Origin of the sequence: Paraclostridium dentum, assembly GCF_048568265.1 — a bacterium.
GTDB lineage: Bacteria > Bacillota > Clostridia > Peptostreptococcales > Peptostreptococcaceae > Paraclostridium > Paraclostridium dentum.
In genome coordinates, this window is sequence record NZ_CP183813.1 from 807,400 (window position 1) to 865,070 (window position 57,671).

The 57,671-nt window shown below is 28.2% G+C and carries 51 protein-coding genes and 1 riboswitch (2 of these 52 only partly in view); of the genes, 46 read left to right on the forward strand and 5 right to left on the reverse strand.

Annotation, left to right across the window (positions count from 1 at the left end; all coding sequences use genetic code 11):
* The 5 genes from ACN6I1_RS03575 to ACN6I1_RS03595 form a co-directional block, all read left to right on the forward strand.
* Window positions 1–456 carry the 3' portion of a tyrosine-type recombinase/integrase gene (locus ACN6I1_RS03575; protein ID WP_021428859.1) on the forward strand. The gene continues 453 nt to the left of window position 1, outside the view, so 456 of the gene's 909 nt are visible here — the last part of the coding sequence; the start codon falls outside the window, past its left edge; its stop codon occupies window positions 454–456.
* 77 nt (window positions 457–533) lie between these two features.
* Window positions 534–1,976, forward strand: a complete 1,443-nt coding sequence (purB, locus tag ACN6I1_RS03580) for an adenylosuccinate lyase (RefSeq protein WP_419742734.1) — start codon at window positions 534–536, stop codon at window positions 1,974–1,976.
* A 361-nt stretch (window positions 1,977–2,337) separates the two neighbouring features.
* Window positions 2,338–3,879, forward strand: coding sequence for a glutamate/gamma-aminobutyrate family transporter YjeM (gene yjeM, locus ACN6I1_RS03585; RefSeq protein ID WP_220795696.1), 1,542 nt, complete (start codon window positions 2,338–2,340; stop codon window positions 3,877–3,879).
* A gap of 184 nt (window positions 3,880–4,063) precedes the next feature.
* The gene (locus tag ACN6I1_RS03590; RefSeq protein ID WP_419742735.1) at window positions 4,064–4,990 is read left to right on the forward strand and encodes a hypothetical protein; all 927 of its coding nucleotides are present in this window, start codon (window positions 4,064–4,066) and stop codon (window positions 4,988–4,990) included.
* A 103-nt stretch (window positions 4,991–5,093) separates the two neighbouring features.
* Window positions 5,094–6,563 carry an alanine/glycine:cation symporter family protein gene (locus tag ACN6I1_RS03595; protein WP_419742736.1) on the forward strand — a complete coding sequence of 490 codons (1,470 nt, stop codon included), beginning with the start codon at window positions 5,094–5,096 and terminating at the stop codon, window positions 6,561–6,563.
* 45 nt (window positions 6,564–6,608) lie between these two features.
* Here the strand turns inward: ACN6I1_RS03595 and aspD are convergent, their stop codons facing one another.
* The gene (gene aspD, locus ACN6I1_RS03600; RefSeq protein WP_419742737.1) at window positions 6,609–8,231 is read right to left on the reverse strand and encodes an aspartate 4-decarboxylase; all 1,623 of its coding nucleotides are present in this window, start codon (window positions 8,229–8,231) and stop codon (window positions 6,609–6,611) included.
* A gap of 321 nt (window positions 8,232–8,552) precedes the next feature.
* Between aspD and ACN6I1_RS03605 the strand changes: the two genes are divergently transcribed.
* Window positions 8,553–9,698, forward strand: a complete 1,146-nt coding sequence (locus ACN6I1_RS03605; protein ID WP_419742738.1) for a sensor histidine kinase — start codon at window positions 8,553–8,555, stop codon at window positions 9,696–9,698.
* Window positions 9,699–9,793: 95 nt separating this feature from the next.
* On the forward strand, window positions 9,794–11,659 hold the full coding sequence (locus ACN6I1_RS03610) for an ATP-binding protein (RefSeq protein ID WP_025163081.1): 1,866 nt from the start codon (window positions 9,794–9,796) through the stop codon (window positions 11,657–11,659).
* Window positions 11,660–11,715: 56 nt separating this feature from the next.
* Here ACN6I1_RS03610 and ACN6I1_RS03615 read toward each other — a convergent pair whose 3' ends face one another.
* Complete coding sequence (locus tag ACN6I1_RS03615) at window positions 11,716–12,264, reverse strand: metal-dependent hydrolase (RefSeq protein ID WP_419742739.1); 549 nt, start codon at window positions 12,262–12,264, stop codon at window positions 11,716–11,718.
* Between the two features lie 176 nt (window positions 12,265–12,440).
* Here ACN6I1_RS03615 and ACN6I1_RS03620 point away from each other — a divergent pair, with 176 nt between their 5' ends.
* The 33 genes from ACN6I1_RS03620 (at window position 12,441) to ACN6I1_RS03780 (ending at window position 50,321) form a co-directional block, all read left to right on the forward strand.
* The gene (locus tag ACN6I1_RS03620; protein WP_419742740.1) at window positions 12,441–14,009 is read left to right on the forward strand and encodes a ClC family H(+)/Cl(-) exchange transporter; all 1,569 of its coding nucleotides are present in this window, start codon (window positions 12,441–12,443) and stop codon (window positions 14,007–14,009) included.
* Window positions 14,010–14,082: 73 nt separating this feature from the next.
* Window positions 14,083–15,642, forward strand: a complete 1,560-nt coding sequence (locus ACN6I1_RS03625; RefSeq protein WP_419742741.1) for an oligosaccharide flippase family protein — start codon at window positions 14,083–14,085, stop codon at window positions 15,640–15,642.
* A 208-nt stretch (window positions 15,643–15,850) separates the two neighbouring features.
* Window positions 15,851–17,476 carry an ABC transporter substrate-binding protein gene (locus ACN6I1_RS03630; protein ID WP_419742742.1) on the forward strand — a complete coding sequence of 542 codons (1,626 nt, stop codon included), beginning with the start codon at window positions 15,851–15,853 and terminating at the stop codon, window positions 17,474–17,476.
* A gap of 21 nt (window positions 17,477–17,497) precedes the next feature.
* The gene (locus tag ACN6I1_RS03635; RefSeq protein WP_419742743.1) at window positions 17,498–18,490 is read left to right on the forward strand and encodes an ABC transporter permease; all 993 of its coding nucleotides are present in this window, start codon (window positions 17,498–17,500) and stop codon (window positions 18,488–18,490) included.
* Window positions 18,490–19,359: an ABC transporter permease gene (locus ACN6I1_RS03640; RefSeq protein WP_419742744.1), complete on the forward strand. Its 870-nt coding sequence runs from the start codon at window positions 18,490–18,492 to the stop codon at window positions 19,357–19,359. The genes ACN6I1_RS03635 and ACN6I1_RS03640 overlap by 1 nt, the downstream gene beginning before the upstream one ends.
* A gap of 8 nt (window positions 19,360–19,367) precedes the next feature.
* On the forward strand, window positions 19,368–20,300 hold the full coding sequence (locus ACN6I1_RS03645; protein ID WP_419742745.1) for an ABC transporter ATP-binding protein: 933 nt from the start codon (window positions 19,368–19,370) through the stop codon (window positions 20,298–20,300).
* The gene (locus ACN6I1_RS03650) at window positions 20,290–20,904 is read left to right on the forward strand and encodes an ABC transporter ATP-binding protein (protein ID WP_419742746.1); all 615 of its coding nucleotides are present in this window, start codon (window positions 20,290–20,292) and stop codon (window positions 20,902–20,904) included. The genes ACN6I1_RS03645 and ACN6I1_RS03650 overlap by 11 nt, the downstream gene beginning before the upstream one ends.
* Before the next feature lie 138 nt (window positions 20,905–21,042).
* On the forward strand, window positions 21,043–22,425 hold the full coding sequence (locus tag ACN6I1_RS03655) for a tryptophanase (protein WP_419742747.1): 1,383 nt from the start codon (window positions 21,043–21,045) through the stop codon (window positions 22,423–22,425).
* 220 nt (window positions 22,426–22,645) lie between these two features.
* Window positions 22,646–24,022, forward strand: a complete 1,377-nt coding sequence (locus ACN6I1_RS03660; protein ID WP_419742748.1) for an aldehyde dehydrogenase — start codon at window positions 22,646–22,648, stop codon at window positions 24,020–24,022.
* A gap of 102 nt (window positions 24,023–24,124) precedes the next feature.
* The gene (locus tag ACN6I1_RS03665) at window positions 24,125–24,313 is read left to right on the forward strand and encodes a hypothetical protein (protein WP_419742749.1); all 189 of its coding nucleotides are present in this window, start codon (window positions 24,125–24,127) and stop codon (window positions 24,311–24,313) included.
* Window positions 24,314–24,442: 129 nt separating this feature from the next.
* Entirely contained in the window at window positions 24,443–25,438 is a 996-nt protein-coding gene (argF, locus tag ACN6I1_RS03670) for an ornithine carbamoyltransferase (RefSeq protein ID WP_419742750.1), read from the forward strand.
* Window positions 25,439–25,706: 268 nt separating this feature from the next.
* Window positions 25,707–27,332, forward strand: coding sequence for a Na/Pi cotransporter family protein (locus ACN6I1_RS03675; RefSeq protein WP_419742751.1), 1,626 nt, complete (start codon window positions 25,707–25,709; stop codon window positions 27,330–27,332).
* 262 nt (window positions 27,333–27,594) lie between these two features.
* Window positions 27,595–28,305, forward strand: coding sequence for a purine-nucleoside phosphorylase (deoD, locus tag ACN6I1_RS03680; protein WP_085283655.1), 711 nt, complete (start codon window positions 27,595–27,597; stop codon window positions 28,303–28,305).
* A gap of 210 nt (window positions 28,306–28,515) precedes the next feature.
* On the forward strand, window positions 28,516–29,886 hold the full coding sequence (locus ACN6I1_RS03685) for a rhodanese-like domain-containing protein (RefSeq protein ID WP_419742752.1): 1,371 nt from the start codon (window positions 28,516–28,518) through the stop codon (window positions 29,884–29,886).
* A 184-nt stretch (window positions 29,887–30,070) separates the two neighbouring features.
* A riboswitch (cobalamin riboswitch) is annotated at window positions 30,071–30,249 on the forward strand.
* Between the two features lie 15 nt (window positions 30,250–30,264).
* A complete protein-coding gene (locus ACN6I1_RS03690) occupies window positions 30,265–31,287 on the forward strand; it encodes an ABC transporter substrate-binding protein (protein ID WP_419742753.1) in 1,023 nt (340 codons plus the stop codon).
* Window positions 31,288–31,305: 18 nt separating this feature from the next.
* The gene (locus ACN6I1_RS03695; RefSeq protein ID WP_419742754.1) at window positions 31,306–32,409 is read left to right on the forward strand and encodes a FecCD family ABC transporter permease; all 1,104 of its coding nucleotides are present in this window, start codon (window positions 31,306–31,308) and stop codon (window positions 32,407–32,409) included.
* Complete coding sequence (locus ACN6I1_RS03700) at window positions 32,409–33,170, forward strand: ABC transporter ATP-binding protein (RefSeq protein WP_419742755.1); 762 nt, start codon at window positions 32,409–32,411, stop codon at window positions 33,168–33,170. Before ACN6I1_RS03695 ends, ACN6I1_RS03700 begins: the two co-directional genes overlap by 1 nt.
* 492 nt (window positions 33,171–33,662) lie before the next feature.
* The gene (locus ACN6I1_RS03705) at window positions 33,663–35,174 is read left to right on the forward strand and encodes an aminotransferase class I/II-fold pyridoxal phosphate-dependent enzyme (RefSeq protein ID WP_419742756.1); all 1,512 of its coding nucleotides are present in this window, start codon (window positions 33,663–33,665) and stop codon (window positions 35,172–35,174) included.
* A 17-nt stretch (window positions 35,175–35,191) separates the two neighbouring features.
* Window positions 35,192–35,617: an adenosylmethionine decarboxylase gene (gene speD / locus ACN6I1_RS03710; protein WP_419742757.1), complete on the forward strand. Its 426-nt coding sequence runs from the start codon at window positions 35,192–35,194 to the stop codon at window positions 35,615–35,617.
* Between the two features lie 163 nt (window positions 35,618–35,780).
* Complete coding sequence (gene speE / locus ACN6I1_RS03715; protein ID WP_419742758.1) at window positions 35,781–36,632, forward strand: polyamine aminopropyltransferase; 852 nt, start codon at window positions 35,781–35,783, stop codon at window positions 36,630–36,632.
* A complete protein-coding gene (speB, locus tag ACN6I1_RS03720) occupies window positions 36,622–37,500 on the forward strand; it encodes an agmatinase (protein WP_419742759.1) in 879 nt (292 codons plus the stop codon). The genes speE and speB overlap by 11 nt, the downstream gene beginning before the upstream one ends.
* A gap of 22 nt (window positions 37,501–37,522) precedes the next feature.
* Window positions 37,523–38,713 (forward strand): methionine adenosyltransferase, encoded by a 1,191-nt coding sequence (gene metK, locus ACN6I1_RS03725; RefSeq protein ID WP_419742760.1) that lies wholly within the window; start codon window positions 37,523–37,525, stop codon window positions 38,711–38,713.
* A 192-nt stretch (window positions 38,714–38,905) separates the two neighbouring features.
* A complete protein-coding gene (locus ACN6I1_RS03730; RefSeq protein ID WP_419742761.1) occupies window positions 38,906–40,651 on the forward strand; it encodes a methyl-accepting chemotaxis protein in 1,746 nt (581 codons plus the stop codon).
* Window positions 40,652–40,914: 263 nt separating this feature from the next.
* A complete protein-coding gene (locus ACN6I1_RS03735) occupies window positions 40,915–41,244 on the forward strand; it encodes a PadR family transcriptional regulator (protein WP_021430747.1) in 330 nt (109 codons plus the stop codon).
* A gap of 3 nt (window positions 41,245–41,247) precedes the next feature.
* Complete coding sequence (locus tag ACN6I1_RS03740) at window positions 41,248–42,003, forward strand: permease prefix domain 1-containing protein (protein WP_419742762.1); 756 nt, start codon at window positions 41,248–41,250, stop codon at window positions 42,001–42,003.
* A gap of 140 nt (window positions 42,004–42,143) precedes the next feature.
* Complete coding sequence (locus ACN6I1_RS03745) at window positions 42,144–43,562, forward strand: metallophosphoesterase (protein ID WP_419742763.1); 1,419 nt, start codon at window positions 42,144–42,146, stop codon at window positions 43,560–43,562.
* Between the two features lie 31 nt (window positions 43,563–43,593).
* On the forward strand, window positions 43,594–44,979 hold the full coding sequence (locus ACN6I1_RS03750) for a metallophosphoesterase (RefSeq protein ID WP_419742764.1): 1,386 nt from the start codon (window positions 43,594–43,596) through the stop codon (window positions 44,977–44,979).
* Window positions 44,980–45,172: 193 nt separating this feature from the next.
* On the forward strand, window positions 45,173–45,430 hold the full coding sequence (locus tag ACN6I1_RS03755; protein WP_021430750.1) for an autorepressor SdpR family transcription factor: 258 nt from the start codon (window positions 45,173–45,175) through the stop codon (window positions 45,428–45,430).
* An 18-nt stretch (window positions 45,431–45,448) separates the two neighbouring features.
* Window positions 45,449–46,048 (forward strand): SdpI family protein, encoded by a 600-nt coding sequence (locus ACN6I1_RS03760; protein WP_419742765.1) that lies wholly within the window; start codon window positions 45,449–45,451, stop codon window positions 46,046–46,048.
* 172 nt (window positions 46,049–46,220) lie between these two features.
* Window positions 46,221–48,236, forward strand: a complete 2,016-nt coding sequence (locus ACN6I1_RS03765; protein ID WP_419742766.1) for a BglG family transcription antiterminator — start codon at window positions 46,221–46,223, stop codon at window positions 48,234–48,236.
* 17 nt (window positions 48,237–48,253) lie between these two features.
* Window positions 48,254–48,655, forward strand: coding sequence for a PTS sugar transporter subunit IIA (locus ACN6I1_RS03770; RefSeq protein ID WP_021430753.1), 402 nt, complete (start codon window positions 48,254–48,256; stop codon window positions 48,653–48,655).
* 1 nt (window position 48,656) lies between these two features.
* Complete coding sequence (locus ACN6I1_RS03775; RefSeq protein ID WP_021430754.1) at window positions 48,657–48,929, forward strand: PTS sugar transporter subunit IIB; 273 nt, start codon at window positions 48,657–48,659, stop codon at window positions 48,927–48,929.
* Between the two features lie 27 nt (window positions 48,930–48,956).
* Entirely contained in the window at window positions 48,957–50,321 is a 1,365-nt protein-coding gene (locus ACN6I1_RS03780; RefSeq protein WP_025161494.1) for a PTS ascorbate transporter subunit IIC, read from the forward strand.
* A gap of 62 nt (window positions 50,322–50,383) precedes the next feature.
* Here the strand turns inward: ACN6I1_RS03780 and ACN6I1_RS03785 are convergent, their stop codons facing one another.
* Complete coding sequence (locus tag ACN6I1_RS03785) at window positions 50,384–51,130, reverse strand: ABC transporter permease (protein ID WP_419742767.1); 747 nt, start codon at window positions 51,128–51,130, stop codon at window positions 50,384–50,386.
* Complete coding sequence (locus ACN6I1_RS03790; protein ID WP_053831133.1) at window positions 51,130–51,786, reverse strand: ATP-binding cassette domain-containing protein; 657 nt, start codon at window positions 51,784–51,786, stop codon at window positions 51,130–51,132. The genes ACN6I1_RS03785 and ACN6I1_RS03790 overlap by 1 nt, the downstream gene beginning before the upstream one ends.
* 124 nt (window positions 51,787–51,910) lie before the next feature.
* Between ACN6I1_RS03790 and ACN6I1_RS03795 the strand changes: the two genes are divergently transcribed.
* Complete coding sequence (locus ACN6I1_RS03795) at window positions 51,911–52,216, forward strand: PadR family transcriptional regulator (RefSeq protein ID WP_278548580.1); 306 nt, start codon at window positions 51,911–51,913, stop codon at window positions 52,214–52,216.
* 90 nt (window positions 52,217–52,306) lie between these two features.
* Window positions 52,307–52,780 (forward strand): hypothetical protein, encoded by a 474-nt coding sequence (locus ACN6I1_RS03800; protein ID WP_419742768.1) that lies wholly within the window; start codon window positions 52,307–52,309, stop codon window positions 52,778–52,780.
* A 105-nt stretch (window positions 52,781–52,885) separates the two neighbouring features.
* Here ACN6I1_RS03800 and ACN6I1_RS03805 read toward each other — a convergent pair whose 3' ends face one another.
* Window positions 52,886–53,422 (reverse strand): GNAT family N-acetyltransferase, encoded by a 537-nt coding sequence (locus tag ACN6I1_RS03805; protein WP_419742769.1) that lies wholly within the window; start codon window positions 53,420–53,422, stop codon window positions 52,886–52,888.
* Between the two features lie 183 nt (window positions 53,423–53,605).
* Here ACN6I1_RS03805 and ACN6I1_RS03810 point away from each other — a divergent pair, with 183 nt between their 5' ends.
* The 4 genes from ACN6I1_RS03810 to ACN6I1_RS03825 all read left to right on the forward strand — a co-directional run.
* On the forward strand, window positions 53,606–54,253 hold the full coding sequence (locus ACN6I1_RS03810) for a response regulator transcription factor (RefSeq protein ID WP_419742770.1): 648 nt from the start codon (window positions 53,606–53,608) through the stop codon (window positions 54,251–54,253).
* The gene (locus tag ACN6I1_RS03815) at window positions 54,246–55,619 is read left to right on the forward strand and encodes a sensor histidine kinase (RefSeq protein ID WP_419742771.1); all 1,374 of its coding nucleotides are present in this window, start codon (window positions 54,246–54,248) and stop codon (window positions 55,617–55,619) included. Before ACN6I1_RS03810 ends, ACN6I1_RS03815 begins: the two co-directional genes overlap by 8 nt.
* A 140-nt stretch (window positions 55,620–55,759) precedes the next feature.
* Window positions 55,760–56,641, forward strand: a complete 882-nt coding sequence (locus ACN6I1_RS03820) for a glycoside hydrolase family 73 protein (protein ID WP_419742772.1) — start codon at window positions 55,760–55,762, stop codon at window positions 56,639–56,641.
* Window positions 56,642–56,704: 63 nt separating this feature from the next.
* A protein-coding gene (locus ACN6I1_RS03825) for a glycoside hydrolase (RefSeq protein WP_419742773.1) crosses the window boundary here: on the forward strand, window positions 56,705–57,671 show its beginning. 1,346 nt of this gene lie beyond the right edge of the window; the window shows 967 of its 2,313 coding nt (coding positions 1–967); its start codon is at window positions 56,705–56,707; its stop codon lies off the right edge, out of view.

Genomic DNA, 57,671 nt, shown 5'->3' on the forward strand with positions numbered 1-57,671 from the left:
TTAAAGTGGAAAGACTTGATGGTTGATGAAAATAACAATGCATACGTAAGGTTAGGAAAAGGTAGAAAGGAAAGGGTTGTAAAATTACATCCACATTGCTTTTCTAAAATAGAAGAATATAGAATATACCAAGGACTGCCGTCATGTATAATGCCAACAGAAGACTTTGTATTTACTAGTCAACAAAGAAATTCTATAACAGATAGAAATGTAAGGATAATTGTGAAAAAAGCCTTAGATATGGCAGGACTTAGCAATTATTCAGCAAAAGATTTTAGACATTCATTTGCAGCTATAAGTTTAAGGCTTGGAGCTGGAGAGGAAGAAGTGAAGAATCAACTTGGTTGGAGTGATAAATATTATGCAATAAGATATAAATATGTACTTAACTTTGTAGATAGTGAGAGTATTGATTATATTATATCAAGTGATAAAATGAACATAAATAAAAAATAACTTGTTATTGTTCGTTTAATTATATATAATTAAAATTATAATAATAATATAAAGACACAAGGAAGGTGCTAAATAGAATGGAAAATAAATATAGTACATATGCAAATCCGTTAATAGATAGATATTGCAGTAAAGATATGAGTTATATATTTTCTCCACAATGCAAATTTTCTACATGGAGAAAACTTTGGGTTGCATTAGCTGAATCAGAAAAAGAGTTAGGGCTTAATATAACAGATGAACAAATAAATGAATTAAAAGCTAATATCAATAATATAAATTTTGATGAAGCTAGAAAAATAGAAAAAGAAGTAAGACATGATGTTATGAGTCATGTAAAAGCTTATGGATTACAATGTGATAGTGCAAAAGGAATAATACATTTAGGAGCAACTAGTGCATATGTTGGAGACAACACTGATGTAATTCAAATGAATGAAGCATTAAAACTTATAAGAATAAAATTAGTAAACTTAATAAATAATTTAAAAGAGTTTGCTTTACAGAATAAAGATATACCAACTTTAGGATTTACTCATTTCCAAGCAGCTCAACTTACAACAGTAGGAAAAAGAGCATGTCTTTGGGCACAAGATTTAGTAATAGATTTAGAAGATTTAAACTTTAGAATAGAAAATATGAAGCTTAGAGGTGTAAAAGGAACAACTGGAACACAAGCTAGTTTCTTAAGTCTATTTGAAGGTGATGACGAAAAAGTAAAAGAACTAGATAAACTTGTATGTGAGAAGATGGGTTATAAAGCATCATATGCAGTAAGTGGACAAACATATACTAGAAAATTAGACTACCAAGTTATATCTATTTTATCAGGAATAGCTCAAAGTATGCATAAGATGACTAATGATATAAGACTTTTACAAAGTTTAAAAGAGTTAGAAGAACCATTTGAAAAAAATCAAATTGGATCATCTGCAATGGCGTATAAAAGAAATCCTATGAGAAGTGAAAGAATAGCTTCATTATCTAAGTTTGTTATAGGGGAATCTTTAAGTCCTGCATTAGTGCAAGCTACTCAATGGTTAGAAAGAAGTTTAGATGACTCTGCAAATAAAAGATTAGCTATACCTCAAGCTTTTATGGCAGTAGATGCTATACTTGAAATAGGTATAAATGTAACTAATGGACTTGTTGTTTATGAAAACATAATAAACAAGCATATAAATGAAGAACTACCTTTTATGGCTACAGAGACTATTCTTATGGAAGCTGTAAAAAGAGGTGGAGATAGACAAGAATTACATGAAGTTATAAGAGAATACTCAATGCAAGCTGCAAAGAGAGTTAAACAAGAAGGAAAAGATAATAACTTATTAGAGTTAATTCTTATAGATTGTGATACATTTAAGATGTCAAAAGAAGAAATTCTATCAATAATGGATCCTAAAAACTTTGTAGGAAGAGCTCCAAAACAAGTTGTTGAGTTTGTTGAGGATGTAATAAACCCTGCTATAAGTGAGTATAAAGATTCTATAGGAATGAAAATAGATTTAAATGTGTAAAAAATAGAGGTTTTTAACCTCTATTTTTTGTGCGTTTTAAAATTAAATTTTAAAATTTGAACTTACAAATTATAAAGGAAAAAATTGATACATATATATGTAAATATTTAAAAATATAGCGGAAATAATAAATAATATTAAAAATAAAAAATAGGCATTAATATAAGGTAAAATGTAGGTTTTTGTTAAATTAAGTTAATAAAATCTGAAAATTCAATTAAAGTTAAAAAGTATTGGAAAGTTTGTAGAATTATGATATTATATGTAAAGCGGAAAAGGTTAAACATTTAAATAGATAGAAATCTAACAAAATGACCTTTGATGTAAACAGTATTATTATACTTCATGAGGAGGAAAACAAATGGCAGGAAATACTAACAATGCTAAAAAATTAACATTAGTGCCCCTAGTACTTATGATATTCACATCTGTATTCGGGTTCGCTAACATGCCGAGAGCGTTTTTCCTAATGGGATACGCAGCAATACCTTGGTATATATTAAGTGCAATTTTATTCTTTATACCGTATGCATTTATGATGGCTGAATACGGATCTGCATTCAAAAAAGAATCAGGTGGTATGTATTCATGGATGGAAAAATCTGTAGGACCTAAATATGCATTCGTAGGAACATTTATGTGGTATGCATCTTATATCATCTGGATGGTAAACGTTGCATCAACTTTATGGGTTCCATTATCAAACGCAATATTTGGATATGATGCTACAGCTAACTGGTCTTTATTTGGATTAAGTTCAGTTCAAACACTAGGAATACTTGGAGCATTATGGATAATATTAGTTACTTATGTATCAACTAAAGGTATAGAGAAGATAACTAAGGTTACTTCTATAGGTGGTACAGCAGTTGCATTATTAAATATAGTTTTATTAGTAGGTGGGGTTTTAGTTGTAATAATGAACAAAGGACAATTTGCAGAGCCTGTAACAAACGTAGCTAAAGCGTTTACAACTTCTCCAAATCCAGCTTATCAAACACCATTAACTGTATTATCATTCTTAACATTTGCAATATTTGCATTTGGAGGATTAGAAGTTTTAGGTGGCTTAGTTGACCAAACTGAAAATGCTGAAAAAACTTTCCCTAAAGGTCTTACTTTAGCAGCTATAGTAATATCTATAGGATATGCATTAGGTATATTTGCTTGTGGTATGTTCACTAACTGGAGTGAAGTATTATCAGGACAAAATGTAAATATGGCTAACGTTGCTTATGTATTAATGCAAAACTTAGGATACCAATTAGGTATAGCATTTGGAACTAGTCAATCAGTAGCATTAACTATGGGTGCTTGGGTTGCTAGATTCGTTGGATTATCAATGTTCTTAGCATTATCAGGAGCATTTTTCACATTAACTTATTCTCCATTAAAGACTCTTATAGAAGGAGCACCAAAGCAAGTATGGCCTGGTAAATTAGGAGAAATAAAAAATGGAATGCCTATAAATGCTATGAAAGTTCAAGCTATAATAGTTGTAGTTATGATACTTTTAGTATCATTTGGTGGTAAGAGTGCAAGTGAATTCTTCGCTTTACTAGTACTTATGACTAACGTTGCAATGACATTACCATACTTATTCTTATCAAGTGCATTCCCTGCATTTAAGAAAAAGCAATTAGAAGGTAAAGTTGATAAAGCATTCGTAGTTTACAAGAGTGTTGGAATGGCAACAGCTTTCGCTGTAATAATAGGTATATTAGTTGGATTCGCTAACGTATTCACTATAATAGAACCAGTATTATCTTCACCAGAAGGATTAAGCAAAACAATAGCTATGGCAGCTGGACCAGTAATATTTGGATCAATAGGATTCGCATTATATTCTTTCTATGAAAGTAAACATGTAAAGAATAGTGACAATAATAGAAAAGCAAGCTAATATTTTAGCTTACATTATAGAAAAATACACCTACTATTAAATTAGTAGGTGTATTTATTTATATATAAAAATATACTTATTTTGACAAATGAGTATATTTTTATATATAAATAAACAAATATTTAGTATACTATAATAGTACTAAAGCTAATTAAAGATACAAAAGACATGGGAGGTACAAGTATTGTTTAAGAAATTATTAAATTTTATAAAAGTTACTAAAGAAGAAAAAACATCTACAGAAGAAGTTGAAATTAAAGATAAAGTAGAAGAAGAAAACACTACTGATTTTGATGTCCAAACTATAGATGCAAACAAAGATGTAGAGATAAATTTAAATAGTAAAGAATTAGAAAATAATATAATTGAAGATATAATTGAAATGAAAAATGAAAAAGTTGAGGATATACAATTAGAAGATCAAGTTGTTGTGAAAAAACAAATAAACTGTGAAGATAATATAAATATAACTAAAGAAGAAAATATTACAGTAGAAATTTCAGAAGAAGAAGAACAATATATAAAATCAATAAAAATACAAAGAGAAAAAAGAATAAAAGCTATAGATGTTTACACAAATGATGAGATTGTATTTGAAAGTTATAAAGAGTGTAGCAAATCATTAGGTGTTCCTATGCAATATATAAAAGAAAATCTGAAATATGGATACACTGATTTCTTTGGAGAAGCTGTAAATTTTTTAAGTAAACAGCTTAAATTAGATTTAAACAATAAAACTATAGGAGACAAAAATATAGTTGAAATATTTAATTTTTTACATAATGAGTTATGGAATACTGATATAGATGAAGAAAAAAGAGAAGGGATTTTATGTAGTGAAAAAATAGAGCCAGTTCACATGCACTATAGATTTGAAATTATGGATGATGAATATGATGATTATTATAAGAAGTATGGTAAAATAATTCGTCGTGGTGGTAAGAAAAAAATTGAACTTATAGATAAAAAAAATGAAGTTATAGATGTATTTAAATCATTAGATGATTGTGCGAATTTTTTTGGTAAGAATAAAAGTGAAATAACAGAGCGATTAAAATGTGGTGAATGTAAAATTGGTAGATATCAAATAAGATACAGCCTAAGACGATAGTTAATTAATAAACTATATAAATGAAAGAAAAAATGGAAACAAATTCATAAGTCTGAATATATTCTATTAAGAAATTAAAAATTTCTAAAATATAGGAGGGCTTATGGAAAGTATAATAAATTCCATCAATAACATTTTATGGAGTAATGCACTTATTGCGTTATGTTTAGGAACAGGATTATATTTCTCGTTAAGAACAAGATTCTTACAGGTTAGACACTTAAATGAGATGGTAGTACTTTTGGCAAAAGGTGAAAAATCGGATAAAGGCATATCTTCATTTCAAGCACTTTGTACATCATTGGCAGGAAGGATAGGCACTGGTAATATAGCAGGGGTTGCTACAGCTATTGCTATGGGAGGTCCAGGAGCTTTATTTTGGATGTGGGCTATTGCATTTCTAGGAGCTGGGTCAGCTTTTGTTGAATCTACATTAGCTCAGATTTACAAAGAAGAAGACAATGGTGAGTATAGAGGAGGACCTGCATACTACATCGAAAAAGGTATGGGTGTTAAATGGTATGCTATATTATTTGCAGTAGCAACTTTAATTGCTATGGGGATTTTTCTTCCAGGAGTACAATCAAATTCAATTTCAGCAGGAATAGAAAATGCATTTGGAATAAGTAAGTCTATATCTGGATTAGGAATTATAATACTGCTTGGATTAATTATATTTGGTGGAATAAAAAGAATTAGCTCTTCAGCAGAACTTATTGTACCATTTATGGGGTTAGCATATATATTAATGTCACTGGTTATTATAGCTGTAAATATTGAAAAATTGCCAGAAGTTATAACTTTAATATTTAAATCAGCATTTGGAGCAGAGCAGGCATTTGCAGGTATTTTAGGTTCTACTATAGCTTGGGGAGTAAAACGTGGAGTATACTCTAATGAAGCTGGGCAAGGTACAGGGCCACAAGCAGCTGCAGCTGCAGAGGTATCTCATCCCGCTAAACAAGGGTTTGTTCAAGCATTTTCTGTATATGTAGATACATTATTTGTTTGTTCGGCTACTGGATTTATGTTATTAATGACAGGTAAATACAATGTATATAATGCAAGCAATGAATTTATAGTTCAAAACTTACCTGGAGTTGAAGTTGGGCCTGCCTTTACACAAAGTGCAGTAGATACATTGATACCTGGATTTGGATCAGCATTTGTTGCTGTAGCTCTTTTCTTCTTTGCATTTACAACACTTATGGCATATTACTATATTTCAGAAGTTAACTTAGCTTATTTAGCAAAGAGAATATTAAACAATAATGAAAAAACTAAAAAAGTATTAATAAATATATTAAAAGTAGTTATACTAGCATCAACATATTATGGATGTGTTAAAACATCTACATTAGCTTGGACTTTAGGTGATATAGGTGTAGGTGTTATGGCGTGGATAAATATAATAGCTATACTAATAATTGCAAAACCAGCACTTATAGCACTAAAAGATTATGAAGAGCAAAAGAAACTTGGAATACCTAGAGAAAAAATTGACTTTAATCCAATAAAACTTGGAATAAAAAATGCAACTTTCTGGGAGGAAAGATTAAATAATAAAAAATAAAAAAATAAAAATAGCTTCTAAACTTAGAAGCTATTTTTATTTTTTTTATTTATTTTTTTTCCATGTATATACATAAAAGCTTAATACTTCTTTTATTGAATTCCCTATGAATGTATAAGACTCATCATCTAAGTTTGCTAATGAGACCCTAACAGACCACTCAGGACCAAAGAATCCATGACCACTTAGTAAAACTATAGAGTAATTATTAGCTAGCTTAAATAACATGTCTGCAGGCTTATAATTGTCTTTTATGAAATTAGCAAAATCTTCACCGTAGTTATTTGTAGCCCACTTCATTATATCGAATATTACATAATAAGAAGCATCATTTTTGTTTTCTATTAACTCTACTCCTAAAGCATCATAGAAAAGTTTTTGTCTACGTTTACATATAGATATATTTACGCCTTTATAATTATCATCTTTATCTATTAAAGCAAATGCTGAGAAAAATGCCATTTGAACTTGCTGAGGAGTTGATAAACCAGCAGTATGGTTAAGTGCAACCATTCTACTATCTGCAACTATTCTGTCCATAAATGATATTTTATCTGGGTTTAAACTCATATCGCTATAACGTTTATTTACAGATGTTTTTAAGTCATCAGGTAATTCATTTATAAGTTTTTCAAATACATTATTTTCATGTAAAGCTAAAGTACCTAAACGCCAACCAGTTACACCAAAGTACTTAGAGAATGAATAAGCTCCTATAGTGTTATAAGGCAAGCTAGCCATTAAAGATTTAAAACCAGGTACGAAAGTTCCATAAACATCATCAGATATTATCATTAAGTTAGGATGATGATTTGTAACTACATCAACTAAATTATTACAGCTATTTTCATCTAATGCTATAGATGCTGGATTGTTAGGGTTAACTAAAAATAAAGCTTTTATAGATTTATCACAAAGTTTTTCTAATTCTTTTTTAGAATATTGCCAAGTATGATTATTATTTTCATCAATTTCATCTGCATTTATAAAAACTACATCAAAGTTATATCTTGGTAAATGTGGTATTTCTAAATAAGGTGTAAATATAGGAGTCATAATAGCTATTTTATCACCTTTTCTTAATAACTCATTAGCCATTAAAGAGTCGAATATATAACACATAGCAGCTGTTGCACCTTCTACCGCAAAGATGCTTAAAGGACCACCTTTTTTAGTATCATATTTCATTTCTTTTATTAAATACTTAGTAACTATTTGCTCTATATGAACAAGTATTCTATCAGGAGATGGATAGTTATCACCTATTATTGCATCAGCTAATTCAAATACCCAAGAGTCTGGATCAAAGTCAAATTCTTCTATTCCATAATCAACAATATCTTTAGCCAAACTAGCTCCAGGCATATTTAAATTGTCATAAATATATTGATAAAAACGAGTAGCGATTCCTTCTTTTTTTGGCATACCAGCTAAATCGCCTTCGTTCCAAGTTCTACGAGTTTCGTTAACTGCAAATTGCCCAAATGTAAAAAATGCTTCACGAGGTGTTGCTGCTGTCCAGTTTGGATTACCACGACCAGCATCTAAAACTCTCCTTCCGCTTTCCATAGCTCTGAACTTAGCAAGCTTTATTAACTTATCTTTAAATTCAAAAGGGCTAATTTTTCCATAAACATCATTGATTTCTTTAAAGTTATATCTGCGCATATATATACACACTCCTTTTTTATCTGCAATTAATATCTATAATGTAACAAAATATTAAAAAGTTTACCCATTTAATATATATATTATTATATATAATTTTTAAGAAAAATAAAGCATAAAATAAAAAGAAAGAAAATTTAATAAAGTTTAAATATATTAAAACTTAAATTAATAATATAAAAGTCGAAAAACACTTTAATTTGTTTGGTTTTAAATAAAATGTCTAAAAAAAAAATGAAAATATCAAAGGAAATCATGAGAAAAAAATAGAAATTTTTAATATAATTATTTTTAATTTGGTTTTTATAAGTGGGGGGTAAAATGAAATATAAATGTATTGAGGAAGATATATTAAAATCCTCGCCTACTCCATATATAGTTGGAGAAATATGCAAAATAACAGATAAAAAAAATGTAATAAAAATCAATTCTATAAGTGAAACACTAAAAAACATTTTAGCTACGGATGAAAATGAAATAGTAGGCGAAGAAAAATTTCATATTTTAGATGAAAATAAAAGCATAGATATATTTGAGCATATAATAAATGAAAAAAAAGTAAGTGTTAATATTAAAAATAGTAACTCGAATTTTGAATTAATATCTACAAACTTATATGATAATAATTATGTAATTTGGTTTGTTGATAAAAATGAACAAATAGAACATGAAATCAACAATAAAATAAGAGGTGATTTTTTTGCTAATCTATCTCATGAACTTAGAACACCATTAAACATAATATTTAGTTCAGTTCAGGTTTTAGATTTAAAATTAAAAAATACAGAAATGAAAGAAGACCAATCAATTACAAAATATATAAACATGGCAACTCAAAATACCTACAGATTACTTAAATTAGTAAACAATCTAATTGATTCAAACAAAATAACAGCTGGATACTTTGAATATAATCCTCAAAATTACGATATTGTATATTTTGTAGAAAGTATTTGTCAATCTATCGTAGACTTTGCTAAGCAAAAAAATATAGAAGTTATATTTGATACGGATATAGAAGAAAAAATAATTTCTTTCGACTTAGATAAAATGGAGCGAATAATATTGAATATATTATCTAATTCAATTAAATTTACAAAAGAACAAGGAAAAATAGAAATTTATATAAGAGAATCAAATGAAATGTTAGAAATAGAAATATCTGATGATGGAATAGGAATACCTCAAAATAAACTAAATTCTATATTTGAAAGATTTAAACAAGTAGAAAATAATACAATAAGAAGCGGAGAAGGTAGTGGAATAGGTTTATACCTAGTGAAAAGCTTAGTTGATATGCATGGTGGGGATATAGCTGTTGAAAGTGAACTTGGATTTGGTACAACATTTAAGATAAGTATACCTGCCGAATTAGAAGAAGAATGTGAATGTAATATAATAGAAAAAAACCTACAAAATTCGTATATAGAAAAAATAAAAGTAGAATTTTCTGATATTTATGCATAAACAAAGGTCTCGATTACAAATTGTAATCGAGATTTTTGTATTTATTTGCTATAATTAAAGTATAAATTCGGTATACAGAATAAGGGGAGATAAATTTGATCGTTCATAGTTATGAAGATGTTTTACAAGTATGTCCTATACCGTATGTATGGGGAAAACGTATAAGTAACAAAAATGGAAGCTTGGACTATATAATTAAGGGTGGAAATGAATTATTACTAAAAAAAATAAAAATTGAAAGCGAGGATGAGATATTAAATAAGGATGTATGTGAGATATTAGGGATATCAAAAGAAGAAATTGAATTATTTGATAAAGTAAGTAATAATAAATTTACAAGATATCAATATGTTTGTAATTTAAAAGATATATATAAAGTAACTTTAAATATAGATAAAGATGATAATTTTTACATGTGGTTTCAGGTTTATCATGTAAGTAGTAATTACAATTTACTAATTCAAAATAATTTAAAAGCTATAATTTGGACAAAAGATATTAATGGCAGATACATAAAGATCAATAGAAACTTTGAAGAATTAGTAGGCATGCCTAAGGGGGAAATAATAGGTAAGAAAAATAAAGAGCTTGAAATTCACAATGGATTTGAACATATGGAAGAATATGAAAAGCTTATATTAGATAAAAAAGAAGATGCTATTGAAAAAATAATATTTGAAGATAATAAATGGGTAAGTATTTTTATACATCCTATGATTGATGAAGAGAAAAATGTAATAGGTACATATGGTTTTAAGATTTATGATTATGTAAATTCAAAAACTCCAATAGGAATAGAAAATAGAAATAAAATGTTAGAAATAATTGTAGATAATTTACCTATACCTATTTTTTATAAAGATGTACAAGGTGTATATTTGTATTGCAATGAAGCTTTTGGAGAATTATTAGAATTAGATAGAAAAAAAATAATTGGGAAAAAAGATTATGATTTGAATTTAAAAGAAGATAAAATAGTAGAGTATAGAGAAGCTGATAACCAAGTAATAAAACATAAGATTACAAATGTAAATGAAGATTTTATGGAAAGAAGCTCAGGGGATAAATATGTAGAAATAACTAAAGTTCCTTTATGGGACTATAGAAAAAAAGTAATAGGTGTAATTGGGATTATAATAGACTTAACTCAAAAGAAAGCCACCGAAAGAGAACTCGAAAAACTTAGGTTAGACTTTTTTTCAAATTTAACTCATGAATTTAGAACTCCATTAAATCTAATATTTTCATCGGTTCAGTTAATAGACCAAAGTATCCCAAAGATAGAAAAAGGTGACCTTAATATATTAATACGATACCTAAATATAATAGATCAAAATGGTATGCGGCTTTTAAAGTTAGTAAATAATTTAATTGACTCAACCAGAATTGATTCAGGGTGTGTAGATTATAATCCTCAAAATCAAGATATAATAAGTTTTGTAGAAAATATATGTGATTCAGTTGTAGAGTTTAGTAAGTCTCAAAGCATAGAGCTAATATTTGACACTGATCAAGAAGAGAAAATAGTATCTTTTGATAGTGACAAAATGGAGAGAGTAATACTAAACTTATTATCTAATGCGATAAAATATAATAAGGAAAATGGTCAAATAGATGTAGGTATTAGATGTAATCCAGAACATATAGATATAAGTGTTAAAGATACTGGAGTAGGAATACCTAAGGATAAAATTAATGATGTGTTTGAAAAATTTAAGCAAGTTGATAATAGATTGACTAAAATAAGTGAGGGTAGTGGAATTGGATTATCGATAGTTAAGTCTTTAGTTGAATTGCATGATGGAACTATAAATGTAAACAGCGAAGTAGGAGTTGGAACAGAGTTTGAAGTGAAAATTCCAAATCAAATAGTTTTACAAGATTCAAGTAAAAATTCTATTCAAAATGAATCTATTGATATGGACAAAAAAATACAAATAGAGTTTTCTGATATATATTAATAAAAAGCCTAAGTCAAGTATGTAGTAACAATTACTTGACTTAGGCTTTTGCTGTACTAAATTTTTATATTGAGTAAGTAGTATAAGTTGTAAAAAATTAAATTTATAGAAATAAATTTTAAAACCTTATTAACATACCTCTCGCCTTTTGAACTGGTTTTTAATCTGGATAACTTGAAATTAAAACCTAAAGGAAAAAATAAATCAACACCTTCATACGTAAAAATATCTAACAATATATGAGATGCATATCCCCAAAATATACCATATGCTGAACAAATCAATATAATATTTTTATCGCCTATTAAAACTACTAATTTTAGAAACTCTGATAAAATTAATAAAAATAAAAGACTATGAGTAAATCCTCTATGCTTTGTTCGCTTTGAAATAAACTTTGACAAGTGAGGCCATTTTTTACTCATATAAGATTTTCTAGTATCTAAATCAGGTAATAAAGATCCCAAATTAGCAAACTGAAAATAAATAAAAAAAAGCATCAATTTATATAAAGTATTAAAGTTATCTAAATATACATTACTAAAAGCAGAAAACGTAAGAGCTGCAATTAAGTATCCTCCAGATGAATGTGTTTCCTTTGTCATTAAAATACCCTTTCTAATAATTGGTTATTTAAACCTTATTATATATCAAAAAAAATGAATATGGAATCGAACAAATATAAAAACTTAATTTATTTGAAAATAATATACTGTATACAATTTAAAAATATAGTAATTAGTAGTATAATAAAAATGATGGTAAAAAAGGAGGATGCTAAATGGAGAAAGAAAAAACATGCAATCTATTAAAGCATACTGAAAATTTAAAGTTTAAACTTATATTAGAAAGTACTATAATAGGTGCGATTGTTGGAGTTACAATAGTACTTCACAGGATATTATTAGAAAAAGTAACTAATGTATTTATGTGGTTTTACTCTAATAGTAGAGGAAATTTAGTAAATACTATATTGTTATTTGGATTATTAATCATAAGTGGATATGTAGTAGGCCTTATGGTAAAAAAGGTACCATTAATTAGTGGTAGTGGTATACCTCAAGTAGAAGGAATACTAATGAAAAAATTAAAAGGCAGTTGGTTAAGCGTTTTAATAAATAAATTTGTAGGTGGACTTATAGCCTTAGGAGCTGGATTATCGCTAGGAAGAGAAGGCCCTTCTGTTCAAATGGGAGCCAGTATAGGTGAGGGATTTGCAAAAATATTTAAAAGAGTTAGTGTTGAAGAAAAATATTTAATAACTAGTGGAGCAAGTGCAGGATTAGCAGCAGCTTTTAATGCTCCTATATCAGGTGTAATGTTTGCCTTAGAGGAAGTTCATAAAAACTTTTCACCATTAGTACTACTTTCTGTTATGGCATCTGCATTAATGTCTGATTTTATTACAAAAACATTTTTAGGAATTGGTAAATCTCTTAATTTTGTAGGTGTTAGAGTATTAGATTTAAAGTATTATTGGTTATTAATAATATTAGGTATCATAGTAGGTATAAGTGGTGTTATATTTAATAGCGGAATTTTAAAAACTCAATCAATATTTAAAAAATCAAAATTAAGTACTGAAATAAAAGTAATAATCCCGTTTTTAATAACAGGTGTTGTGGGATTAACTGCACCAATTTTATTAGGTGGAGGACATGAACTTATAATGTCTTTAGATAAAAGCTCTATGACATTAAAAATGCTATTATTATTTTTATTAGTTAAATATTTACTTACATTTGTAGGATTTGGATCAGGAGTTCCAGGAGGGATATTTTTCCCACTATTAGTATTAGGAGCGTTAATAGGGAACATATTTGGGATAGTAGCAGTTAATGTGTTTGATATTCCTAGCATATATATACTGAACTTTATAATACTTGCTATGGCAGGAAACTTTGCATCTATAGTAAAAGCTCCTATAACGGGAATTATACTAATATGTGAAATGACAGGAAGTTTTGACCATTTATTATCTCTTGCAATAGTATGTATAGTAGCATATGTTACATCAGATTTATTTAAATCAGAACCTATATATGAAAGCTTGCTTGAAAGATGCTTACAGAGCGGAAATGATAAATTTGAATCTAACTCATCTAGAAAGAGTTTAATGGAAGTTGCAATTCATTTAGGTTGTGAAATAGAACATAAAAAAATAAAAGATGTAAAATGGCCAGAAAATTGTTTAATAGTATCTATAACAAGAGGCGGTAAAGAAATAATTCCAAGCGGGGACACTACATTACTCGGGGGAGATTATTTAACGATAATGGCAGATGAAGAAAATTCTGCATGTGCTCTAGATTATGTAACAGATTTAACATCTAATATAAAATTATTATAGAATTTTATTGAGTGTAATTACATATATATTAAAAATGTACAAGGTACAAATTTGATATATGATAGGTGATTGCATGAGAAGAAAAAAGCTTATAATAAATGCAATAATAATGACATTCTCAACTATTATATTTGGATTTATATCTATGTTTTTCAGGGTATATTTATCCAAGAAAATAGGACCGGAAGGAATGGGATTGTATCAGCTTATAATGTCTGTATATATTATGGCTGTAACATTTTCGAGTGCTGGAATCAGAATAGCAATTACAAGGCTTGTTGCAGAACAAGTAGGAAAAGGAAATAACAAGGGTATAAGAACTATAGTAAATAAAGGATGCATATACAGTTTGTTTTTCAGTATAGTAACATCTATTGTGCTTTTTTATGGAGCGGAATATATAGGAAATGTATTTTTAAAAGATGCAAGATCTGTACTATCCTTAAAAATATTAGCTTACAGTTTACCGTTTATAGGAATTTCTTCTTGTTTAAGTGGTTACTTTTATGGAGCAAGAGAAGTTGTTAAATCTGTTTCAGCAGAAATTTTAGAACATTTATTAATGATGGCAATTTCAATAGCAGCTATTACTATATTTGTAGATACTAATATAGAAAACATATGTGCACTTATATGTGTAGGTATGGCTGTAGGTAATATAGTATCTTGTATATATGCCTACATATTGTGTGCACTTAAAACAAGACCATTAAGCAGAACTGTATGTTGTAGTAATTATAATGAATGTAGAATTAGTGACATAAGCAAAATAGCATTTCCAATAGCATCAAGTTCATATATTCAAAGTGGACTTAGAACTATAGAAGATATATTAATACCTAATGCTCTTAGAATGTCTGGAACTTCAATTTCAGCATCTTTGTCAATATTTGGAATGATAAAAGGTATGGCACTTCCTATAATAAATTTTCCAGCAGTATTTTTAAGTTCATTTGCAACTTTGATAATACCAGAAATATCAGAAGCACACTCGTTAAATAGGAATAAAATGGTCAACTTTATAATTTCTAATGTATTTAGAATAACATTTATAATATCAATATTTGCATCAGGTGTTTTTATTGCATTTGCAAGCGATATAGGAATGGCAGTTTATAGTAATAAAGATATAGGGCCTATAATTAGAATTTTAGCCCCAGTAATACCTATAATGTATTTAGAAAGAATAATGGATGGGATTTTAAATTCTTTAAACAAGCAAGTTGCATTGTTAAAAATAAATTTGTTTGATATGGTTATTAGAATTCTTATAATATACTTTATAATACCTACAAAGGGCATAGAAGGGTTTATACTAGTTATATTTGTAAGTAATATTATTAACTTTGGATTAAATATGATAAATGTTTTAAAAACTACTAAGTTACAATTTAAAATGTTTAATTGGGTTATAAAACCAATTTTATGCATAGGTGTATCTGTTATAGTAGCTTCATTTATAGGATACAATATTATAAATAAAATATTTATTTCTATGGGTATATATATAGCTATGCTTATAATAACTAGATGTATAAGAATAAAAGATCTTAATTGGGTAATAGATAGCTTTAGGCTAGCAAAAGATATAAATGTACATAGTATAAAATTATATAGTGATAGATACATATAAAGAAAAGAGTTTGCATATTGCAAACTCTTTTCTTATATATAAATAGAAATAAATTTTGAGAAATTATTGAATATTAAGAAATATATGGATATAATTAACGTGTAGAAAAAAATAGTATATAAATGAAATTAAAACCATGAAGGTTAATGATGTCGTAAGACATGTAACTTTTGTGGTTTTTTTTACTTTTAAATAAGGGGGATAATTTATGAAACTAAAAAGGTCGATATCTATAGCATTAACTATGATGCTTACTGTTGCAACGATTACAGGATGTACAAGTTCAAAAGAAGGAGAAAAATCGAGCGCTAAAAGTAATACAAACTCTAGAATAGAAAATAGTGAACTTGTTGCTGCTGTGGCATATGAACCAGATGAGGGGTTTGATGCTACAACTGGGGGACATGGGTCGATGACTAGAGTATTTTTTTCAACGCTATTTAAAAGAGATAAAAATTTAGGAATGGAAAATGATTTAGCAACAGGATATAAGGTTTCCGATGATAGGTTAACATGGAATGTATCTATAAGAGATGGGGTTAAATTTAGCGATGGAGAAAATTTAACAGCTGAAGATGTTGTATATACATATGAAAAGGCAAAAGAAAGTGGATCTAATATAGATTTAACTATCTTAGACAGTGTAAAAGTAATTGATAATCATAATATAGAGTTTAAATTAAAAGAGCCTCAATCTACATTTATAGAGAAAATGGCATCGATAGGGATAGTTCCTAAACATGCACATGATGAAAAATTTGCACAAAATCCAATTGGATCAGGTCCATATAAATTTGTTCAATGGGATAAAGGGCAACAAGTTATAGCAGAAGCTAATGAAAATTATTATGGAGAAAAGCCTAGTATAAAAAAATTAACTATGGTGTTTTTAGATGATGATGCAGCTTATGCAGCTGTAAAATCGGGAGAAGTAGATATAGCCTCTATACCAGGATCTTTTGCGAAAGATAAAGTAGATGGGAAAAAGGTAATTGAGTTAGATAGTATAGAAACTTATGGGATAGAATTCCCTATGCAAAAAAGTGGAGAAAAAAATAAAGATGGACATCCTGTTGGTAATGATGTAACAAGTGATAAATCAATAAGAGAAGCTTTGAATTATGCTATAAATAGACAAGAGCTAGTAGATGGAGTTTTAGATGGATTTGGAGCTGTATCAACAACTGGACTTGAAAAAATGCCTTGGCTTAATAAGGAAACAATATTAAAAGGTGATGGAGATATAGAAAAAGCTAAGAAAATACTTAAAGATGGGGGTTGGAAGGACTCAAACTCTGATGGTATTTTAGAAAAAGACGGTACTAAAGCTGAGTTTAAATTGCTTTACACAGATGGAAAATACAGACAAGAATTAGGCTTATCAGTAGTTGAAACTGCAAAACAATTAGGTATAAAAATCGACTTGGAAGCTAAAACATGGGATACTATAGAGCCCGAGATAAACTCTCAGCCTGTATTATTTGGATGGGGATCAGGAGATCCATCAGAGCTTAACTATTTATATAGTAGCAAGGTTATAGGAGTTGGAGTACCTTGGAATAATGCTGGATACTATAAAAATGAAAAAGTTGATGAATATATAAGTAAAGCTTTACAAAGTGAAAATGAAAATGAAGCTATTGAATATTGGAAAAAAGCTCAATGGGATGGAGAAACAGGATTTTCAACTAAAGGAGACTCAACATATGCATGGCTTGTAAATGCAGGGAATTTATACATAGCTGATGAAAATCTAGATATAGGAACTCCAGTTGTTCAACCACATGGAGGTAGAATTCTTGATAATATAACAGAATGGAAATGGAAAAAGTAAATTTTTCAAGGAGATACTCATATGAATAACCCTAATAATATAGGAATATTTTTAATAAAAAAAATTATAAGACTTATAACTCTTTTAATTGCTGTGTGTATAGTAAGTTTTATTTTAATGGAAAAGTCACCGATCGATCCTATCAAGGCTTATGTAGGTGCAGATTTAAGTGTTACACAAGAACAAAGAGAAGAAATAGCTAATCATTGGGGGCTTAATAAACCTCCTGTTGAAAGATTTATTTCATGGTTTAGCTCAATACTGAAAGGTGACTTTGGAACATCGATGATATATAGACGACCTGTAATAGATGTTATAACAGAAAAATTTATGGCATCTTTAGCTCTTATGGTTGTGGCATGGACAATTTCTGGCATATTAGGATTTGTTATGGGGGTTATATCTGGAATAAAAGAAGGTAGCATAGTTGATAAAATTATAAGGGGGTATTGTCATATTTTAATTTCAACTCCTACCTTCTGGTTAGGTATTTTACTTATCATGATATTTTCTGTTAAGTTAAAATTATTTCCGGTTGCACTAGGTGTACCTATTGGAGTGTTGGCAAGTGAAGTTACATTAAAAATTCTATTAAAACACTTAATCCTTCCAGCATTGACTTTAAGTGTTATAGGTGTAGCCAATATATGTTTACATACGAGAGAAAAAGTTATTGAAATTTCAAATAGTGATTATGTACTTTTTGCAAAAGCAAGAGGAGAAAGTAGTAAAAGTATAATATTTAATCATATTATAAGAAACGTTGCACTGCCAGCTATAACTCTTCAGTTTTTATCATTTAGTGAATTATTTGCAGGCACTATATTTGCAGAACAAGTTTTTTCATATCCAGGACTTGGACAAGCTACAGTGGATGCAGGGATTAAAGGAGACTTACCTCTTTTAATGGGTGTGGTTATAATAAGTTTAATATTTGTATTTACTGGAAATTTAATTGCAGATATTTTATATAAAGTTATCGATCCTAGAATGAAGGAGGGAAATACTAACTAATGGAACAACTTCAATATATAAAAGAAAAAACTCATTCTAACAGTAAGATTAATATAGGAATAAGAGAAAAAACCATTTTATCTATATTAATTTTTAGTTGTTTTTTAATAGGAATAATTGTATTTGGTAGCTTTATAAGTGAAAAGCAAATATCTATAGATTTAACTCAAAAAAATATATCCCCAAATTTAAATTATTTGTTTGGTACAGACTGGATGGGAAGAGATATGTTTTATAGAACTATAAAGGGTCTTAGCTTAAGTATGAAGATAGGTGTTATGGCATCTATGATAAGTGGATTAATAGCATTAACTTTAGGGCTAATGAGTGCTACTATGGGAAAGACAGTTGATTCTATAATTACATGGATTATAGATTTATTTCTTTCCGTGCCACATGCCTTAGTTATAATACTTATATCTATATCTCTAGGTGGAGGGCTAAAAGGAATTATAATAGGTGTAGCTATTACACACTGGCCATCATTAACAAGGATAATAAGGGCAGAAGTAATGCAAATAAAAAACTCTGAATATGTGAAGCTGTCCAAAAACTTTGGTAAATCCAATGTATATATTGCTACAAAGCATATATTGCCACATATAATCCCTCAACTTTTAGTAGGAGTAGTATTAATATTTCCGCATGCTATATTACATGAGGCTTCTATAACTTTTTTAGGATTTGGACTTCAACCTCATGAACCTGCTATTGGAATAATTTTATCAGAAGCTATGAAATATTTAAGCAGTGGTAGATGGTGGTTAGCTTTTTTCCCAGGGATAAGTTTGGTCTTAGTTTCGTTAATGGTTGATAATATAGGTAAACAAATAAGTAAACTTATAAATCCTAAGTTAGCACATAAATAGGAGGTTGTATGAAAGAGCCAGTACTAAGTGTTAAAAATTTAGAAGTTAGCTTTTCTCAATATACAAAAGGATTAAGAAAAAGAAATTTAAAAGTTATAACAAATTTAGATATAGATTTATATGAAGGTGAAATACTAGCTGTTGTTGGGTCAAGTGGATCGGGGAAAAGTTTGTTAGCTCATGCAATACTTGGAATACTTCCTAGAAATTCTAATGTTGAAGGTAGCATAATTTATAAAAATGAAATTTTAGATAAAAAAAGAAAAGAAAAATTAAGAGGAAAAGAAATTGTGTTAATACCACAATCAATAAATTACCTAGATCCTCTTATGAAAGTTTCTGATCAAGTTAAATTATCATTAGAAAATAAAAAAGAAGCAAGTAAAATACAAAGAAATATTTTTTCTAAGTATGGATTAAATGAAAATGTTGATAAAATGTTTCCTTTTCAATTATCAGGGGGGATGGCAAGAAAAGTTTTGCTATCAACAGCATTGGTAAGTGATACGAAAGTAATAATAGCAGATGAACCTACTCCTGGATTGGATGAAAAATCATTAAATGAAGCATTAGGACATTTTAGAGATATTGCAGATAATGGATGCGCTGTTTTAATGATAACGCATGATATTGATGCAGCATTAAAGGTAGCTGATAAAATTGCTGTATTTTATGCAGGAACTACCTTGGAAGTTGCTAATGTAATAGATTTTAAAAGTGAGAATGAAAAACTTAGACATCCTTATACAAAAGCTCTTTACAATGCTTTACCTCAAAATGAATTTAAACCAATACCTGGATCACAACCACTTCCAACTGAGATTCCTAAAGGATGTTTATTTTATGAACGATGTGAAATTAGATCCAATGATTGTAAAAACAAAAGACCTAATACTAAGTATATTAGAGGTGGAATGGTGAGGTGTTTAAATGCAACTTAAAGCCAAGGATATAAGTTTTAAGTATAAAAATAACAATACATATGTTTTGAAAAATGTAGACTTTGAAATTAACAGTGGTGAAATAGTTGGATTAGTTGCACCAAGTGGATTTGGGAAAACTACTTTGGCTAAAATTTTAGCTGGATATGAAAACTCATATACAGGAACTGTAAAAATTGAAGGTATAAATAAAAAAAATAAGTATAATCCAGTGCAATTAATTTTTCAACATCCAGAAAAAGCCGTTAATCCCAAGTGGAAAATGAGTCGAATTTTAACAGAATCATTTAATCCACCTAAAGAACTTTTAGATTATATAGGAATAAAAGATGAGTGGTTAAACAGATACCCAAATGAGCTTTCAGGAGGGGAACTACAGAGATTTTGTGTTATAAGAGCTTTATCTAAAGATACTAAGTTTTTAATTGCTGATGAAATGACAACTATGTTAGATGCTATAACTCAAGCACAAATTTGGAATGTAGTTTTAGATTATATCAAACAAAATAATATAGGGCTTATAGTAATAAGTCATGAGAAATCCTTAATTCAAAGAATTTGTGATAGGGTTGTTAATTTAGAAAAATTCAAGGTAGAAATTTAGTTTTAAAATAAAAAATATATATTGATACTAGATTTCTAATTTGATATATTAAAATTAGGAACAAAAATCAAAATCATATCAAAGGCATTTTAAATACATCATAAATAAAGTTAAACTACTAAAATGGGGGTCTTTATTATGAGTAAAAAATATGTTGCAGAGCCATTTAAAATCAAAATGGTTGAACCTATCAAAATGACTACAAAGGAAGAAAGAGAAGAAAAAATCCAAGAAGCAAATTTTAACCTATTTTCATTAAAAGCAGATGACGTATACATAGACTTATTAACAGACAGTGGAACAGGGGCAATGAGTTCAAAGCAATGGGCAGCAGTAATGCTAGGAGATGAATCATATTCTGGAGCAAGTAGCTACTTCAAATTGGTGGAAGCTGCAAAAGATATATTTGGATATAAATATATACAACCAGTTCATCAAGGTAGAGCTGCAGAAAAAGTATTGGTTCCTTTATTTGTAGAACAAGGAAAATACGCTATATCAAATATGCATTTCGATACAACTCGAGCACATGTTGAGTTAACTGGGGCTAAAGCTATTGACTGTGTAGTTCCTGAAGCCTTAGATACAGTGGCTTATGCTCCATTTAAAGGAAATATGGACATAGGTAGAATGGAAAAATTAATAAATGAGTTTGGGGTAGAAAATGTTGGCGTTATAATAATGACAGTAACTAACAACACTGCAGGTGGGCAACCTGTATCGATGGAAAATATGAGAGAAACTTATAAAGTAGCTCAAAAATATAAAATTCCTGTATTGATAGATGCTGCAAGATATGCAGAAAATGCATACTTCATAAAAACTAGAGAAGAAGGATATGCGGATAAAACTATAAAAGAAATTGTAAAAGAAATGTTTAGCTATGGAGATATGTTAACTATGAGTTCTAAAAAAGATGCGATAGTTAACATGGGAGGACTTATAGGGGTTAGAGATGATGAAGAGTTATATAATAATGTAAAAGCTCGTACAATATCATTTGAAGGATTTGTTTCTTATGGAGGTTTAGCTGGACGTGATTTAGAGGCTTTATCTGTTGGACTTTATGAAGGAATTGATTTTGATTATTTAAAATATCGTATAGGACAAATGGAGTATATTGCAAATAGACTTGATGAGGCAGGTATAGCTTATCAATCACCAGTTGGGGGTCATGCAGTATTTATAGATGCTAAGAAGTTACTTCCACATATACCGTACTACCAATTCCCTGCACAAGCACTTGCAATAGAATTATATAAAGAAGCTGGAATTAGAACTTGTGATATAGGTTCATATATGTTAGATAATGATCCGGTAACAGGGGAGCAACGTCAATCAGAATTAGAGCTTACAAGACTTGCGATTCCAAGAAGGGTTTACACTCAAGCTCATCTAGATGTTATTGTAGATGCATTAATATCTATAAAGGAAAGAGCTAATCAAATAAAAGGTTATGAAATAACTTGGCAACCAAAAGTTTTAAGACACTTTACATCAAAACTTAAACCTATAGAGTAGGGATAGTTAGCAAGAGATACTTAAAATAATATTGTGAGAAAGATAAATATTTAAATTTTACTCCCAAAGCGTTAAGATGCTTTAAAGGTCGTTAAAACTCAAATATTTATCCTAAACAAATTATTTTGAAGTATCTCTTTTTTATGTTGGTATGGAGTTCAAATGGGTAGAGAAATAATATATAATAAAGTTATAAATATACAATTGGAGATGAGTTATTTTGAAACCTTATATAGATATATTGGAAAATCAAAGAAGGCATTTAAATGAAGTTGGAACAATTAGCGTTGAAGATAGAATTAAAGCTTTAAAAGATTTAAAACAAACTATAAAAAAATATGAAAATGAAATTATAGACGCGCTTTATAAAGATTTAGGAAAATCTGAGTTTGAAAGTTATACTACCGAGGTTGGGTTTATATATAGATCTATAAATCATGCACTAAAAAATATAAAAAAATGGAATAAAGTAAAAAGAGTAAGAAATGATATAGCACAAATTCCAGGAAAGTCATATGTATATAATTCTGCATATGGAAGTGTTCTTATAATAGGGCCTTATAATTATCCTTTCCAATTAACTATAGAACCGCTTATAGGAGCTATAGCTGGTGGAAATACAGCTGTTATTAAACCTTCAGAATACACTAATAATGTTGAATATATATTAGTTAAAATTATTAAAGAATGTTTTAATTCAAATTACATTGATATAGTAGTGGGGGATTATACTGTAAATAGCAATTTATTAGACTTAAATTTTGATTATATATTTTTTACAGGAAGTGTAAACGTAGGTAAAATAGTTATGGAAAAAGCTAGTAAAAACTTAATTCCTACAACTTTAGAATTAGGTGGTAAATCACCTACTATAGTAGATAAAACTGCAAAACTAGACGTGGCAGCAAAACGTATAGTATGGGGAAAATTTGCAAATGCTGGCCAAACTTGTGTAGCACCGGATTATTTATTAGTCCATGAAGATATATATGAAGAATTTATACAAAAGTTAAAGATTACTATAACGAATTTTTATGGAGAAAAAATAAAAGATAGTAAAGATTTTGGAAGAATTGTTAATGACCGTCACATGAGTAGATTAAAAGATATACTAGATAAAGATCATGAAAAAATAGTATTTGGTGGAGAGATTGAGATGAAAACAAGATATATTTCACCTACTATTTTAAAAGATGTTAACTACAATGACGCAGTTATGCAAGATGAAATCTTTGGCCCGATAATACCTATTATAAAATATAGTGAACTTGATGATATAAGGTTTTACTTAAACTTACATCAAACACCGCTGGCGTTATATGTTTTTTCAGAAGATAAATATTTTAGTGATTATATAATTAAAAACTTTACTTTTGGAGGTGGATGCATAAATGATACAATAACACATGTTGCATCTACAAATCTTCCATTTGGGGGAGTTAAAACATCTGGAATTGGAAGATATCATGGATACAATAGTTTTAAAACTTTTACATATGAAAAAGCAATTGTAAAAAGAAGTAGTAAAATAGATATAAATTTAGTATTTCCACCATATAAAGATAAATTAAAATTAATAAAAAAAGTAATGAAATAAAATTTAAAAATGTAAAAATTTTACTGTATTTGTTAATGAAAATAAGAGAAAACTAAAAGTGATGTATATTTAGTTCAATATATTTTACTGGAGGTGCTTATTTTGAAAGATAATTCATTTTTAAATAGTGTAAGAGGCATATTCAAAGAAATGCTATATATGGAAAGTGAAAACACTAATACAGATAGAGAAAAAGTAACCGAAATAGATAAGTATGGAAATAAAACTACTTACTATAGAGCAGGAGCAGGACCTGATCAGCCAAATACAATAAATCAAAAATTTGAATAAAGATAAAAATAAAGAAAGAATACACTTATGCTATAGGTGTATTCTTTCTTTATTTTTATCTTTGACATAGCACATATAAACGAAAAAAAGAGTAAAATAAATAGACAACAATTATTAGGGGGGATTAAATTGACTATAGATCTAAAGGGAAGATCATTTTTGACTTTATTAGATTATACAGAAGAAGAAATAAGATACCTATTAGACCTAGCGAAACTTTATAAAATAGCTAAAAAATTAGATAGATCTCACAAAAAATTAGATACTAAAAATATTGCGCTTATATTTGAAAAAGATTCAATTAAGACAAGGTGTGCATTTGACGTTGCTGCTATGGACTTGGGAATAGGAGTAACGTATATAGGTGGCAATGAACTACAAATTGACAAAAAAGAATCTACGAAAGATTTTGCTAGAATATTTGGGAAAATATATGATGGTATAGCTTATTGTGGAGGAACTCAGAATAATTTAAATCAATTGAATGAGTTTGCTAAAATTCCTGTATGGAATGCAATGACAAATGAGTATCATCCTACTCAAGTTTTAGCAGACTTATTAACTATAGAAGAAAAGTTAGGACATTTGAAAAGTGCAAATATTACATTTGTTGGAGATTCAAAAAATAATGTAGTAAACTCTTTAATGATAGCATGTGCAAAAATGGGAATTAATTTTACTATATGTGCCCCAAGTGACCTACATCCTGATAAATCATTGATTAATGAATGTAAAAATATAAGTAAAAAAAATAAATCTAACATAAATTTAACTGAAAATATTTACGAAGGAAATAAAGATGCAGATGTAATTTACACTTGTCCATGGAAATCTATACTAGAATCAAATGATATTTCAAAAGATAAGATAGAAAAGCTAATAAATTACAAAGTTAGTATGGAACTTATGAATAATTGTAGTCAGAATGTTATATTTATGCACTGTCTACCTGCTTTTCATAATTTAGAAACTAAATTCCGAATAGATATTTATGAAGATTTTGGAATAAAAGAAATGGAAGTCACAGATGAAGTTTTTGAATCTAATTACTCTGTTGTGTTTGATCAAAGTGAAAATAGAATGCATACAATAAAAGCTATAATCATTGCAACCTTAGGGTTTTAACGTAAATGATATTAATTGAATTAATGTATATAAAAATAAGGATATAATAGCATATTCTTATTTTTATATGTAATTATAATTAACAAAAAATTAACGGAAAAGTTTGTTTTTTAACTAAACCTTAATCTCAATTTAATAATTAACAGCAACTTAACAAAAAAGAGTGTTTCTTAACATAGCCTTAACTTAAATTGACAAAATATTTGTTAAAATCAAATTAATGAAAAAATACAGAAAACACGTTTGATTTTTAAGGAGGAAATTATTAGTGGAAATAGCAGTAAATTTGATGGGAGGACTGGGACTATTCTTATATGGAATGAATCTTATGGCAGATGGTCTTCAGAAATCAGCAGGAGAAAAATTAAAAAGAATAATTGGACTTTTAACTAGTAATGTATTAATGGGAGTTTTAGTAGGGGCTCTAGTAACAGCAATTATACAAAGTAGTAGTGCAACTACAGTTATGGTAGTTGGATTTGTTAACGCAGGAATCATGACATTACCTCAAGCTATAGGAGTTATAATGGGGGCTAATATAGGAACGACTATAACAGCACAACTTGTATCTCTTGATTTAGTAGGAATGGCACCTTTAGCATTAGGTATAGGTATAGTAATGTATTTATTTTCAAAGAATCAAAAAACAAAAACAATAGCTGAAATTTTAATAGGCTTTGGGATATTATTTACTGGAATGGATTTTATGAAAAATGCAGTAAAACCATTATCAGAATTCAAAGGATTTACTGATGCACTAGTTGCTTTTGGAAATAGACCTATTCTTGGAATCTTATTAGGATTTGGAATAACGGCAATAGTACAAAGTTCGAGTGCTTCTATGGGGATGTTATTAGCACTTGCATCTCAAGGATTAATACCGTTAACTGCAGCACTGCCTATACTATATGGAGAAAATATAGGTACATGTGTTACATCTTTAATATCTAGTATAGGAGCCAGTATAAATGCTAGAAGAGCAGCTTTAATGCACTTAGTGTTTAATATAATAGGAACCATTGTATTTATGTTAATTTTAACAAAACCTATAACTATGATAGTTCAAAATTTAAACCCGGATGATGTAAGTAGACAGATTGCAAATGCTCATACATTATTTAATATAACAAATGTTATATTATTACTTCCTTTCTCTAAATACATAGTAAAGCTTACTATGAAGCTTATGCCAGAAAGAGAAGAAGAAATAAAAAGCAAAAAGACTGTTCATTACATAGATGATAGAATGATGGAAACTCCATCTATAGCTTTATCAAACACTATAAAAGAAACTTTAAGAATGGGTGAAAAAGCTAAAGAAAGTTTAGACAATGCAATGACAGGATTTTTAAATAAATCAAAAGAAAAAGTAGATAAATCTTTTAAAAATGAAAAGCTAATAAATATTTTACAAAAAAGCATACTAAATTATTTATTGAAATTATCTAAAACTTCATTAAATGATAATTCTAGAGAAAGTGTAGATTTATTATTTAATACTGTAAATGATATAGAAAGAGTTGGAGATCATGCAGAAAATATAGCCGAGCTTGCAACTACAGTTATAGATAATGATTTGAGTTTATCTAAAGATGGATCTGTTGAACTTAAAGAATTATACCAAAAGGTTGTAGACACGTACAGTTTAGCTCTTGAAAGTTTAGAGAAGTCAGATGTGGATTTAGCGTGTAGAGTAATAAAAATGGAAGAACAAGTTGATATGATGGAAAAAAGCTGTAGAGCAAATCATATGAGAAGACTAAACTCAAGTTCTTGTAGTGTAGACTCTGGAGTTATATTCTTAGATTTAATTAGTAATCTAGAAAGAGTATCAGATCATTCTGCTAATATAGCTCAACAGGTTATAAAATCGAGTAATAAGAAATTTGCATAATATAAGACTTTAAATAAAAAGCTTTATCGATATAATATAATATTATGATTGATAAAGCTTTTTATATTTAATTAAACTATAAATGTAATTAAATTTTAAAAATTATAAAAATTGCCAGAAAGTATTGTACTAGTGAATAAAAAATTGTAATATATACATATAATATAGTGTATGCTAAAAGATAAAGAGTGTAGACTAAATAAGACGATAATTAAATTTAAATAATATTAAATTATAGTTAAAGGAGAATGAAATTATGGCAATGGGAGCACCAACACCACACAATAGCGGTAAATTAGGAGATATAGCAGAAACAGTATTATTACCCGGGGATCCTCTAAGAGCTAAATTTATAGCAGAGACTTTCTTAGAAGACGTTGTTCAATACAACACTGTAAGAGGTATGAATGGTTATACTGGATACTATAATGGTAAAAAAATATCAGTACAAGGTACAGGTATGGGATGTCCATCAATAGGAATATATACATATGAATTAATCCATTTTTATGGAGTTAAAAATCTTATAAGAATAGGTTCTGCAGGAGCTTTACATGAAGATTTAAAAATGCATGATATAGTAATAGGTATGGGTTCTTGTACAGATTCTAATTATGCATCTCAATACAACTTACCAGGAACATTTGCACCAGTAGCAAGCTATGAGTTACTTAGCAAAGCTGTAGATGTTGCTAAGAGTCAAGGCGTTGATCCTAAAGTTGGAAACATACTATGCAGTGATGTATTCTATGGAGATGAAGGATTAGATTCTTTAGCTAAATGGACTAAAATGGGAGTGTTAGCTGTAGAAATGGAATCAGCTGCACTTTATATGAATGCTGCAAGAGCTGGAGTTAATGCTCTTTGTATATTAACAATTTCTGATTGTCCTTTCAAAGGAGAAGCAACTACTGCTATGGAAAGACAAACTGCATTTACAAGAATGATGAATATAGCTTTAGAATTAGCTTAATATAATATAGAATAAAAAGCTGGTTTTTACGGTATACACTGTAAAAACCAGCTTTTTTTATTATAGATAAAAACTATATTTGAAAACGATTTTATATATAATTTCTATATATATTTACTACATAAATTAAACTTGATACTATATAGAGGATAACATTACAGAATATTACAAAATATTACAAAATTCATACGATGAAAGGAAAATAAACAAGTGAAAAGGTCTATTAAATTATTAGCTTTGATGTGTACTTTAGTAGTAAGTATGACTATGATGGTAGCATGTAAAGATGAAGATGTTAAAAATAATAAAACTTCTTCTATCGAAACTAAACCAATATCAACAAGTGAATTGAAATCTAAATTAAATGAAAAAAATTGGGTTGTTGTGGATACGAGAGTGAATGACTCATATAATGGGTGGGTATTAAATGGAGAAAAAAGAGGTGGACATATACCAGAAGCCACTGACTTTGCTTATAACTGGATAGAAGTAGAATCTAAAGATAAAGATAAAACTTTAGATGAAGCTCTAAAGAATAAAGGGATAGATAAAGATAAAAATATTGTTTTATATGATGCAAATGGAGAAGATGCTAAAAAAGTATATAAGTATTTAAGTGATAAAGGCTATAAAAATTTATATATATACGACATAAATGAGTGGGCTAATGATGAAACTCTACCTTTAGAAAAATATAAAAACTATGAAATGATAGTACCGGCAAAAGCTATAAAGAATATTTTAGATGGCAAAAAAACGGAGACTTTTGAAAATACAAACAATATAAAGATTGTTGAAGCTAGTTGGGGAGATGGAAAAGATAGCTACGATAAAGGTCATATACCAACGAGTGTTCATATAAACACAGATACTATAGAACCTCCACCAGAGTGGATGCTTGCTACAGATAAAGAGTTGACTAAGTTTGCTAATGACTATGGATTTACAAAAAATGATACAATAATAGTAACAGGAAAAGAACCAATGGCAGCTTATCGTGTTGCCGTAGTGCTTAGATATATGGGAGTTAAAGATGTTAGAGTTTTAAATGGAGGAGATGATGCTTGGGTAAGAGCTGGATATGAACTAGAAAAAACTAAAAATGATAAAAAATCAGGAAAAGACTTTGGAGCTACTATACCAGCTAATCCTGATTTAATAGATACTATCCAAGAAGTAAAAGAAAAAATGAAGTCTGATAAATTTACATTAGTAGATAATCGTATGTGGGATGAATACATAGGGAAGATATCAGGATATAGTTATTGGGATAAAAAGGGTCGTATTCAAGGGGCTGTTTATGGACATGCGGGAACAGAAGGGTCTACATCTCTAAACTATTACAGAAATATTGATAAAACTATGAGAAATGAAGATGAAATTAAAGCTTTATGGAAAGAAGATGGAATTGATACAAACAATCAATTAGACTTTATGTGTGGTAGTGGTTGGAGAGCAGCTGAAGTTTTAACATATGCTAATGTCATGGGATATGATAAAACTGCTCTATATAGTGATGGTTGGATAGGTTGGAGTAAGGATTCTAAAAATCCTGTAGAAAGTGGAGAACCTCAAAAGTAAATGAAAAAATAATTATTTTATTAAATTATATATAGAATTTTATTAAAAAATAAAGTTTAAATAAAAAAAGATAATAGTATTTACGAGAAGTAAGTACTATTATCTTTTTGCTTATAAAGATATATAAGATTGTAAAAAAATATATATTTATAGAATTAGAAATAGAATTATGATAACATTATAATGATAAATATAAATACTAGGTTTTTATTAATTAATAGGGAATGATGTGAAAATCATCAACAGCCCCCGCTACTGTAATTACGGACGAGTCTTTTTTTAGCCACTGAAGAATTTCTTTGGGAAGGTAAAGATTAGGATGATGTATAAGTCAGGAGACCTGCCTAGATAAAACAAACTTTCGGAGGGAGAGACAAAATGAAAATATCAAAAAAAATTAAATTAAGTTTGCTTAGCTTAGTTATAGGGCTAAGCTTCGTAGGGTGCAGTAAAACAGAAACTAAAACTGAAGACACTACTGCAAAGAAGGTAGAAAAAACAAATGAAACAAAGGATAATTATTATCCAGTAACTATTACTACGCACAATAGCAATAAAGAAGAAATAAAGGTTACTATAAAAGAGAAACCCAAAAAGGTGCTTGCAGTTTATCAAGACTCTATAGAAACTATGCTAGCATTAGGATTAGAAGATAACATAGTTGCTGCGGCTGGGCTAGACCATAAGGTTAAAGATGAATATCAAGAAGCTTTTAAAAGGGTTAAGTATTTAGATGAGTTTACACCGTCTAAAGAAAATACTATGATGTTACAACCAGATCTTATAGTAGGATGGGATTCTTTGTTTACAGATAAAACTTTAGGAACAGTAGATTTTTGGCAAAATAAAGGCACAAATACATACATGGCATTAAATAGTGGAGCAGTAGAGCATAAAACTATTAAAAATGAATGTGAAGATATATTAAATATAGGGAAAATATTTAACGTTGAAGATAAAGCTAAAAATATAGTTGATAATATAAATAAGAAAGTAAATGAAGTTGTAGAGTCTGAAAAAGGCAAAAAGCAACAGACTACTTTAATAGTTGAATTTTACGATGATAAAATTAGTGGATATGGAAAAAGCACTCTAGGAGGAGATATGGTAACTAAGCTAGGTGCAAAACTATTAAATCAAGATGGAAATCCATTAAGTAAAGAAGATTTAGTAAAATTAAATCCAGACAGTATATTTGTAGTGTATATGAATAGAGATGATGATAGTAAAAAAGCTGAAGAAAATAAAAATTTAGTTATGAAAGACAAAGCATTACAAAGTTTAAATGCAGTTAAAAATAATAGAGTTTATCCAATAGAATTAGGACAAATGTATTGTAGTGGAGTAAGAACTATAGATGGAATAGAAACTTTTGCAAATGGACTTTATCCAAGTAAGTAGAAAGAGGGACATGGACATATGCAATCAATGAAAAGCTTAAGAAAATGTGGAAATAATGAAGAAAAGGGCTTTGTGAAAACAAAGCCTTTATATATATTAGTTATTATAGGACTTATTGTTGCTTTAATTTTATCTATTTTATTTGCTGTAACAATAGGTTCAAGTGACATCAGCATAAAGCAAGTATATCAAATAATAGGGTATAAACTATTTAGTATAGGAAATGAAAATACTTTATCTAATGGAGCTATTCATGATGTAGTATGGTTTATTAGATTGCCTAGAATAATTTTAGCTTTATGTGTAGGAATAGGACTATCTGTATGTGGAGTTGTAATGCAAGCTATAGTAAAAAACCCTCTAGCAGATCCTTATATACTTGGAGTATCATCTGGAGCATCCTTAGGGGCTACAATAGCTATAATGTTAGGGTTTACAACTTTATTAGGACAAAACTCAATAGGGATATTTGCATTCTTTGGTGCATTTTTAGTTTCGATGTTAGTTTTAATGATTTCAAACACAGGATCAAGATCTAACTCTACAAAACTATTATTAGCGGGAATGGCTTTGAGTTCTGTGTGTAGTGCATTTTCAAGTTTTATAGTTTATATAAAGAATGATGCAGAAGGAATGAAAAATATAACATTTTGGCTTATGGGAAGTTTAGCTGGAGCTAAATGGGAGGAAATAGTATTTATACTTCCATTGATTTTAATAGGGACTATATTCTTTTTAAGTCAGTATAGAATATTGAATTTAATGTTATTGGGAGATGATGTAGCCATAACATTAGGGACTGATTTATATAGGTATAGACAAGTATATCTAATTGTAACATCTCTCCTAGTAGGGTTGGTGGTTTATTCATCTGGTATGATTGGATTTGTAGGACTTATAATACCTCACATTGTTAGAGGTTTATTTGGGACTGACCATAAAAAAATAATTCCAATATCTGCACTTTTGGGAGCTATATTTTTAATATGGTCAGATGTATTATCTCGAATAATAATAAAAAATGCAGAACTTCCGATTGGAATACTTATATCTATGATAGGAGCTCCTTGCTTTGTTTATCTAATGATAAGAAGAAGTTATGGGTTTGGAGGTACTAATTAATGAGAATAGAAACTAAAAAATTAGAGCTTTCTATAAATGAAAATAAAATATTAAAAGGCATAGATATTGATGTTAAAAATAAAGAATTTGTAGGAATTATAGGGCCTAATGGAAGTGGAAAATCGACTCTTTTAAAGTGTATATATAGAAACTTAACCCCAAGTAAAGGTGTAATATACCTAGATGATATTAATATTAAAAGTATATCAACTAAAGACAGCGCTAAAAAAATTGGAGTTGTAGCTCAACATAATCATAATAACTTTGATTTCTCGGTATTAGATATGGTACTTATGGGAAGAAGTCCTTATAAAAAAGTTATGGACAGAGATACTAAAGAAGATTATGAAATTGTATATAATGCCATAGATAAAGTAAATATAAGACATTTAATTAATAGAAACTTTAATACTTTATCGGGAGGAGAGCAACAAAGGGTTATACTAGCAAGGGCTTTAGCTCAGGATACAAAGTGTTTAATACTTGATGAGCCAACTAACCACTTAGATATTAAATATCAGCTACAATTAATGGGGATTGTTAAAGAATTAGATATAGAAGTTATAGCAGCTATTCATGATTTAAATATAGCAGCTATGTATTGCGATAAAATATATGTTTTAAAAGATGGAGAAATCAGGGCTTATGGAACTCCGAAACAGGTTTTAACTACAGAACTTATAAAGGAAGTTTATGGCGTTAATGCTAAAATTTTAAAAGATGAAACTGATAATAATATAAATATAATTTTTAAAAAGTAATTAAATAGAAAAATAAATATAGAAAAGCTAAAAAATAATTTGAAAATGTTTTTTAGCTTTTTTTTATGTAACAAATTAATTATTTGTAAATATAAATCAATTTGGTTAAAAAAGTGAAAATTTATTATTTTAAAAAAGTTTAGCAGTAATATACATTGATAATTAGTAATATTAAATAAAAGCATTGGTAAAACGATAAAATTGAGTTAGTTATACTAAACATAATAAAAATTAATATAAACAAAAGTTTACCTTAACTAAACATAATAAAAATTAATATAAACATAAAAATGAAAAAATATGTATATGCATTGAAATAACTAGAAATAGAAAAATTGATATTAAAAATAAAAAAATAAAAAAAGTGCTTGCAAAATAGCTGAAACTTTATATAATAAATATTGTGAGTTTAATAAAACTAAATTTTATAAATAGAAATAATAACCTTTAAAAAGTTAAATCAATCTTTAAAATAAAGAAAGGAGGAACGATTTGGAAGCTATAGGTAAAAACTTAGAGTTAGAATATGAGAAAAGTTATAAGTTAAATCATAGTCAAATACCACTGCTAAGCTCACTAAAAGAATATTCAAAAAAAGATATAGCATGTTTTGATGTACCTGGTCATGTAAGACATCAAGGAGTAGATATATTAAATAATTATTATGGAGAAGAATTGATGAAAATGGATATAAACTCATCTCCATTAATGGATAATGTATCTAACCCTAGGGGAGTCATAAAAAATGCTCAAAAGCTTTTAGCGGATGCTTATGGTTCAGATGATGCTTTTTTTATAACCAATGGAACTACAGGAGCTATACATGCAATGATATTAAGTATTATAGAGGATAATGATAAATTGCTTCTTCCTAGAAATATACATAAATCAGTTATCAATGCACTAATATTAAGTGGAGGAGAACCTGTATTTATTCAACCAGAGTTTGATAAAGAACTAGGAATAAGTCTTAATATAAGGGCTAAAGATGTAAAGCATACACTTGAAACAAATAAGGGGATAAAAGCTTTATTTTTACTAAATCCAACTTATTATGGAGCATGTAGTGATTTAAGAGAAATTATAGACATATGTCATGAACATAATGTATTAGTTTTAGTAGATGAGGCACATGGCGCTCACTTCCCGTTTCATGATGATTTACCACCATCAAGTATGAAGCTAGGAGCAGATATGGCGGCGGTTAGCATACATAAAACAGGGGGGGCATTAACGCAAGCTTCAGCATTACTTTTAAATAACAAAAGCATAGAGTCTAGCAAGGTTCTTCAATGTATAAACATGCTGCAATCAACATCAGCATCATATTTATTAATGAGTAGCATTGATGGGGCTAGATCAAATTTAGTGTCAAACGGGCAGGAGCAATTATCGAAAGCTTTAAATCTTTCAAGATACGCTAAAGCTAGGCTTAATAAAGTAAAAGGTATAAAAGTTGTATCTACGGAATGTTTAAATGACGAAGGAGTAAAGTTTATAGATGAGACAAAACTTTGCATAAATGTTAAAAGATTAAATTTAACAGGACTTGAAGTTTATGATTTATTATATAAAGAGTTTGCAGTTCAAGCGGAATTAGGAGATTTATATAATATATTAGCTTTAATATCTATAGGTACAGAAAAAGAAGATGTAGACAAATTAATAGATGCATTAGAAGTTATATCTAAAATATATAAGAAGCCTGATAAGATAAATGATATAGATATAAAGCAGATAAACCCAATATTGAAACTAAAACCAAGAGATGCTTTTTATAAAGATAAAGAAATGGTTTTACTTGATGAATGTATTGGAAGAATTTCTGGAGAATCTATAATGGCTTATCCACCAGGTATTCCGATAGTAACTCCTGGAGAAATAATTACAAAAGAAATTATAGATTATATAAAGTTGTTAAAAGACAACAATGCATATTTAAGTGATATGAAAGACAAAGAATTAAATTATATATTAGTTATAAAAAATAAATTGAAAACTTAATAAGGAGAGTGACGACTATGAAGTTTGAAACTTTAGGAAGACATATATTAGTTGAGTACTATAATTGTGATGAGGATATGCTTAGAGATCCAAAGCTTATTGAAAAATATATGAATGATTCAGCTTTAAATGCAAAAGCGACTATAGTAGATTCAGTATTTCACCACTTTAATCCATGGGGAGTATCAGGAGCTGTAATAATAGCAGAATCTCATTTAACTATACACACATGGCCAGAATATGGATATGCAGCTGCAGATTTCTTTACTTGTGGAGATATAGACCCTTGGAAAAGCTTTGAAATGCTAGAAGAATTACTTAAAGCTGAAAGAAGTGAATCCACAGAAATACCTAGAGGATTAACAGCAAAGATACAAAAATTTGCAAAAAAAGATTTAGGCAATATTACTCACAAGCCACAAGACGAGCAAGAAGCTATATAAATAATAATCACCTAAATAAATATAAATAAAAAATTAAATTCAAATTCAATTATAACATATAAATAAAAAGCGGTCAAAAAACTGACGGTTAAAAAATATATATAAATAAAAATAAAAACATATAAAAATAAAAAATTAAATTCAAAATTCGGAGGTCTAATTTATGGAACTTTGGTATACAGAAGAGTGGACAGACAATGTTCGATTCTCAATAAAAGTAGATAAACACTTATTTAGCGATCAATCAGATTTTCAAAGGGTTGATGTATTTGAAAGTAAGGAATTTGGAAGGTTTTTAACTTTAGATGGACTTATGATGGTAAGTTACAAAGATGAATTTATATACCATGATATGATAGTTCACGTTCCTATGGCAACTAATATGAATATAAAAAATGTATTAGTCATAGGTGGAGGAGATGGAGGGACTGTAAGAGAGTTAACTAGGTATCCTCAAATAGAAAAAATCGATATGGTTGAAATAGATAAAATGGTAGTTGATGTATCAAGAGAGTATATAGATATATGTGCTTGTAAATTAGATGATCCTAGAGTTAACTTATATTTTGAAGATGGAGTTGCTTTTGTTAAAAATTCAAAAGATAAGGAATATGATTTAATAATCGTGGATTCAACAGATCCGATAGGACCTGGAGAAGGATTATTCTCAGTTGACTTTTACAATGATTGTTACAGAGTATTAAGTGATGAAGGTATACTTGTAAATCAAAATGAAAGTCCATACTTTGACTTTAATGCTAAAGAAATGAAAAGAGCTAATGAAAAAATAACTAACTTATTCCCTATAGCTAAGGTTTACCAAGCTCATATACCTACTTATCCATCAGGACATTGGTTATTTGGTTTTGCATCTAAAAAATATGATCCAATAAAAGACCAAAACAAAGAAGCTTGGGAAAGTTTAAACTTAAAGACTAAATATTACAACAGCAATATACATACTGGGGCATTTATGTTACCTCAATATGTTGAGGATATGTTAAATGAAAAATAAATTTTATAATACACCTACATTTATGAGTATGGATGACTCTTATGAAGAAAGTAAATTAGTTGTATTTGGAGCAGGATTTGATGGAACCACTTCAAATAGACCGGGAACTAGATTTGCAGCATCTTCAATGAGACCTGAGTTTTATGGATTAGAAACTTATAGCCCTATACTTGACTTAGATATGGACGATTATAAAATTTGTGATATTGGAGATTTAGAGCTTAGCATAGGAAATACAGACACAGTTTTAAATGAAATATATGAAGGTACAAAAAGTATTATAAAAGATAATAAAGTACCTTTTATGATAGGTGGAGAACACCTAGTAACATTACCTGCGTTTAAAGCAGTACATGAAAAATACAATGATTTATATGTGCTTCACTTTGATGCGCATACAGATTTGAGAGAAGAGTATAATAATAATAAAAATTCACATGCGACAGTTATAAAACGTATATGGGATATTGTTGGAGATAATAAAATATTCCAATTTGGAATAAGATCTGGAACTAAAGAAGAGTTTGAATTTGCATTAAAGTATAAGCATACATACATGGAAACTCACACTATAAATACTTTTAAAGAAATAGTAAATAAACTAGAAAATAAAAATATATATTTGACTATTGATTTAGATGTTTTAGACCCATCTATTTTTCCGGGAACTGGGACTCCAGAACCAGGAGGAGTAACTTATAAAGAGTTTGAGAGGATTTTTAAAATACTAAAAAATTCAAATATAAATTTAGTTGGATTAGATATTGTAGAGCTTAGTCCAGATTATGATAATACAAATGTTTCTACAGTTACGGCATGTAAAATATTAAGAGAATTAGCACTTATAGTAAGCGATAAGATAAAATAAGTAAACCTAGGAGGATAATTAAATGGCAAGACATTTATTTACATCAGAATCAGTTACGGAAGGACATCCAGATAAAATATGTGATCAAATATCAGATGCAATATTAGATGCACTTTTAACAAATGACCCACAAGCTAGGGTTGCTTGTGAAACAACAGTTACAACAGGATTAGTATTAGTTGCAGGAGAAATAAGCACTAACACTTACGTTGATATACCTAAATTAGTTAGAGAAACAGTTAAGGAAATAGGATACACTAGAGCAAAATTCGGATTTGACGGAGATACTTGTGCAGTTATAACTTCAATAGATGAGCAATCAGGAGATATAGCTATGGGAGTTGATGAAGCTTTAGAAAACAGAAGTGGAGAATTAACGGAAGATGAAATAGAAAAAATAGGAGCTGGAGACCAAGGTATAATGTTTGGTTTCGCATGTAATGAAACAGAGGAATTAATGCCTCTTCCAATATCTCTTGCTCATAAATTATCAAGAAGATTAACAGAAGTTAGAAAAAGTGGAGAATTAGAATATTTAAGACCTGATGGGAAAACTCAAGTTACTGTTGAATATGACGGAAATAAAGCAGTTAGAGTTCACACAGTTTTAATATCTACTCAACATAGTGAAGATGTAGATAATGAAACTATAAGAAGAGATTTAATAGAAAAAGTAATAAAGGTTGTTATACCAGAAGTTCTTTTAGATGAAGAAACTAAGATATATATAAATCCAACTGGAAGATTCGTTATAGGTGGACCTCAAGGAGATACAGGTCTTACTGGAAGAAAAATAATAATAGATACTTACGGTGGATATTCAAGACATGGAGGCGGAGCTTTCTCAGGAAAAGATCCTACAAAAGTTGATAGATCAGCAGCTTATGCTGCAAGATACGTTGCTAAAAATATAGTAGCAGCAGGACTTGCAGATAAGTGTGAAATAGAATTAGCTTATGCTATAGGTGTTGCTAGACCACTATCTGTATTTATAGATACATTTGGAACTGGAAAAGTTAGTGAAGAAGTACTTGTTGAATTAGTTAACAAGAACTTTGACTTAAGACCAGGAGCAATAATAAGAGATTTAGACTTAAGAAAGCCTATGTACAAAAATGTTGCAGCTTATGGGCATTTTGGTAGAACTGATTTAGATTTACCATGGGAAAGAACTAATAAAGCTGAAACTTTAAGAGAACAAGCAAATATATAGTTAGATAGTATAGATTGGGGATATAAATAAAAATAAGGCATTGCACTATGTGCGATGTCTTATTTTTGTTAAAGTTTTCCATTTTTTAACCGTATATAAGTAGATGGTATCAAATTAGCTATATTTTAGAAGTTATTATACTTCTTTTTAAGAAAAGCTATCATAATCAACAGAGGACAGGGAGGAAAATATATGAAATTAAAAAACTTAAAAATAGGACAAAAGTTAGGGTTAGCATTTGTTATTTTATTAGTGTTTACTGCATTATCAAATTTATTTTTAATAAGCAACTTAAAAAAATCTACAGATAGAAGCAATCAATTATTTGATGGTCCTTTTCAAGTAACCAATGAATCTATGAGTATTAGAAGGGATTTAGCATCTATAGATCAAATTACTATGAACTCTATTGCAGGAAATAAGTCTGAAGAACTTGAAGCTTTGGTACAAAAAGATTTTGAAAATATTGATAAAAGTATGGAAGTACTTAGAAAAAAAACTTTAGGTGATAAAAAATTAGTTGATGATCTTGGAACATCTTTAGAAACATTAAAAAGAGAAAATGGCAATCTATATTCACTTATACATCAAGGAAAAGCAAAAGAAGCAGAACACATTGCTGTAACATCTGGAAGTGTATATTATAATGCTTATGATACATGTATAAATACGGCAAAAGCTATATATGAAGATGAAAAAGCTCGTAGTGTAGAATTTAATAAAGAGATAAAAGAAAGATCATCAAAAGCTATTAAATCTTCTGTAGCAATAAGTGCAGTTGTTATCTTATCAGGTCTTGGCATATGCATATTTATAACAAAAAAATTACAAAATCCAATCAAAGAATTAGAATCTGCTGCAAATAAAATGGCAGGTGGAGATTTTGATATAGATATTGAGTATGATTCAAAAGATGAATTAGGTTCATTATCACACAGCATGCGTCAAATGAGTAGTAAAACAAAAGAGATTATAATGGATACTACACACGTATTAGAAGAAGTTGCATCTGGAAACTTTGATGTTGAAACTAGTACTGAATACGTAGGAGTGTTCAAAGTAATAGAAAGTTCTATTTTAAAAATAACTAAAGATCTAAGTGAAATAATGTTACAAATAAACTTAGCATCAGAAGAAGTTGAAGGAGCATCAAATCAAGTATCAAGTGGATCACAACTTTTAGCACAAGGTGCTACAGAACAAGCAAGTGCAGTGGAAGAATTATCTGCAACTATAGCAGAAATATCAGATAAAATTAAAGAAAATGCTGATAATGCAAAAAAAGCAAATTCATTAATGTTAAATTCAAGTAAGCAAGTAAAAGAAGGAAATGAGCAAATGACTCATATGATAAAAGCCATGGAAGAAATATCATTTACTTCTAATGAGATAGCTAGAATAATAAAAACAATAGATGACATAGCATTCCAAACTAATATATTAGCATTAAATGCAGCTGTAGAAGCAGCTCGTGCAGGAGAAGCTGGGAAAGGATTTGCTGTTGTTGCAGATGAAGTTAGAAACCTAGCTTCTAAATCAGCTGAGGCCGCAAAAAATACAGCTACACTTATTGAGAATTCAATAGAAGCGGTTGATAAAGGTAATGAAATAGTAGAAAATACAGCAGATTCATTCAAGAGAATAATAAATACAACAAATAGAACAACTGCAGTAGTTAATGATATAGCAAAAACATCTGAAGATGAAGCTAATGCAATAAATCAAGTTACACTAGGTGTAGACCAAATATCTGAAGTAGTTCAAACAAATTCAGCAACTTCAGAAGAAAGTGCAGCTGCTAGTGAAGAATTAAGTGGACAAGCACAAATGTTAAAATCACTTATAGAAAGATTTAAGTTAAAAAGTGTAAATGGTTCAAGTAAAAATATAAACTTTGAAGAAGAATTAGATAATTATTTTGGAGCTAAAAATGTTTAAATTTAGTTAGCTTTCTATGCCAGTTATGATATATAGTCTTCCTGCACTAAAGCCTAAAAGCGTGGCTTTAACGTTTTGTCAGACTATATATCATAACTTAGCTTGAAAAAGTTAAACTAAATTTTATTGAAGGTGTCGTGGGGGTGCGACACCTTTTATTTTTTTTGTTTTTGAAATTACACTTGCATTACGAGGTATTTTGATTTACTATATTTATGTAACTACATCGTATAGTGAGGTACTTAATGAACGGAGGTGATTTCATGGAATTAAATAAAGAAGTTTTAAAAGGTCATATAGATACATTAATTTTAGCTATTTTAGATGAAAAAGATTCTTATGGATATGAAATAGCTAAAATTGTTAGGGATAAAACTACATTTGAATTAAAAGATGGAACAATGTATGTTTCTCTTAAAAGATTAGAAACAAAAGGATTGATAAAATCTTACTGGGGAAATGAACAAGGGGCAGGCAGTAGAAGAAAGTATTATAACATAACTGATGAAGGAAGAACCGCTTTAGATATAAAAATACAAGAGTGGGATTTTGTCCAAAACATAATGAATCAATTTTTAAAGGGGAGAAAATAAGTTATGAAAATTATTGATGAATATTTAAAGTCATTATATAAAAATGATAAAAGTAAGGAAGTAAAAGAATTAAAAGAAGAATTAAGGGAGCATTTAATAACATCAACTAATGAATTTATTGATAATGGATATTCAGAAGAAGATGCACAAAGAGAAGCTATAAATCAATTTGATGGTGGAACTGAAATGCTAAAAGATTTGCATAAATCGCTTAAGGAAAGTAAAAAGGATAATGAAAAATTAAATAAAAGAATGATAAATATATTCAAAAATACAGCTATACTAGCTTTAATAGTATGCTTGTCGATGATGGTATTTATAGGAAATATTCGAGAAAAAATTAATTATATACATGATATGATGGGCGTTGAGGTAGATACAATAACAACTGAAAAAGACATACACAACCCAAAAACTTACGAAAATGAATTAAAAGAATTGCTTAATACTAAAGAATTTAAGCTTGTAAGAAATTTAAATATATATATAAATCCAGGTGAAAAAGTTGTATATAGATACAGTGATAAAGTAAATCAAAAGAATAAGCTTGTTACATTAGGTGGGAATGGAAAAATTCTTAACTCAAAAGGAGAAAGAGGTGGATTTGAGGTTTATATAGATTATACTCCAGTATTGATAGCTAATATGATTTTTGGATGTTCATTATGTATAGGAATAGCTTCAGCTATTATTTATATAGCACTACTTATAAGATTTAAGTTTGCATTTAGAAAAAAATTAATTTATAGAGAAGTTTAATATATAAAACTAATTGTAGGTGTCGAAGGGTTACGACACCTTTTTTGTTGAATTGTTAGAAAATTAAGTTAAAAGGTTATCAAGAAAATATGGTGAATAATTAATAATATTGGTAAAAAATGACAAATAAGGGGTGCGTTATGAATAAAAAAATATTTGGAGGATTATTAATAACAAGTATGTTATTAATATCTGGGTGTACATCTACTAAAACTACAGATGTAAATGTATTAGCGACTACAGATTTACATGGAGTACTTCCAAATGAATTAAATGAATATGTAGTAAATGAAAAAAAGAAAGATAAAAATATAACATTAGTAGATGCTGGTGATTTTTGTGATAGTGAATTCGGTGTATCTGGGGATATGGAAAAATTCTTTGAACAGACAGGGAAGGATAAGTTAGAGAATAATATACAATATAGGGATATGCCTTTAGCAAAAGAAATGAAAGATATTGGATATGACACTGTAACTCTTGGAAATCACGAGTTTTTAGGAAGTAAAAAAGAATTAGATAATATGATAACTAGCTTTGAAAAACAAGGGGTAAGTGTCTTATCAGCAAATACATATAAATCAAATGGAGAAAGTTATACAAAGCCTTATGTAATAAAAGAAGTAGAAACTCCAGAGGGAACTTTAAAATTAGGAATACTGGGACTTACTATAAAAGAAGTTGGAGAAAGTAAATACTGGGATGGAGAAAAGTTAGTAGAAAATAAATCTTTGGAACTTAAAGATCAAGCTGGTTTTAAGGGAGAACTGTATATGACAGACTTAGTGGAAGATGCTAAAAAATGGGTCAAAGTCATGAAGGAAAAGGATAAAGCTGATGTGATAGTAGCTGTTGCCCACACTGGGGAGAAACCTAAAAAACCAAGACACCCAGGGAATAGAATCCAAGATTTAGCCACTCAAGTTGATGGTATAGATGCAATTGTAGCAGGGCATAACCATGTTCAAATTAAACAAAATGATTATAAAAATAAATCAGGAGAGAATGTTATAGTAACAGAACCTGGAAAACATGGAGAGTGTATCTCAAAAATAAATTTAAAGCTAGAAAAAGATGGAGATAAATGGGAAGTTATTGATAAATCAAGTGATATAGTTCAATTTGAAAAAAGTAAAAAAGCTTTAAATGAGATGTGTAACAACATAGGTATATTTGGATCTTCTTTATTTCAGAATAAAGACAAATTAGGTGAAGAAATAAGTTTTGGTAAAACTGTTCCTTTTAAATGGAATAAACTATATGTTTTTAGTCCAAAAACACCAAGAGAAAAAATTTATAATACAGTTGGCTATAAGTTTTTAAATATTGCTGAAAGTAATAAACCACAGTTAGTATTTATGAATGGAAATGAAGTTGTCTTATACTTAAGCGGAGAAGATAAATGTGCACCATGGAGCTTTGATTTTAAAAAATCAGATTTTAATGATGGAGTTTTAACTATTAGATCTGATAAAAATGACTGCTTTAGAATGGAAGAAGGAGAAGAAAATACATATACGAATAGTCCTATGATCAAGTTTGTTTATACATCTAAGTAGAGTTAAGATAAAGAAAGGGTTTTGAGATTTTATGAATAAAAAATTATTATATATAACTATAGGAATAATTACAATTTTTATAGGGGGATGTACATCTACAAAAACGACAAATATAAGTGTATTAGCTACCACCGATTTGCATGGAATCTTACCGTATGAGTTAAGTGATTATGTTGCAAATGAAAAAAAGAAGGATAAGAATATTACTTTAGTTGATGCAGGAGATTTCTTTGACTTTGGATTTGGGGCATCTGATGATATGAATAAATATCTTAGTAAGATGAGAAAGAATAACTATTCTAAAAAATATATGGAAGTACCTATAGCAAAAGAAATGAAAGATATAGGGTATGATGCAGTAGTCCTTGGAAACCACGAGTTTGTATCTAACAATAAGTCTACTTTAGACAATATGATATCTAGCTTTGAAAAACAAAAAATAGATGTATTATCAGCAAATATATATAAGCAAAATGGAGATAGCTACACAAAACCATATGTTATAAAAGAGTTAAAGACTTCAGAAGGAACTGTTAAATTAGGAATTTTAGGACTTACTATAAAAGAAATTGGAGAAGATAATGAAGATTTAAAAGATATGCAAGGTTACAATCAAGAACTATATATGAACGATCTAGTAGAAGATGCTAAAAAGTGGGTTAATGTAATGAAAGAAAAAGATAAAGCTGATGTTATCGTGGCTGTTGCTCATACTGGAGAAAAGCCTAAAAAACCAAAGCATCCAGGCAATAGAATACAAGATTTAGCTACTCAAGTTGATGGTATAGATGCAATTGTGGCAGGGCATAATCATGTTCAAATTAAACAGCATGATTACAAAAATAAAGCTGGAGAAAATGTTATAGTTACAGAGCCTGGTAAGCATGGTGAACGCATATCCAAGATAAATTTCAATATAGAAAAAACTAAAGATGGATGGGATGTTGTTGATAAGTCCAGTGAAATAGTCCAGTTTGAAAAAAGTAAGAAAGAATTAGAAGATATGTGTAATAATCCAGGAAATTTACATATTAAAATTATGGATTTAAGTGAAGATACTAAAGAAGTTAATATAGGTGAATTAAAACCTTTTGAATGGGATAAGGCATATGCATTTAAGATAGGAACTCCAAAAGAAGAAATTTATAAAACTATTGGATATAAGTTCTTAAATATTGGGGAATCAGAAGTTGGAGAGTTTAATCAAGTTGCTTTTATGAAAGAAAACAAAGTAGTATGTTTCTTATATGGGAACAAAGAAATGACTGGATTTGGCATAAACTTTAATGATAATGATTTTAAAGGAAATGTTTTAGAAATTATCCCTGGGAAGAATGACAAGTTTTCAATTGATAGAAGTGAAAAAGAACCTTTATATGGACTTCCTATAGTTAACTTAAATTATGTAGGACAATAAGATACTTATAAAAAAGATATCGCATATTACTTAGTGTGATATCTTTTTCTACGTTTAAGAAAATTAACCTTAATAAAAGAAAGGTGATAGAATATGATATTCAGTAGATATTGAAATTTAAAAGTAACTAGAATATAATAAATATATAGATATTTAACTAATTAGCTAAATATATAAAGGAAGGAATACATTTATGGGAAAAGTATTTAAAGCTTTAAGTGATGAAACAAGAAGAGAAATTTTAAAACTTTTGAATAAACAGGATTTAAGTGCAGGGGAGATATCCAATCACTTTGATATGTCAAAACCATCTATATCCAAACATTTGGATATTTTAAGAGATGCAGAACTTATAAGTTCTGAAAAGAAGGGGCAGTTTGTAATTTATTCTATAAACACTTCTGTAATTCAAGAAGTCTTAGGGAATTTTTTAGATATATTTCAAAAATAATAAAGGGGGAATGTATATATGAAAAAGATTGATATTACAGGGATAGTGCTTTCTATAGCATCGTTATTAATTATAATTTGGGGGACAATAGCACCAGAAAATAATTTGAGTTTTACTGTTGTTGTAGCACTTGCTATTATTTCAATGATAATTTTAGATATCAAAGCATCAAAGGTATCAAATTTATCAGAAGGAAATCCTAAAATTAAGACTATGAGATTTTTGAATAGACTTAGCATGCTAGTTTTTATAGGATTTTGTTTATTGACTATTATGCCATCAACTAAGAATTTATTAAATTTAGAAAATAATGATATAGTTATAGTTACTTTGGTATCTATTCTAATTATGGTATTTGGAAATTCTGCACCTAAAATATCATTCAATAGATATTTAGGGTTAAGACTTCCTTGGACTATAAGAGATGAAGATACTTGGAAATTAGCTCATAAAATTTTAGGATATATTTCTTTTCCAATAGCAATTATTATGTTTATATCAGCATTTTTCTTTAAAATAGAAACATCTTCAACTATATGCATATTATTGTGGATAATAATCCCAGGAGCGTATTCATTTATATTTTACTATAAAAAAATGAAGGGGCTAAAAGTATAAAAAATACCTATCAAATTTGATAGGTATTTTTTATACTTTTGATTTAAATAAACTATTAATTTAGGTTAATATATTAAGATGAGTACAAAATTTTGCATAAAAAATGTGCGTATATTTTGTCTTTTGTGCAAAAACAAAAAGTTATATAATGAATTTAAGAAAGGAAGAACATATGAAACTTAATAAAAGACTAGAAGATATATTAGATATACTTATGAATCATGAATATGTAAAAATTGAAAAAATAGTTAAGTTATTAAATATTTCTAGAAGAACAGTTTATTACGATATTTCAAAAATTAATGATCATATAAAAAAATATAATTTAGAAATATCGAATGTAAGAAACTTAGGTTATCATATAAGCTCAGAAGATAAAGATAAGATAAGAAAGGTGCTTAAGTACTCTAAAGATGATTATATATTATCTTCAGAAGAAAGATGCATAAGTATAATAATCGATTTATTTTTATCTTTAGAAAAATTAACAATAGAAAGATATTGTAACAAGCTTTTAGTAAGCAGAAACACTGTTTTAAACGATATCAAAAATGTTAGAGAATATATAAGTAAATATAAATTAGAATTAGAAGCTAAAAATGGATATAAGTTAGTTGGAAGCAATAATTCTAAAAGATATCTATTTATAAATCTATACAATGAATACAATTATTTTTTCGATGAATACGGGTATATGCAAGTATTTGAAGATATAAAGTCTTTAATGAAAGAAGAAAACCTAAATATTTTAAAAAATACTAACGCAAATTATATACTTATGTATTTAGCAATTTTTTATAAAAACTATTATGTAAAAAATAAAGATACTATAACTTTTAAAAATGAAGATAAGAATTTCTTAGATAGTCTGGACTCTCACAAAGAGGTTAAAAGATTATTAAATATAATTAGAAAAGTCCTAAACAATGATATTGATGAAGATGAAGTATATTATATACAAACGTTTTTTACAAAAGATGAAGATATAAGAAACTATTTTTATCAAAACGAATTTAATAGTAAATATATTCTTCCTGTTAATATGATGGTAAAAGAGTTTGAAAAGATTTCTTGTATATCAATAGAAGATTATGATGTGTTATCTAAAAATATACTAAACCATCTTATACCTTCTATATTTAAAATAAGGTATGGAATTTACTACTTAAACTTAATAAAAAGTGAAGTAAAGCAAAAGTATAAATCAATATATCAATTTACAAAACAAGTTGTAAAAACTATTGAGAACAACTTAGATATATATTTAAATGATGATGAGATAGCATATATAGCTATGTACTTTGGAGGATATAGTTCAAAAATGGGAGTTGAAATTAAAATCCCTAAAATTGTTATAGTATGTAATTCAGGTATGGCAACTTCACAACTTCTTAAAAATCAGATAGAGCAGTTATTTGACTTGATAGAAATTCAAGATATATTGTCTCTGAAAAATTTTGAAAATTATGAAAAGTACTATGATTTTGCTATAACTACTGTAGACTTAAACCAAAAACAAGCTATAAAGGTAAATCCTATACTTACAGATTTAGATAAGCAAAATTTACTATCTCAAATATCAAATACACAATCTGTATTTAATTTTGAACAAGAATTTATAAATAAAATTATCAATGGAGTAGAAAAATACGCAACTATTTCAAATAAGGAAAAGCTAAGAGAAGAAATTAAAAATATTGTAATTTCATCTAGAGAAAAAGGAAAAAGCTATAAAGCAACATTAAGAGAACTTCTAAATGAGGACACTATTTATTTAAACCAAGAAGCAACAAATTGGGAAGACGCAATAAGAGTTAGTGCGAATCCACTAAAGGATTTAGGATATGTTAAAGATTCTTATATACAGGCTATGATAGAAAATGTAAGAAAATTAGGCCCATATATAGTTATAGCTCCAAAGGTTGCGATGCCACATGCAAGACCAGAAGATGGAGTAAATAAAGTTAGTATGACTCTTACAACATTTAAAGAAGAAATTTATTTTTCTGGGAAAGAGCAACATAAAGTTAAGATTCTTATAAGTCTAGCTCCAAAAGATAATCAAACACATATAAAAGCACTTGCTTGTCTGACTAAAATGCTTAGTAAAAAAGAAAATATAGATAAAATTTTAAATAGTAAAGATAAAGATGAAGTTTTAGAAGTTATAAATAAATACTCAAGATAAGCAAGGGGGGGTAAGAGATGATAGTTAAAGTTTTAGACAATGTAAATGACTATAAAGAAGCTATCAAAATTACTTGTGATATTTTACAAAAAAGGGATTCAATAAATGATTCTTATTATGAAGCAATATTAAACAAAATTGATGAATTTGGATCATATTTTTGCATAGCACCTAAAATTGCAATGCCGCATGCAAGACCAGAAGATGGAGCATTAAAAACAGATTTATGTTTGTTGAAGTTAAATAAGCCAGTAGATTTCTTAGGTAAAGAAGTTAGTTTATTTTTCACTTTAAGTGCAGTTGATAGTAGCTCACATCTAGAAATTATGCAAAAGGTTGCTAAAGTATGTATGGATCAAAATAAATTAAATACAATATTAAATTTAAATAATGAAAAAGAGATAATGGAGGTAATGTAGTATGAATAGAATAATGGCAGTTTGTGGATCAGGATTAGGATCAAGTTTTATGGTAGAGATGAATGTTAATGAAGTATTAAGTGAATTAGGATTAAGTGGATATGAAGTTTCTCATAGTTCTTTAGCAGATGCAACAGCTGATCAAGCAGATATATTTATAACAGCAAGAGACTTAGAAGATAGTGCATCTCACTTACCAAACTTAATAGTTTTAGATGCGTTATTTGACAAAGATGAATTAAAAGCTAAATTACAAGAAAAATTAGGTTGCTAGAACCTAAATAAAGAGGGGGCATCATAGATGAGTGGTTTTTTAAAAGTAACTATCGACTTTTTATCTGAGCCATCAGTGCTTGTAGGATTTATAGTTTTAGTAGGGCTTTTATTACAAAAGAAGCCTATTGAAGATATAATAAAAGGAACTTTAAAGGCTATGGTTGGATTTGTTGTAATAGCAGCTTCAGCAGGTATAATAGCAGGTTCATTAGAACCATTTGGTAAAATGTTTGAGTATGGATTTAATGTAAGTGGAGTTATACCTAATAATGAGGCAGTAGTTGCACTTGCTATGGATAAATTCGGTACAGCTACAGCTCTTATAATGACATTTGGTATGATAGTAAATATTCTTATAGCTAGATTTACGAAATTTAAATATATATTTTTAACAGGACATCATACATTATTTATGGCTTGTATGATAGCTGTTATATTAATATCAGGTGGAATGAGTGGAGCTCACTTAATATTTACGGGTTCACTTGCACTAGGACTTTTAATGGTAATTTCTCCTGCTATATGTCAACCTTTCATGAAAAAGATAACTAAAAATGACTCAGTAGCACTTGGTCACTTTTCATCAGTTGGATATGCGATATCTGCATCAATAGGAAAGGCTGTTGGAAAAAATTCAAAATCAACAGAGGAAATGAAAGTTCCTAAGTCTCTAAGTTTCTTAAGAGATTCAGCAGTTTCTATATCAATAACTATGTTAATTCTATATATAGTAGTTGCACTTGTTGCAGGACCTAAGTTTATTGAATCAGAGTTATCAGGTGGTAAAAACTTTATAGTATTTTCAATGATACAAGCATTAACTTTCGCAGCAGGATTTATATTAATCCAAAATGGAGTTAGATTAGTTTTAAATGAAATAGTGCCTGCGTTTAAAGGAATAGCTAGCAAACTAGTGCCTAATTCAAAACCAGCACTTGATTGCCCTATAGTTTTCCCTTATGCACCAAATGCAGTATTAATAGGATTTTTAAGTTCATTCATCGGAGGTATAGTTTCGATGTTAGCTCTTGCAGCAGCAGGACTTGTAATAATAATACCAGGGGTTGTTCCTCATTTCTTCACAGGAGCTACAGCAGGGGTATTTGGAAACTCAACAGGTGGTAGAAAAGGAGCTGTAATTGGAGCTTTTGTAAATGGAGTAATAATATCACTATTACCAGTAGCATTACTTCCTGTACTTGGTAGTTTAGGAGTTGCAAACTCTACTTTCTCAGATGGAGATTTTGGAGTAGCTGGAATATTCTTAGGTAAGGTACAAGCTTTAGTTGGAGGATATGGACTTACAGCAGTTCTTTTAGGAATACTTGCGATACTAGTTATTTTAACAGTTAGTTCTAATAAAAATAAATCATCAAAAATAGAAAATTAATTAAAAAGCCTACTAAAAGAAAGTTTCTTTTAGTAGGCTTTTTTTAAAAATAAAAATTATATCTAAATTTGTACTTGTTTTCTTTCATTGAAAAAGCTTTTATATGCAATATATGTAGCCATCATACTAGAAATTGATGTTGAAGCTAAAATCATAAATGTAACCATTATTTGAAATTTTATAGCTATAAGTGGAGATGTACCACCTAAAATTAGTCCGGTCATCATTCCCGGAAGCGAAACTATTCCTAATGTTTTAGCAGAATCTATAGATGGAAGCATTGAAGTTTTAACACTATCTCTTATTATTTCTTTTGAAGCTGAATAGATATCACTTCCTAAAGAAAGTTTTACTTCCACTTCATTAAGTCTAGTTTTAAAACTATTACTAAGATTTCTATAACTAAGCCCTATAGCAACCATAGAGTTACTAATAACCATTCCTGCAACTGGAATTATTTGATTGGGCACAAACTTAATAGCGCCTGATAAAACTAGTATTGTTAATGTTATAGAGCTTCCAACGATTAAAGATATGAATGATACAAAGACTACATTCTTTATTTCCTTACCTCTTTTTTTAGTATTTAAAGCAGCTATAAACGTCATTATAAGTAATATAATAATTGTAAATGCAGAGTTTTTTAAATTAAAAACATATTCTAATATGTAACCTACTAATATAAGTTGAATTATAGCTCTTATCATACTTATAATAATTTCTTTTTCAAGTTTTAAATCTTCTTTATATGAAATAAATATAGGAATTGCAATAAGAGCAGATGCTATAATAAGTGATATTGTATTCATTATCTTAAGTCCTCCTCAGCACAAATTTGGCCTTGATCCATTTGAATTCTTTTATTAAATATAGACTCGCTTTGTTCTAAACTGTGAGTAACCCAAATAACAGTAATTCCATTATCGTTCATTTCTTTTATTAAAGATTCAACTATTTTAGCGTTCTCTTTATCTAATGCAGATGTAACTTCATCCAATAATAATATATCAGGTGTAAACATTAGGTTTCTTATAAGTGCAACTCTTTGCTTTTCTCCACCAGATAAAGCATTTATATCTTTATGTAGATATTCTGAATCTAAATTTAATTTCTTCATAAATTGAAGAATTTTTTGCTCATCAATTTCTTTTTTTCTTATAATAAACGGATATGAAAGATTATCAAATACTGATTTGCCAAATAGATAAGGAATTTGAACACAGTAGCTAATTTTTTTTCTAAGTTCTATGGGATCATAATCTAGATAATTTTTTTCTTCAAAAAATATTTCCCCATTTGTAGGACTTATTAAGTCTGAACAGATTTTAAGAAGTGTACTTTTACCACTTCCTGAAGCGCCTATTATAGACACACAATCGCCTTTTTCTATATTTAAATTTACACAATCTAGTATCTGTGTATTATCTGAAATATATGTTATGTCTTTTAGTCTGAGTATACTCAACTCAACACCTCCTTAAGTAGTTGCATTTTATATAATTAAAATGATAATATATATTATAATATCTAAAATCGATATCGAAATACGATATTAAGCCGATATGATTATATAACATATGGAGGTAATAATGCAAGAACAAATACTAAGAAAAATATTTTTAGGATTTATACATATTCACATACTTTATCATGCAAAAAAGGAACCTTTTTATGGCTCATGGATGATAGAAGAACTAAAAACGCATGGATATGATATAAGTCCAGGAACACTGTATCCTATACTTAAGGCAATGGAACAATCAAACTTATTAGATAAAGAAGAAATAGTAGTAGGTGGTAAAATTAGAAAATACTATAAGATTACGACTGATGGAGAACTTGTACTAAAAGAGTCTAAGATAAAAGCTAAAGAACTTTTTAAAGAACTTGAATAATTTAATATAAATTTTATTGTAACTATAGAGTAGATTATATACTATTTAAAATATATATAATATATATTAAGTTAAGGGGGATGTTGGGGAATGAACAATGAAAATAAATATAGCATAGATAATATATCAAAAAACTTAACTGAGAATTATGGGGCAGAAGAAATTACACTAGAGGATTTTTTTAATATGGATGAAAACAATGAAGAATATAGTTTTGAAGATATTTCAAAAATTTACAAAATAAATAATGAGGGTGTTATTGAAAAACTATTAAGTGAAGAAGAAAAAGCACAAATAGAATTGACTATAGAACATCTAAATAATATAGATAATGATGATTCTTCCTATTTAGATAAAATAAGTACTGGACAGTTAATTATAATAGTTCTTGAGAGTAAAGATAAAGTTAATTTATCAGGATTTATAATGGAGGGAAATGGTCAAGTTTTATTTGACTATTTAACAAGCTTAATTGGAAATGATGTAAAAAAAGAATTTAATAAATTAGATGAAATTATTGAGGAATTAAAAGAATTTAAGCCATATGGAAAATACTTCAAATAGTGTAAAGATAAAAAGATAGTTGTAGTTATTGAAGAAATACTTAAAGACTGAACTTAAAGTCTTTGTATGAATGAAATAACTATAACTATCTTTTAAGTACGCACTCTAGTCTATGTACAATCCCATAGCTATAGTATTGTAATAAACACCATTTACACATATATCTTTCTTCAATAGTCCTTCTTTTTCAAATCCAAACTTTTCGTAAAGTTTTACGCCTCTAATATTATCTTCTCTAACTAAAAGGTTGATTTTCTTTGTTATTTTATTAGATTTGGCCCAGTCGATAAGATAATACATAATCTCACTTCCAAGACCTATACCCCAATATTTTTTTCTAAGGCTTATTCCTAAGGTTCCGTTGTGCTTCACTCTTTCCTTTTGAACAGAAGTAATAGAAGCTATTCCAACGATTTCATTTTCTATAATAATTAGTACATTCTTAGAATTATCCATACTATTTATTCTTTCGATATAATCTTGCTCTGCCTCTACGCTCATTGAAAATTCATTTTTACCAAAGGTTATAAAATCACTTTCACCACCTATTATATTTAGGTAGTCTATCATTGCTTGGGCATCTTCTTTTATTGGTGATCTTAAAATTGCAGTTTTACCATTTTTAAATTTAATTTCTTTCATATAAAACCTCCTTTTAATTCAAAGATTAATAAACCTTATTTAAATAAATATGATTCTTTGTAAAACTTATGAATCCTTTTTTATGATTAAAGAAATTATATAATAGTTTTGTAACATTAGTGTAAAAATTGGATGATAATATATAATATATTTATAAACTTAAATACGAATGGACGTGAAAAGATGAATATATTAGTTGCGGATGATGAATTAAGTATGCTAAAAATTATAGAAGCTTATTTAAGAAAAGAAGGGTTTAATGTTTTTACTGCTAGTAATGGAGAAGAAGCTTTAGATGTATTCTATAAAAATAAAATTGATTTAGCTATACTGGATTGGATGATGCCTAAAATAGATGGAATAGAAGTTTGCAAGGAGATAAAAGAAAGCAGTAACATCAAGGTGATGATGTTAACAGCAAAAAGTCAGAGTGATGATGAGGTAGATGCTCTCAATTTTGGAGCTGATGACTATGTCAGAAAGCCATTTGATCCTAGAATTTTGATAATAAGGGCCAAAAAACTTATGGGGTACAGTGATATAGTTACAATTAAAAATTTAAAAATAGATTTTAAATTTACAAAAGCATTTAAAGATAATGAGGATATAGGTCTTACAAAAACAGAGTTTGAGTTATTAAAGTGCTTTATAAACAATAAAGGGGTCATACTTTCAAGAGAAAAATTACTTGATTTGGTTTGGGGCATGGATTACTTTGGCGATTTTAGAACAGTAGACACTCATATAAGAAGATTAAGAACAAAAATAGGGGAGAACTTTATAGTTACACATAGAGGATTAGGATATAGCTTGGAGGAACATAATGACTAAACTTAATAAAAAGCTAGCTATTAGTATATCTTTAGTTGTAGTGATTGTATCTATAATATCACTAACTATAAATAATATTTTTATTCATAAGTATTATTTACATGAAAAAAAGAAAATTATAAATACTGTCGGAGATGAAATTGAAAAATTAGGATCAGATACTATTATTAAAGATATAGATAATATAGAGGATAAATATGGAATAAATATAATCTATACTAATTTAGATACGGGAAATGGAATAAACGAAGGTGATATAACTGAAGGATTGATAAAAGAGTTTGAAAAGAAAGATATAAAACTTAAGAAATTTTGGATTTCTCATTACTTAATTGATGATATGAAGGAAAAGAGTGTTAATAAAATATATAATCAGGGAAATCTAAAATACAGTTTATTAGTAAAGTTTATATTGAAAGACAATTATATATTTGCAATATCAATGCCTATAGAACACTCTCAAGAAACTATTTCTATAATAAATAAATTTAATTTAATACTTAATAGTTTTTCGGTGTTAATAATAATATTATTGACGTTTATTTTATCTAAAAAGATAATTGATCCACTTGAAAAAATAAAGCTATTATCTAAAGATATAGCAAAGTTAAATTTTAGAACAGAAAAAATAAAAACAAATGATGAAATAGAAGAATTAGCGGATAGTGTTAATCAAATGAGCGTAAGTTTACAAAAAGCACAAAATGAATTAAATAAAAGAAATGAAAATTTAAAAATATTCATAGGTGGAGCATCGCATGAGCTAAAGACACCTATAGCACTTATAAAAGCTTATGCTATGGGAATTCAAGATGGAATAGATGATGGAACTTATTTAGATACAATAATAGAAGAAAGTGAAAAGATGAATGATATAATAAACAACTTAATTTATCTTTCAAAATATGAAAAAAGAGAAGTCAAAATAAATTCATTTGACTTGAAAGAAATATTATTGTCAATTATAGATGAATATAAATTGATTATAAATGAAAACAATGTAGAGGTTAATTTAAATATAGATGAAAATGAATTCATGATTGAGGGGGATATAGAAGGAATAAAAATTGTTCTAAGAAATTTAATAAGTAATTCTATAAAATATACTCTTGATAATAAGATATACATATCTTTAATAAGAAAAGAAAAAGTATATATATCTGTATCTAATAAGGCTAATGGAATAATAGAATCTGAATTAGATAATATATGGAAGCCATTTTACGTATTAGAAAAATCAAGAAATAGACAATTATCTGGAACAGGATTAGGACTTAGCTTGGTAAAGGAAATTTTAGATGCACAAAAACTAACATACGGAACAAAATTAAAAAATGATTATATAGAATTTTTTATAGAGTTCTAAATAAAAAGGAACATTAAGGAGGCTAAAATTTACATAGCCTCCTTTTTTTATACTTAAATAAATTTTTTTGTTTTGTAACATTCATGAAACAAACTTTTTCTATAATAATCACATAACAAATACATAAGGAGTGTGACATTATGAAAAATAAAGGTTTTTTGGCCATAATAGTTGTTTTAACAGGGTTAATTTATATAATGATAAGTTTTTATTCTTTAAAAGATATAAATAAAGAAGATATAGATGTTTCGAAATTTATAAATGTAGTAGATGAAGTTAGTGAAAATAAAGGGCAAATCAACTGGAAGTATGTGGCGGCTATAATTGGAGTTATGGAAAAAAATGATTTAAATAATGTTAAAGAAGTAGAAATAAAAAAAGTATCTAAATTATTTCTAAATGATAATAATGAAGCAAAAGTTTTAAATAGTGTTGATGAGGTTACAAGCAAACTTAAATTTAATAAGATTGAAAAAAGTCTGACACATAGCTATATAAATCAACTTAGTGATTTTGGAGTAATGCCACAAAGGTTGAGTAAAAATAGTGATTACACAAAATTTATAAATTCAATAAAAGATGATGCAATACAAAACTATGAAAGATACAAAGTTTTACCATCTATAACTATAGCACAAGCAATATTAGAATCAGGATGGGGTCAGTCAAGATTAGCTAAGGATTATAATAACTTATTTGGAATCAAAGCAGACGTAAATTGGAAAGGGGAGTATGTAACCTTAGAAACTAGAGAATTCAAAAGCAGCACTGTAAATGGAAAGTTTAGAAAATATAAAGATGCAGGACAATCAATTGATGACCATGCAAAGTTTTTATATGAAAATAAGAGATACCAAAACAACGGTGTATTTAGTGCTAAGACATATATATATCAGGCAAAAGCTTTACAAAATGCAGGTTATAGCACAGATACAAATGAAAAAGGCCAAAAGGTTTATGCAAACAGATTAATTGAAATAATAAAGCAATATAATTTACAGCTTATAGATAATGAAGTTTAGAGTAAATAAAACTGTAACATACGTGTAACAAAAATAAACTAAAATGACTTTGAGGTGATAAAGATGAATAAAAAAATATCGTTATTGTTAAGCTTTGTACTTATAGGAACAAGCTTAGCAGGGTGTAGTAACGGGCTTACTAAAAGTGATGAAGATATATCAGCTAAGGTAGAAAAAGTTAATAATTTAGATTTCAAATATGACGTTAATCCTAAAAACTTTCAAGTATCTGTAGATGTTGATGGGAAAAAGGAAATTATATCCGAACCTATGAAGGATAGATCTGTTACTAATTTAAAAAAGAAAGACAATGAAATTTCATGGACATACCCAGATGAACATATTAATGTAGACATAAAAAAGAAAGATAACTACTTAGATGTAGATATCAAATCGACATCTAAAGAAGCTAACACTTTTACTTGGCCAAGCGTTAGTGGTGAAAGTTATGTACTTCCTATAAATGAAGGGAAGTTTATACCAAGCAATGATAAATACTGGAAAGAGTATTTAAATGAGCAAATATTTAATACTATAGAGAGTTTTTCTATGCAATTTTTCTCAGTAAATAAAAGTAACTTTGCAGCCACTTATATAATGAAAAATAAATATAATGATGAAATAAAATTTGATACAAAAAATAATATAAAGTTTGATTTTACTCATGAATATCCAAGTATAAACAAAAATAAAGATTATGGATTTAGGGTATATATAACAGATAAAAATGTAAATGATGTAGCTAAAAATTACAAGAATTTTGTAATTGAAAACGGAGAATTTAAAACATTAGCACAAAAAGCAAAGGAAAACAAAAACATAGAAAAGTTATATGGAGCACCACAGATTTACTTCTGGGATAAATCTATAATTACTGTTGATGATATTAAGTGGAATTTATTAATACAAAACATGGATGAAGAATTCATAAACTGGATGAAAGAGCTTCTAAATACAAAAGTAGAAGATGGAAAAGAAGTGTCAAATGTTTTAGATGCTGTAAAAAATCAAGACTATGTAGATAAGTACC

Bases quoted from the DNA above. Each gene is read 5' to 3' on its own strand.
- purB (WP_419742734.1), top strand. From the start codon at position 534: ATGGAAAATAAATATAGTACATATGCAAATCCGTTAATAGATAGATAT.
- yjeM (WP_220795696.1), top strand. From the start codon at position 2,338: ATGGCAGGAAATACTAACAATGCTAAAAAATTAACATTAGTGCCCCTA.
- ACN6I1_RS03595 (WP_419742736.1), top strand. From the start codon at position 5,094: ATGGAAAGTATAATAAATTCCATCAATAACATTTTATGGAGTAATGCA.
- aspD (WP_419742737.1), bottom strand. From the start codon at position 8,231: ATGCGCAGATATAACTTTAAAGAAATCAATGATGTTTATGGAAAAATT.
- ACN6I1_RS03605 (WP_419742738.1), top strand. From the start codon at position 8,553: ATGAAATATAAATGTATTGAGGAAGATATATTAAAATCCTCGCCTACT.
- ACN6I1_RS03615 (WP_419742739.1), bottom strand. From the start codon at position 12,264: ATGACAAAGGAAACACATTCATCTGGAGGATACTTAATTGCAGCTCTT.
- ACN6I1_RS03620 (WP_419742740.1), top strand. From the start codon at position 12,441: ATGGAGAAAGAAAAAACATGCAATCTATTAAAGCATACTGAAAATTTA.
- ACN6I1_RS03625 (WP_419742741.1), top strand. From the start codon at position 14,083: ATGAGAAGAAAAAAGCTTATAATAAATGCAATAATAATGACATTCTCA.
- ACN6I1_RS03630 (WP_419742742.1), top strand. From the start codon at position 15,851: ATGAAACTAAAAAGGTCGATATCTATAGCATTAACTATGATGCTTACT.
- ACN6I1_RS03635 (WP_419742743.1), top strand. From the start codon at position 17,498: ATGAATAACCCTAATAATATAGGAATATTTTTAATAAAAAAAATTATA.
- ACN6I1_RS03640 (WP_419742744.1), top strand. From the start codon at position 18,490: ATGGAACAACTTCAATATATAAAAGAAAAAACTCATTCTAACAGTAAG.
- ACN6I1_RS03645 (WP_419742745.1), top strand. From the start codon at position 19,368: ATGAAAGAGCCAGTACTAAGTGTTAAAAATTTAGAAGTTAGCTTTTCT.
- ACN6I1_RS03650 (WP_419742746.1), top strand. From the start codon at position 20,290: ATGCAACTTAAAGCCAAGGATATAAGTTTTAAGTATAAAAATAACAAT.
- ACN6I1_RS03655 (WP_419742747.1), top strand. From the start codon at position 21,043: ATGAGTAAAAAATATGTTGCAGAGCCATTTAAAATCAAAATGGTTGAA.
- deoD (WP_085283655.1), top strand. From the start codon at position 27,595: ATGGGAGCACCAACACCACACAATAGCGGTAAATTAGGAGATATAGCA.
- ACN6I1_RS03690 (WP_419742753.1), top strand. From the start codon at position 30,265: ATGAAAATATCAAAAAAAATTAAATTAAGTTTGCTTAGCTTAGTTATA.
- ACN6I1_RS03695 (WP_419742754.1), top strand. From the start codon at position 31,306: ATGCAATCAATGAAAAGCTTAAGAAAATGTGGAAATAATGAAGAAAAG.
- ACN6I1_RS03700 (WP_419742755.1), top strand. From the start codon at position 32,409: ATGAGAATAGAAACTAAAAAATTAGAGCTTTCTATAAATGAAAATAAA.
- speD (WP_419742757.1), top strand. From the start codon at position 35,192: ATGAAGTTTGAAACTTTAGGAAGACATATATTAGTTGAGTACTATAAT.
- speE (WP_419742758.1), top strand. From the start codon at position 35,781: ATGGAACTTTGGTATACAGAAGAGTGGACAGACAATGTTCGATTCTCA.
- speB (WP_419742759.1), top strand. From the start codon at position 36,622: ATGAAAAATAAATTTTATAATACACCTACATTTATGAGTATGGATGAC.
- metK (WP_419742760.1), top strand. From the start codon at position 37,523: ATGGCAAGACATTTATTTACATCAGAATCAGTTACGGAAGGACATCCA.
- ACN6I1_RS03730 (WP_419742761.1), top strand. From the start codon at position 38,906: ATGAAATTAAAAAACTTAAAAATAGGACAAAAGTTAGGGTTAGCATTT.
- ACN6I1_RS03735 (WP_021430747.1), top strand. From the start codon at position 40,915: ATGGAATTAAATAAAGAAGTTTTAAAAGGTCATATAGATACATTAATT.
- ACN6I1_RS03740 (WP_419742762.1), top strand. From the start codon at position 41,248: ATGAAAATTATTGATGAATATTTAAAGTCATTATATAAAAATGATAAA.
- ACN6I1_RS03745 (WP_419742763.1), top strand. From the start codon at position 42,144: ATGAATAAAAAAATATTTGGAGGATTATTAATAACAAGTATGTTATTA.
- ACN6I1_RS03750 (WP_419742764.1), top strand. From the start codon at position 43,594: ATGAATAAAAAATTATTATATATAACTATAGGAATAATTACAATTTTT.
- ACN6I1_RS03755 (WP_021430750.1), top strand. From the start codon at position 45,173: ATGGGAAAAGTATTTAAAGCTTTAAGTGATGAAACAAGAAGAGAAATT.
- ACN6I1_RS03760 (WP_419742765.1), top strand. From the start codon at position 45,449: ATGAAAAAGATTGATATTACAGGGATAGTGCTTTCTATAGCATCGTTA.
- ACN6I1_RS03765 (WP_419742766.1), top strand. From the start codon at position 46,221: ATGAAACTTAATAAAAGACTAGAAGATATATTAGATATACTTATGAAT.
- ACN6I1_RS03770 (WP_021430753.1), top strand. From the start codon at position 48,254: ATGATAGTTAAAGTTTTAGACAATGTAAATGACTATAAAGAAGCTATC.
- ACN6I1_RS03775 (WP_021430754.1), top strand. From the start codon at position 48,657: ATGAATAGAATAATGGCAGTTTGTGGATCAGGATTAGGATCAAGTTTT.
- ACN6I1_RS03780 (WP_025161494.1), top strand. From the start codon at position 48,957: ATGAGTGGTTTTTTAAAAGTAACTATCGACTTTTTATCTGAGCCATCA.
- ACN6I1_RS03785 (WP_419742767.1), bottom strand. From the start codon at position 51,130: ATGAATACAATATCACTTATTATAGCATCTGCTCTTATTGCAATTCCT.
- ACN6I1_RS03795 (WP_278548580.1), top strand. From the start codon at position 51,911: ATGCAAGAACAAATACTAAGAAAAATATTTTTAGGATTTATACATATT.
- ACN6I1_RS03800 (WP_419742768.1), top strand. From the start codon at position 52,307: ATGAACAATGAAAATAAATATAGCATAGATAATATATCAAAAAACTTA.
- ACN6I1_RS03805 (WP_419742769.1), bottom strand. From the start codon at position 53,422: ATGAAAGAAATTAAATTTAAAAATGGTAAAACTGCAATTTTAAGATCA.
- ACN6I1_RS03810 (WP_419742770.1), top strand. From the start codon at position 53,606: ATGAATATATTAGTTGCGGATGATGAATTAAGTATGCTAAAAATTATA.
- ACN6I1_RS03815 (WP_419742771.1), top strand. From the start codon at position 54,246: ATGACTAAACTTAATAAAAAGCTAGCTATTAGTATATCTTTAGTTGTA.
- ACN6I1_RS03820 (WP_419742772.1), top strand. From the start codon at position 55,760: ATGAAAAATAAAGGTTTTTTGGCCATAATAGTTGTTTTAACAGGGTTA.